Source organism: Pseudomonas fluorescens (genome assembly GCF_902497875.1).
GTDB classification, from domain to species: Bacteria; Pseudomonadota; Gammaproteobacteria; order Pseudomonadales; family Pseudomonadaceae; genus Aquipseudomonas; species Aquipseudomonas fluorescens_BR.
Genome location: NZ_CABVHY010000013.1, coordinates 56,419 through 114,089, shown reverse-complemented (window position 1 = coordinate 114,089; position 57,671 = coordinate 56,419). Strand labels below are relative to the sequence as shown.

Here is a 57,671-nt window from a genome sequence, read left to right as displayed (position 1 = left end):
GCCATCGACAAATTGCACCACGGCCGCTGGCTGCGGTCCGAAGAAATAAGCCGCAAGCTGGAGCTCAAGGGCATGCCCGGTGCGCTCGAAGGTGCCCGGGCGATTCAGCAGGAACTGGGCGACAGCGGCAATGCCCCGGCCCGTCCGCACTTTGCCGACTATCTGGTGCGCGCCGGTTTCGTCAAGGACCGCGCCGAAGCCTTCCGCAAATGGCTGGGCGCCGGCAAGCTGGGGGATGTCAAGCAGCATTGGCCAACCCTTGAAGAAACTGTCGAAACCCTGCGTGCAGCGGGTGCCTGGGTCAGTCTGGCGCACCCTTGGCACTATGATTTCACTCGCAGCAAACGTCGCCGCCTGATTGCCGACTATATTCAAGCAGGTGGCCATGCGATTGAGGTGGTCAACGGCCATCAGCCCGCCGAGCAAGTGGGCAGCCTGGCTATTCTTGCTCGTGAGTTCGGTCTGCTGGTCAGCGCCGGCAGTGATTTTCATGGACCTGGAGGCTGGTCCGAGATTGGCGAATACCGCCCGATCCCGGAAGATCTGCCGCCGCTTTGGTGTCGGTTCAAACATGACCCAGTTATTGCCGCCGTCTGAACAGGTAGAGAATGTGAGTCAATTTTTCCAGATTCATCCGGAAAACCCGCAAGCGCGCCTGATAAAACAGGCCGTCGAGATCATCAGGTCCGGTGGAGTGGTGATCTATCCAACCGACTCTTCCTACGCCATTGGCTGCCAGATCGGTGACAAGAACGCCATTGAGCGTGTCCGTCGCTTGCGGCAACTGGACGACAAACACAACTTCGCGCTGATTTGCAGCGACCTTTCGCAGCTGGGGCTGTTCGCCAAGATCGATACCGGTACCTTTCGCCTGCTCAAGGCCCACCTGCCAGGGCCCTACACCTTTATTCTCAATGCCACCCGCGAAGTGCCGCGGCTGTTGCTGCACCCCAAGAAACGCACGATCGGCCTGCGGGTGCCGAGCCACCCGATAGCCCTGGCGTTGCTGGAAGAACTGGGCGAACCGCTGATGAGCGTGACGCTGATCATGCCCGGCGAGACCGAGCCGATGAGCGACCCCTACGAGATGCGCCAGTTGCTGGAACATCAGGTCGACCTGATCATCGACGGTGGCTTCGGCGGTATCAAAGCTTCCACGGTGATCAATCTGGCCGACGGCGAACCGGAAGTGATCCGCGTCGGCTGTGGCGACCCGACACCGTTTACGGTCGAAGCCTGAATGTCCGTTGTCGAATCCGTGGATAGCCAGGCTGGGGCGCAGCAGGAACTGCCGTTCGCCATGGTCTATGGCCAGGCGGTCATGGAAATGCCGCTGGACCTGTACATTCCGCCGGATGCGCTGGAGGTTTTTCTCGAAGCCTTCGAAGGTCCGCTCGACTTGCTGCTGTACCTGATCCGCAAACAGAACATCAATATTCTCGACATCCCGGTGGCGGAAATCACCCGCCAGTACATGGGCTATGTCGAGTTGATGCAATCGGTGCGCCTGGAACTGGCCGCCGAGTACCTGGTGATGGCGGCGATGCTCGCCGAGATCAAATCGCGGATGCTGTTGCCGCGCGCCGCCGAGATCGAAGCCGAAGAAGACGACCCGCGAGCCGAACTGATCCGCCGCCTGCAGCAGTACGAACGATTCAAGGCCGCCGCCGAAGGTATCGACGGCCTGAGTCGGGTAGGGCGCGACGTGGTGGTGCCCAAGCTCGATGCGCCAGAAGCCCGGGCGCGTAAGCTATTGCCGGACGTGAGCCTGGAAGAATTGCTGATGTCCATGGCCGAGGTTCTGCACCGTGGCGATATGTTCGAAAGCCATCAGGTCAGTCGCGAGGCGTTATCCACCCGCGAGCGCATGAGCGATGTGCTGGAACGGCTCAAGGGCGGTGGCTTCGTGCCTTTTGTCGAGCTGTTCACCGCCGAAGAAGGGCGCCTGGGTGTAGTCGTGACCTTTATGGCGATCCTCGAGCTGGTCAAGGAATCCTTGGTCGAGCTGGTGCAGAATGAGTCTTTTGCAGCTATCCATGTGCGGGCGCGAGCCGAATAACGAGCTGAAACAATGAACCTGACTGAACCCCGCGAGCTGGCGCCATTGCTCGAAGCTTTTCTGTTGGCCTCGGGAAAGCCGCAATCGCTGGAGCGCCTGTTCGAGCTCTTCGAAGAAGGCGAGCGGCCCGAACCGCCGGTCTTCAAGAAGGCCCTGGCGATTCTGGCCAAATCCTGCGACGGCCGGGCCTTTGAGCTCAAGGAAGTCGCCTCCGGCTATCGCCTGCAGATCCGCGAAAAGTTTTCACCCTGGGTGGGGCGCTTGTGGGAAGAGCGGCCGCAGCGTTATTCCCGGGCCATGCTGGAAACCATGGCCTTGATCGCCTATCGTCAACCGATTACCCGGGGCGAGATCGAGGATGTACGTGGGGTGGCGGTCAACACCCATATCGTCAAAACCCTGCTCGAGCGCGAGTGGATCCGTATCGTCGGTTACCGCGACGTGCCGGGTAAGCCGGCGATGTTCGCCACCACCAAAGCATTCCTCGATCACTTCAACCTGAAGAACCTCGACGACCTGCCGCCACTGGCCGAGCTGCGTGAGCTGGAACCCGATCCGGTGCTCGACTTCGACGACGCGCCCGTGCCGCAAAGCCTGCAAGCCCTGGCCGACGCCAGCGCCGAACCGGAAGAACCGAAGGACGAAACCAGTTTCCATACCTTGCTGCTGGAGCTGGACTCGATGGAAGAGGGCCTCAAGACCGACTTCGACGATTTGCTGCGGGATGGGGCGGTGAGCGAAACCGAAGAGGGGCTGGTTCAACCCGAGCCCGAGGTTGAGGTTGAAGTTGAAGTTGAGGTTGAAGCTGAGGTTGAGGTCGAATTTCAGGTCGAGGCCGAAATCGAACAGCCGCAGGAAGACGACCTCATAGGCGTGGCCCAAGCCCGGGAAAAACTCCTGGCCGCCGTCGCGGCACTGGAGCGGCACAAGCCCCAGCTGAGCGACGAAGAAGCCGAAGCCCAAGCCCTGGCCGAAGCGATCGAGAACGAAAGAAGAATGTCGGAGGATTGAAGGCCGCCAAAAGATCGCAGCCTGCGGCAGCTCCTACGCCGACCGTGTACACCCGCAATTACCGGGTGTACACCAATCCTCCCGTAGGAGCTGCCGATAGGCTGCGATCTTTTGATCCTGGGGCGCCACCGGTCGGCGGAAAAACAAATAAGCCACGGCTTATCAACTAGTCTCTGATGCGCGAACGCCCTCATGAGCGTATGATTCGCGACCCTTGAGCGATCCCTTCGCCCAGGTACCCAGCTTTCAACTCTTCAGGCCAGGCCTGAACAGACCACACCGGGAGGTGCCCAGATGAGTGTTAAAGACCAGAAAGACAGCCAGGAAATCGGCCCCGCAGGCGAAAAACTGCAGAAAGTCCTCGCCCGTATCGGCGTCGGCTCGCGCCGCGACGTAGAAGCCTGGATCAGCCATGGCCGCATCAAGGTCAACGGCAAAGATGCCACCCTTGGCCTGCGCGTCGACCTGCACGACGCCATCACCATCGATGGCAAGGTGATCAAGCGCGAAGAAGCCGCCGAGTCGGTACGCCGCGTGATCATGTACAACAAGCCCGACGGTGAAATCTGCACCCGTGACGACCCGGAAGGCCGTCCGACCGTGTTCGATAAAATGCCGCGCCCGAAAGAAGGCCGCTGGATCAACATCGGCCGCCTGGACATCAACACCACCGGTCTGCTGATGTTCACCACTGACGGTGAGCTGGCCAACCGCTTGATGCACCCTTCCTACGAGATGGACCGTGAATACGCGGTACGTGTACGTGGCGAAGTCGACGACGAGATGATTGAGCGTCTGAAAGCCGGCGTCGTCCTCGAAGACGGCCCGGCCAAGTTCACCGACATCAAGCAAGCACCGGGTGGCGAAGGTTTCAACCACTGGTACCACTGCGTGGTGATGGAAGGCCGTAACCGTGAAGTGCGTCGTTTGTGGGAATCCCAAGGTCTGGTGGTCAGCCGTCTGAAGCGCGTGCGTTTCGGTCCGGTGTTCCTCAACTCTGACCTGCCGATGGGTCGCTGGCGCGAAATGAGCCAGTACGAAGTCGACATTCTCAGTGCTGAAGTGGGTTTGACTCCGGTGGCGATGCCGCAGCTGAACGCGAAGAGCAAAGACAAGCTCGAGCGTATGCAGCGTAAATCGTCGCGCCCGGTTGGCAAGACCGAGCGCGTGCGGACCCTGCGTCCAGCTGCCGGCGCACCGGCCGCCGGGCCGCGTCCAGTCCGTGAGCCGCACATCGAAGGCGAGCGCCCGGCGCGCAAGCCAGCGGAACCGCGTCAGGATGGTGTACGTGGTCCACGCACTCCGCGTCCGGCTACCGGTCGCGGTGCTCCAACCGGCGGTCGTAGCGATCGTGGCGCGCCAGCAGGCGGTCGCAGCGATTCCAGTCGCGGTACGCCAGTGGCAGAACGCCCGGCCGATACCAAGCGCCCAGCCAAGCCAGCGCCGAAGTCCAAGCGTCCGGGCATCGTCCTGGTTGACAAGGATGCGCCATCGGGCAAACGCCGTGGCGCACCGGCCGGTTCGGGCCAGCGTCCAGGCTTTGGCCGTCGCAAGCCGGAGTAAGCGGTAAGCTGCAAACAAGAACGCCAACCCTAGGGTTGGCGTTTTTTTTACTCTTCATATCACCCTGCAGATTTGCGGTGCTCCTGCCTCCGCTTTCGCGAGCAAGCTCGCTCCCACATTGGATCTTCGGTGTGTTCGCAATTTTGCGATCAACACAGGCCCACTGTGGGAGCGAGCTTGCTCGCGATAGCGCCAGTGGCAACAACCCATCCCTGCGCCGATCTGCAGCGGAAATTTGGTGTTCCGCACCGTAACGAAATATTTACGAATATCCCGAATTTCACCCATGGAATCGATGGATCTTGGGCGCCGTAAGGAAAACCTTCCGAATTCAGCCCGAAATCACTGGCCACAAGGCTCTACCCCGGTTGTTTCCCATCGCTGGTGAGGGTGTTATGCGCCCCATGCCTGTCGTGCAGGTCATAACAAGAAGGAGGCGCAATGTACGCCATGATCCATTCCTACCGACTCTCCCCAAGCGATGATTCCCCCATCGTCGCCACTGACGGCCCACAGCGGTTCGTCCAGTTTATTGCCGCCGTCCGCGACCCTCGAGACGGCCCCGTGCCATCCCGGCAACCGACGCGCTGATCAGGCAGTGTCTGGCAGCAGCGGGTTACGGGTGTACAATGCGCGGCGTTTTAACTGTGACTCAACTGCGTATCCGCGCATTTTGCGCCTGTCGGCTGTCATGACTCGTTTGCTCCCAGCACGCCGTTTGATCGCCAAAGGCCAATAAACTCAAGGCTATCCGCCTTGTTCACTCCGCCACGTCACAAGCGTGTCGGGTTCGATTTCGTCACAGATAAAAACAAACAGGTGACGCATGACGGTTAACAAAACGCTGAACTCCTGGTGCCTGCGCTGGGGTTTGATCCCCGCTGCTTAATCTCGTACCCAAGCAGCAACGTCCAACGAACATCATCAAACCTTGCGTGAGACCCTTTTAATGAGTGGACAAAACTCGCATTCCGGTACGCTTCAACGCGGCCTGAAGAATCGCCATATTCAACTGATTGCCCTCGGTGGCGCGATCGGTACCGGGTTGTTTCTCGGTTCTGCCGGCGTGCTGAAATCGGCCGGCCCGTCGATGATCCTCGGCTACGCGATCTGCGGCTTCATCGCTTTCATGATCATGCGCCAACTGGGCGAAATGATCGTGGAAGAGCCGGTGGCTGGCTCGTTCAGCCACTTCGCACACAAATACTGGGGTGGTTTTGCCGGCTTCCTGTCAGGCTGGAACTGCTGGATCCTGTACATCCTGGTGGGCATGTCGGAGCTGACTGCGGTCGGCAAGTACATCCATTACTGGGCACCGGACATCCCGACCTGGGTATCGGCAGCCGGGTTCTTCGTACTGATCAACCTGATCAACCTGGCCAACGTCAAAGTCTTTGGCGAGGCCGAGTTCTGGTTCGCGATCATCAAGGTCGTGGCCATCGTCGGCATGATCGCCCTGGGCAGCTACCTGCTGGTCAGCGGCAACGGCGGGCCACAGGCCTCGGTGACCAACCTGTGGCAACACGGTGGTTTCTTCCCCAATGGCGTCAGTGGTCTGGTGATGGCCATGGCGATCATCATGTTCTCCTTCGGTGGCCTGGAAATGCTCGGTTTCACCGCAGCCGAGGCTGACCAGCCGAAGACCGTGATCCCTAAAGCCATCAACCAGGTGATCTACCGGATCCTGATTTTCTACATCGGTGCACTGGTGGTGCTGTTGTCCCTGACGCCATGGGACAGCTTGCTGGCCAGTCTGAACGCCTCTGGCGATGCGTATAGCGGCAGCCCGTTCGTTCAGGTGTTCTCGATGCTCGGCAGCGACACCGCGGCGCACATCCTCAACTTCGTGGTCCTGACCGCGGCACTGTCGGTGTACAACAGCGGCACTTACTGCAACAGCCGCATGCTGCTGGGCATGGCCGAGCAGGGTGATGCACCGAAGGCGCTGGCGAAAATCGACAAGCGTGGCGTGCCGGTGCGTTCGATTCTGGCGTCGGCCGCGGTGACCCTGGTCGCCGTGCTGCTCAACTACTGGATCCCGCAACATGCGCTGGAACTGCTGATGTCGTTGGTGGTTGCGACCCTGGTAATCAACTGGGCGATGATCAGCTTCTCGCACTTCAAGTTCCGTCAGCACATGAACCGTACCCGGCAGACGCCATTGTTCAAGGCCCTGTGGTACCCGTACGGCAACTACGTCTGCCTGGCGTTCGTGGTGTTCATCCTTGGCGTCATGCTGCTGATCCCGGGCATCCAGGTCTCGGTCTACGCGATCCCGGTGTGGGTGGCGTTCATGTGGGTCTGCTACGGCATCAAGAACAAGCGCAGTGCGCAACAGGCGTTGATGGCGGCTGGTGCAGTGAAGTAAAGCGTTACCTGAAAACAACAAACCCGGCCCAGTGCCGGGTTTGTTGTTTATGGGTTTCAGTGAGCTTGCACCGAACCCACAATGGTCCGCATTCCCCTTCAGGCTATTCGGGTATCCTGATGAACCCCAAACGCGGAACGCTTTTCCATGCTGGTGATTTCCAACAATGTGCATCTGCCGGATGCCGAGATCGAGTTGACCGCCATTCGCGCCCAGGGCGCCGGTGGGCAGAACGTCAACAAGGTTTCCAGTGCCGTGCACCTGCGCTTCGACATTCCGGCCTCGTCGTTGCCCGAGTTCTACAAGGAACGGCTGCTGGCGCTGCGCGACAGTCGCATCACCAGCGAAGGGGTGTTGATCATCAAGGCCCAGCAATACCGGACCCAGGAGCAGAACCGCGCCGATGCGCTGGAGCGCCTGACCGAGTTGATCCTCAGCGCCACCAAGGTCGAAAAGAAACGCCGCCCGACCAAGCCGACCCTCGGTTCAAAGAAGCGTCGGCTCGAATCGAAGACCAAGCGCGGCAGCATCAAGGCCGGACGTGGCAAGGTCGATTTCTAGCGCGCGTCCCTTTCTTCGCGGTACTTTTCATTAAGGTGCTTCGGCGCCTGCCGGTACAAGTAAACGCTCAGCACCAAACCGCTCAACGCGGCGAGCGCGGCGAACAGGAAGATCGAGGCAAAACCAAAGCCGGCCGCAACCGCGCCCGCCAATGGGCCGGTAATCCCCAGCGACAAATCGATAAACACTGAATAGGCACCGACCGCCGCACCACGGCTGGAGGCCGGTACCAGGTTGACCGCTTCCACACCCAGCGCCGGGAACACCAGCGAGAAGCCGAAACCAGTCAATGCCGCGCCAGCCAATGCCCAATGAGCATCCGGTGCCAGCCACAACAACAATAGCCCCAGTGTTTCCACCGCCAGGCAAGCAATCGCCACCCGAAATCCACCGAGGCGGTTGATCAGGTTGCCGAACAGCAGCCGCGCGCCGATGAAACTCGCGCCGAACAGGCTCAGGCACAGCACCGCGTTGTCCCAGTGTTGCGTGGCGTAATACAGGGTGATGAAGGTGGCGATGGTGCCGAAACCGATAGAGCCCAACGCCAGGCCGCAACCGTGGGGCAGCACCCGACCCAGCACATGCATGAACGGCAAACGTTCACCGACGACAATCGGCGCGGCGGTTTTCGGCCAGGCCAGTGCCAGACCCAAAGCGGCCAGCAGCAGAATACTCACGCCCATGCTCCACAGGCCCAATTGATTGACCAGCAGCACCCCCAGCGGGGCGCCGATGGCCAATGCGCCGTAACTGGCGATGCCGTTCCAGGAGATGACCTTGGCGGTGTTCGCCGCGCCGACCCGGCCGATGCCCCAGCCGATCGAACCGGAACCCACCAGGCTTTCCGCGCTACCGAGCACCAGGCGGCCGATCAACAGGCTGATCAGGCTCAACATCGGCAAACTCTGTGTCCAGGCCGAAATCAGCATGAACACGCCGCTCAAGCCGCAACCGGCGAGGCCGTACATGACCGCCAGTTTGCTGCCCTTGTTGTCGATGAGTTTCCCGGCATAAGGACGGCTGAGCGGGGTGGCGAGGTATTGCACGCTGATCACCAGGCCGGCGATCACCGCGCCAAAACCCAGGTTGCTGTGGACGTAGCCCGGCAGCACGGCCAAGGGGATGCCGATGTTCAGGTAGCCGATGAAGGTGAAAAGTACGATGGAAACCACTTGCAGCGTGACCGCCATGGGGCGCTGGGTATCTGGCATGGGGGAGAGGTCCACTGGCGCGGCAGGATAGATAGGCTGCTTATGATACCGGTGGTTGTGGCGATGCAGGGCGGGGAAATGAAAAACTATCGCGCCGACCCGAAATTGCGGTGGCGAATGGATTCAAGGAAGGAAAATCAGGATTTGCCGGGAGCCAGCAATTGCGTGGTGACCAGAGCGGCCAGGGCATTTTCCTGATTGCCGAAACGGGCCAGCAGGGCGGCTTGTTTCTCCGGGCTGAGGCGATTCCAGACCTCGATCATCTTTTCAGCGGTGCCGATCAGCACGCTGGCTTGAGTTTCGCTGAAGTTGTCGGTCATGGCTCGGTTCTCGAGGGGGGCTGGCGTTCAGGCTGTGTGGAAAGCGCATCATTTAGCGCTTTCCACACGGTCTGGATCGCTCACTCAGTCTTCGCTATCGGCCTTGAGGCGTTCAACTGAATCGTTCGGCTCGGGCTGTTGAGCACCGGCTTGTTGCGTGGTTGTCTGCTCAGTCTCGTGCAGGCTTGGGAAGGGGAGATTAGGTATCTCATGCATCGTCGTCGCTCCTCGCAAGGTCTGTTTTTATATCGCTGGTTAATCCGCGATGTTAAAAAAGCTTGTAGAGGATACAGCACTGGAAATGGCAAAAAGACTTTTAAATCCGATTGTTGCGACGGGCGGGGTTGTCTATACAAGCGGGGAAGGGATGAAATTAATGGGATTTCATTGCATTCCCCGTAGCAGCTGCCGAAGGCTGCGTCCGGCCGCGTAGCGGTCGTAAATCCTGCATCCACGATCATTCTGGAACACCGCAGCGTTTGGTTTTACGACTGCTTCGCAGCCGAACGCAGCCTTCGGCAGCTGCTACGGACCGCGTTTTGGCTCGATGGGTTATGCACACACCTCGGCAATCGCCTCGGCCAGCAAATCCAGGCGTGTCGCGTCGATGCCGGCGACGTTCGCCCGGCCGCTGCTGACCATGTACACGCTATGGTTTTCCCGCAGGCGCTGCACCTGGGTCGGTGTCAGGCCGGTGTAGGAGAACATTCCGCGTTGAACACCGATGTGCGCGAAACGCTCGCCGAGACCGTGGGGCCCAAGGGCTTCCACCAGGCCTGAGCGCAATTGCGCGATGCGCAGGCGCATGGCTTCGACTTCATCGGCCCAGAGGTTTTTCAGCTCTGGATCGCCAAGGATGGTCGCGACCACGGCTGCGCCGTGATCCGGCGGAGTCGACCACAGATTACGGGCAACAAACGCCAGTTGGCTGCGGATATCCAGCAGCTTCTCGGCATCCGCCGCGCAAACGATCAGCGCGCCGGTACGATCGCAGTACAGGCCGAAGTTTTTCGAGCAGGAACTGGTGATCAGCAATTCAGGCAATGCTTCTGCGAACAGTCGTACTGCCCAGGCATCCTGTTCCAGACCGTCGCCGAAGCCCTGGTAGGCGAAGTCGATCAACGGCAGCAATTCGCGACTGCGGACGATCTCCAGCACCCGACGCCAGTCGTCATGGGACAGGTCGAACCCGGTAGGGTTATGGCAGCAAGCGTGCAGCAGCACCACGTCGCCCTTGGGCACCTGGTTCAAGGTCGCCAGCATCCCTTCGATGTCGAGGCGGTTATCGCTGCCGACATAGGGGTAGTGGCTGACCTTGAGGCCGGCCGCGGCGTAGATGGTTTCGTGAATCGGCCAGGTCGGATTGCTCAACCAGATACCGCGGCCGGGCAGGCAGCGGGCAATGAAGTCGGCGCTCAGGCGCAATGCGCCGGTGCCGCCCGGGGTCTGGGTGGCGCCGACCCGTTGCTCGGCGATCAGCTTGGAGTCCGCGCCCAGCACCAGATCATTGATGCCCTTGCCGAACGCCACGTTGCCGTGGCCACCGATGTAAGTCTTGGTGGTTTGCTGCTCGACCAGCCGTTGTTCGGCCAGTTTCACTGCCTGAAGAATCGGCGTCAGGCCCTGGGCGTCTTTGTAGACGCCAACGCCGAGGTCGAATTTGCGCGGGTTCGAATCCAGCGCATAGGCCTCCATCAGGCCGAGAATCGGGTCGCCGGGCACTCGGCCGATGGCATCGAAATGCATTATTTGCGGCCCTCGGCGTCCTTGGCCACTTCGTCAGTGCGTGCGGCCATGATGAAGTCGTTGCGGTGCAGGCCTTTGATCGAGTGGCTCCACCAGGTCACGGTGACTTTGCCCCACTCGGTGAGCAGGCCTGGGTGGTGACCTTCGGCTTCGGAGATTTCACCGACGGCGTTGGTGAAGGCCAGGGCGTGCTTGAAGTTCTTGAACAGGAAAACTTTTTCCAGCTGCATCACGCGGTCGCGAACTTCGATGTTCCAGTCAGGGATCTGCTTGATCAGTACCGGCAGTTCTTCGTCGCTGACTTGTGGAGCATCGGCGTGGCAGGCTTCGCAATGGGCTTGGTTCAATGTGGACATGATGTATTCCTGAAATCGAGTGTTTGGAAAAACGGTCGTCAGTAAGGCCACGCTAAAGCAAAGCGTTGGCCCGTAACAGACTCACCTGATGCCAAAAGGCGCGGGTCACGCTGCTTTTGGCGGAAACTTGGGAGTGCGTAAGCCCAGCTGCATACCTTGCTTGACCATGCCCATGATGTCTTCGTGAGCCAGATCGAACAGGCGCTTGAGGTTCGGCAGGACAAAGTACAGCGGTTGCAGGATGTCGATGCGATACGGCGTGCGCATGCATTCCAGCGGATCGAACGGCTGGTGTTCCGGCTCATCCGACAGGCTGTACACGGTTTCCTTGGGCGAGGACAGGATGCCGCCGCCGTAGATGCGTTGGCCTTGCGGGGTGTCGACCAGGCCGAACTCGATGGTCATCCAGTACAGCCGCGCCAGATAGACCCGCTCCTCTTTGGAGGCTTGCAGGCCAAGCTTGCCGTAGGTATGGGTGAATTCGGCGAACCAGGGGTTGGTCAGCAGCGGACAGTGGCCGAAGATCTCGTGGAAAATGTCCGGTTCTTGCAGGTAATCAAGCTCTTCGCGGGTACGAATAAAGGTCGCCACCGGAAACTGCTTGTTCGCCAGCAATTCGAAAAAGGTCTGGAAGGGGATCAGCGCCGGCACCCGGGCAACTTGCCAGCCGGTAGTGGCGGCCAGCACCTCGTTGATTTCGCCAAGTTGCGGAATGCGATCGTGAGGCAGGCCGAGTTTTTCGATGCCGTCCAGGTACTCCTGGCACGCACGACCCTCGAGCACTTTCAGTTGTCGAGTGATCAGCGTGTTCCACACCGCATGTTCTTCTGCGGGATAGTCGATAAAACCTTGCGCATCGGGCTCGCGAGCCACGTAGTGCGTCTGCTTCATGCTGCTCTCCTGCTAGGGGATACATTCTTGTTATGGTTCAACTTATGTCCATATAGATAGCGCAGAGAAGAGCCAGTTGCAGCACCTCGGTTGAAGAGTGAGTAGGAATTTTCCCTGCTTTTTGTAAAGTTTTCGTTACGTAATGGCCTCGATCCCCTGTGTATTGAGATCTGACGGTTTGAAAAGGCTTGAAACTGTCACATAATCTTGACGATTAACTGAGCCCGACTGCAAAAAAATGGCGGGCTTTGACCCAATGCCGGTCAGTTAATGGAAATCTAAAGCCTGGCGCGCACTTGTGGCGAGGGGGCTTGCCCCCGTTCGGCTGCGCAGCAGTCGTAAAGTCGACAAGCGCGGTGTGCCTGAAACAATACGTTTGCAGGTTTTAGGGCCGCTGCGCAGCCCAGCGGGGGCAAGCCCCCTCGCCACAGGTTTTGCGTTCGACGCGCCGTTTCTTTAACAGGCAGGCATTGGGTTTTACCTGCGCAAGCGGGGTTCTCGACCTTCCAATAAAATCCCAGGCCTTTTTATGCGTATCAAAGTCCACTGCCAGAACCGTATCGGTATCCTGCGCGACATTCTCAATCTACTGGTGGAGTACGGGATCAACGTTGCCCGCGGTGAAGTCGGCGGTGAGCATGGCAATGCGATCTACCTGCATTGCCCGAACCTGATCAACATTCAGTTCCAGGCGCTGCGCGCGAAGTTCGAGGCGATTAACGGTGTGTTCGGCGTTAAGCGCGTTGGGCTGATGCCCAGCGAGCGTCGGCATATGGAGCTCAACGCCTTGCTCGGTGCGCTGGAGTTTCCGGTGTTATCCATCGACATGGGCGGCTCGATCGTTGCGGCCAACCGTGCCGCCGCCCAGTTGCTCGGGGTGCGGGTCGATGAGGTGCCGGGAATTCCGCTGTCGCGCTATGCCGAAGACTTTGATTTGCCGGAGCTGGTTCGCGCCAACAAATCGCGGATCAATGGCTTGCGGGTCAAGGTCAAGGGCGATGTGTTTCTGGCTGATATCGCGCCGCTGCAATCGGAGCATGACGACAGCGAGGCCATGGCTGGTGCGGTGCTGACGTTGCACCGGGCGGATCGGGTCGGCGAGCGTATCTATAATGTGCGCAAGCAGGAACTGCGCGGTTTCGACAGCATCTTCCAGAGCTCCAAGGTCATGGCCGCGGTGGTTCGCGAAGCCCGGCGCATGGCACCGCTGGATGCGCCGCTGCTCATCGAGGGCGAGACCGGCACCGGCAAGGAGTTGCTGGCGCGCGCCTGCCACCTGGCCAGCCCGCGAGGGCAGTCGCCGTTGATGGCGCTCAACTGCGCCGGGTTGCCCGAGTCGATGGCCGAGACCGAGTTGTTCGGTTATGGCCCCGGTGCATTCGAGGGCGCGCGGGCTGAAGGCAAGCTCGGTCTGCTGGAGCTGACGGCTGGAGGCACGCTGTTCCTCGATGGGGTAGGGGAGATGAGCCCGCGCTTGCAGGTCAAATTGCTGCGCTTTCTGCAGGATGGTTGTTTCCGCCGGGTCGGCAGTGACGAAGAGGTCTATCTGGATGTACGGGTGATCTGCGCGACCCAGGTCGATCTGTCGGAGCTGTGTGCTCGCGGCGAATTTCGTCAGGACCTTTACCATCGGCTCAATGTGTTGTCGTTGCATATCCCTCCGTTGCGCGAATGCCTCGATGGTTTGACGCCGTTGGTGGAGCACTTCCTCGATCAGGCCAGCCGGCAGATCGGTTGCCCCTTGCCGAAACTGGCGCCGGCGGCGATGGATCGACTCCGGCATTACCACTGGCCTGGCAACGTTCGGCAGCTGGAGAACGTGTTGTTTCAGGCGGTTTCGTTGTGTGAGGGCGGGACGGTCAAGGCCGAGCATATTCGTTTGCCGGATTATGGCGTGCGCCAACCGCTTGGCGATTTTTCCCTTGAGGGCGGGCTGGACGCGATTGTCGGGCGTTTCGAGAAGGCCGTATTGGAACGGCTGTATTCCGAGCACCCGAGCAGCCGACAACTGGGCAAACGGCTCGGGGTGTCCCATACCACCATTGCCAACAAGTTGCGTGAGTATGAGGTGGGAAAAGACCCAGGGGCATAACCCTGTGGCAATGAGGTTTTGTGGCGAGGGGGCTTGCCCCCGTTCGGCCGCGAAGCGGTCGTAAAACCATCCAATGCGTTTTACCTGAAAAAATGCGGTGGCAGATTTTAGGGCTGCTTCGCACCCCAGCGGGGGCAAGCCCCCTCGCCACAGGTTTTTGTGGCGACTGTACTTATGTATCCAGGTCGGTATTTGCCACCAACCGGCATATCTCCGCCGGTTTTTCGTCTCCCTCACAATCCATAAATGCCCTCTGATTCCCCCAGACCCTTTGTTTGCCTGCCCTCAAGCCGCCAGAAAATAGTTGGTGCAGTTATTGCTTGAGGCTCAGCAGTACAGCGGTGGGCGGCAAACGTCCGGCAGACAGAGGAAAGACTGTGGACAAGTACCTTTACGTGGCAATGACCGGCGCCAGCCAGAATGCACTGGCGCAAAAGGCGCATGCCAACAACCTGGCGAACATCTCCACCAACGGTTTTCAGCGCGACCTGGAGCAGGCGCGGTCGATGCCGGTGTTTGGTGACAGCTTTCCGGCGCGGGCGTTTGCCCTGTCCGAGCGTCCGGCCACCGATTTCACTGCCGGCGCGCTGGTGGAAACCGGGCGCGACCTCGATGTGGCGGTCAGTGGCAACGGCTGGATTGCCGTGCAAACCCCCGACGGCGGTGAAGGTTATGTGCGCACCGGCAGCCTGAATGTCGATGCCCTGGGCGTGCTGCGGGCCGGCAACGGTATGCCGGTCATGGGCAACGGCGGGCCGATTGCCGTGCCGCCTGAACAGAAAATCGAAGTCGGTCAGGACGGCACCATCAGCATCAGGGCGATGGGCGAAGGCCCGCGAGTGATGGCGCAAGTCGACCGCATCAAGCTGGTCAACCCGGACCTGAAGAACATGGTCAAGGGCCTGGACGGTTCGATCCACACCAAGGACGGCCAGCCGGCAGATGCCGATGCCAATGTGCAACTGGTGTCCGGCTTCCTCGAGTCGAGCAACGTCAATGCCGTCGAAGAAATGACCTCGGTGCTGGCGCTGGCCAAGCAGTTCGAGCTGCACATCAAGATGATGAACACCGCCAAAGAAGACGACCAGGCCATGGCTCGGGTCTTGCAGATCAGCTAATTATCAGAACGTAGCGCCGTAAAACAGGCGCGCGAGGAGAATCGAATGCTTCCGGCTCTATGGGTTGCCAAAACAGGTCTGTCCGCCCAGGACACCAACCTGACGACTATTTCCAACAACCTGGCGAACGTCTCGACCACGGGTTTCAAACGTGACCGTGCCGAGTTCCAGGACCTGCTGTACCAGATCAAACGCCAGCCTGGTGCCCAGTCGACCCAGGACAGCGAGTTGCCATCGGGCCTGCAAGTGGGTACCGGTGTGCGCATCGTCGGCACCCAGAAGAACTTCACCGCCGGCAGCCTGCAAACCACCGAGCAGCCGCTGGACATGGCCATCAATGGTCGCGGGTTCTTCCAGGTCCTGCAGCCGGACGGCACCACGTCCTTTACCCGCGACGGTACCTTCCACCTGGACTCCAATGGCCAGATCGTCACGGCCAACGGCTTCGCGCTGGAGCCGGCGATCGTCGTGCCGAACGATGCACAGACCTTCACGGTCGGCCAGGACGGCACGGTTTCGATCACCATCGCCGGTAACCCGGCTCCGCAAGTGATCGGCAACCTGCAGACGGCCGACTTCATCAACCCGGCTGGCCTGCAAGCGGCCGGTGGCAATATGTTCCTGGAAACCGCTGCCAGCGGCGCGCCGCAAATCGGCACTCCGGGCTTGAACGGTTTTGGCCTGACGCTGCAAAACACCCTGGAAACCTCCAACGTCAGCACCGTGGAAGAGATGGTCAACATGATCACCACTCAGCGCGCCTACGAGATGAACTCCAAGGTGATCTCCACCGCCGACCAGATGCTCTCGTTCGTAACGCAGAATCTGTAATCAAGTCTATGGGGCGGCCTGAGGTCGCCTGCAACACCGTGAGGTAGGGTCATGAATCGGTTTGTTTCTGTTCTTGCACTGAGTGGGATCGCTGTGCTCGCGGGGTGTGTCGCCCCGCCGCCGAAGCCGAATGACCCTTACTACGCGCCAGTGTTGCCGCGTACCCCGTTGCCGGCGGCGGCGAACAACGGCTCGATCTATCAGGCCGGCTTCGAACAGAACCTGTACGGCGACCGCAAGGCGTTCCGGGTCGGTGACATCATCACCATCACCCTGAACGAGAGGACCCAGGCGAGCAAAAACGCCAACTCGCAAATCGACAAGAACAGCAAGACCGATATCGGCCTGAGCTCGTTTTTCGGTGGCGGCCTGAGTACCAATGACCCGGTTGGGAGTGGCAACCTGAGCCTGGATGTCGGTTACAGCGGTGACCGGGCGACCAAGGGTGACAGCAAGGCCGGGCAGGGCAACAGCCTGACCGGTTCGATCACCGTGACCGTCGCCGACGTCTTGCCCAACGGCATCATTTCCGTGCGCGGCGAGAAGTGGATGACCCTCAATACCGGTGACGAGCTGGTACGGATTGCCGGCCTGGTGCGCGCCGATGATATTTCCACGGATAACACCGTGCCTTCGACCCGGATCGCCGACGCGCGCATCACCTATTCGGGCACCGGTTCGTTCGCCGATGCGAGTCAGCCAGGCTGGTTCGACCGTTTCTTCCTCAGCCCGCTGTTCCCTTTCTAGGTGGCTACCTTGAACTTCAAACAGCTGGTCGCTGCCGTCATTCTGTTATCCACAGCCCTCGGCGCTCACGCCGAACGGCTGAAGGACATCGCCAGTATCTCGGGCGTACGCTCCAACCAATTGATCGGCTATGGCCTGGTCGTCGGGCTTAACGGCACGGGCGACCAGACCACGCAGACCCCGTTCACCCTGCAGACCTTCAACAACATGCTCTCGCAGTTCGGCATCAAGGTGCCGGCCGGCTCGGGCAATGTGCAGTTGAAGAACGTCGCGGCGGTATCGATCAGCGCCGATTTACCGGCGTTCGCCAAGCCGGGGCAGACGGTGGATATCACCGTGTCCTCCATCGGTAATTCCAAGAGCCTGCGCGGCGGCACCTTGCTGCTGACGCCACTTAAAGGTATCGATGGCAACGTCTACGCCATCGCCCAGGGCAACCTGGTGGTCGGCGGTTTCGACGCCGAAGGCCGTGACGGATCGAAGATCACCGTCAACGTGCCGTCGGCCGGGCGGATCCCCGGTGGCGCCTCTGTCGAGCGTGCGGTACCGAGTGGTTTCAACCAGGGCAACAGCCTGACCCTCAACCTCAACCGTTCGGACTTCACCACGGCCAAGCGCATCGTCGACAAGATCAATGACCTGCTCGGTCCAGGCGTGGCTCAGGCCATCGACGGCGGTTCGATTCGAGTGACGGCGCCGCTCGATCCGAGCCAGCGCGTCGACTACCTGTCGATCCTCGAAAACCTCGAAGTCGATCCAGGCCAGGCGGTGGCCAAGGTTATTATCAACTCGCGCACCGGCACCATCGTGATCGGCCAGAACGTCAAGGTTTCGCCGGCCGCTGTGACCCACGGCAGCCTGACGGTGACCATTACCGAGGACCCGATCGTCAGCCAGCCGGGGCCGCTGTCCAATGGCCAGACCGCCGTTGTGCCGCGTTCGCGGGTCAACGCCGAGCAAGAGGCCAAGCCGATGTTCAGGTTCGGCCCTGGTACCACCCTGGACGAAATCGTTCGTGCGGTGAATCAGGTCGGCGCCGCGCCGGGTGACTTGATGGCCATCCTCGAAGCCTTGAAACAGGCCGGCGCCTTGCAAGCCGACCTGATCGTGATTTGAGGTGGCAGCCATGGATATCCAGAAAAGTGGTCGAGTCAGCAGCGGCGATTCGGGTTCCTATTCCGACCTCAACCGGCTTAACCAGCTCAAGGTCGGTGACAAGGACAGCGATGGCAACATGCGCAAGGTGGCGCAGGAGTTCGAGTCGCTGTTCCTCAACGAAATGCTCAAGTCCATGCGCTCGGCCACCGATGCGCTGGGCCAGGACAATCCACTCAATACCCCCGCGGCCAAGCAGTACCAGGAAATGTACGACCAGCAACTGGCGGTTTCCATGTCCCGCGAGGGCGGCGGTATCGGTCTGGCGGATGTACTGCTGCGGCAGATGTCGAAAACCAAATCGGCCCATGTGGCGACCGGCTCGACCCTGACCGCCGCTGAAGACGCGGCCAAGGCGCCGGTCGCCACGCCGATTGCTGCCGGGACCACTGGCACCAACGGCTCCTTGAGTCGTCTCAACGGTGAACGTCCCTTGTGGGCATCGCGCTCGGGCAGCTCGCCACAACCGGTTGCCGAAGGTGCGAGCCATGACGTCAGGATGCTGCTCAATCAGCGACGCCTGGCATTACCACCCAAGCTCGCCGACCGTTTGTTGACAGGGATCGTGCCTTCGGCGACCAGCGCCGCCGTCGCCGGCACTCACAATGCGTTGCCAGCCCGCACCACGGCCGCTGCCGATGCAGTCATCAAGGGCGATTGGCAGTCCGCGCGAAGCTTTGCCGCCCCTCAAGGGCAGATGCAGGTTTACGGTCGGGCCATGGCCCAGCCGCCGTTGGCGCCAGCGAAAAAAGCCTTCGGTTCGGCAGACGAATTCGTCGCCACCATGCTGCCCATGGCGCAGCAGGCGGCTGACCGGATCGGCGTCGATCCACGCTACCTGGTGGCCCAGGCCGCACTGGAAACCGGCTGGGGTAAATCGGTCATGCGCCAGCAGGACGGCACCAGCAGCCACAACCTGTTTGGCATCAAGGCCAGCGAAAGCTGGAAGGGCGCTCAGGCGCGGGCGATCACCAGCGAGTTCAGGAATGGCGAGATGGTCAAGGAAACGGCCGAGTTCCGTTCCTACGATTCTTATCAAGACAGCTTCAATGACCTGGTGACCTTGCTGCAAAGCAACAATCGTTATCAAGAAGTGCTGAAGTCGGCCGATAACCCGGAACAGTTTGTGCGCGAGTTGCAGAAGGCCGGTTATGCCACCGACCCGGACTACGCCAGCAAGATTTCACAGATAGCCAAACAAATGAAGAGCTACCAGAACTACGCTGCGGCGAGCTCCTCCACGACTTTATAAGGTCTGAACCATGAGTTTGATCAATATCGGGATGTCGGGGCTCAATGCGAGCCAGTCAGGCTTGGCGACCGTTGGTAATAACATTGCCAACGCCAACACCGCGGGTTACTCACGCCAGCATAACGTTCAGACCAGCGCAGGCTCGCAACAGTACGGCAATGTTTTTATCGGCAGCGGCACAACCCTGGCGGATGTGCGCCGGATCTACAACTCCTACCTTGATAGCCAGTTGCAGACCACCACTGCGTTGAGCGGTGATGCCAAGGCTTACCTGGAGCAGATCGGCACCGTCGACAAATTGCTGTCGGATAAATCCACCGGTATCACCACGGCCCTGAGCAGTTTTTTTGCGGCGCTGCAAACCTCGGCAGCCACACCGGATAACGTCTCTTCCCGGCAATTGCTGCTGACCAGCGCCGAGACCCTGAGCAACAGGTTCAACTCGATCTCCTCGCAGTTGAATCAGCAAAATGAAGGCATCAACAGCCAGCTCGGCACCTTGACCAGTCAGGTCAACCAGTTGACCACGTCCATTGCGGCGCTGAACCTGCAGATCTCCCAGTCGAGCACCGGCGGCAGTGGCCCGGCCAACCTGCTGGATGCCCGTAATGAAGCGGTGCGTTCGTTGAACGAGTTGGTCGGGGTCAAGGTTCACGAGCGCGATGGCAGCTACGATATTTCCCTGGGCACCGGTCAGTCCCTGGTGCTGGGCAGCACGGCCAATACCTTGATCGCCACGCCGTCCAATAGCGACAAGAATCAGTACAACATCTCCATTAACTACGGCCAGACCAGCACCGACGTGACCTCGGTCATCACCGGCGGCAAGATCGGCGGTCTGGTCCGCTATCGCGATGACGTGCTGGCGCCCGCCATGAACGACCTGGGGCGCACCGCGCTGGTGGTCTCCGGGGCGATCAACACTCAGTTGGGCCAGGGCCTGGACGCTAACGGTGAGTTCGGCACGTCGCTGTTCAACAACATCAACAGTGCCATTGCCATCAGCCAACGCAGCCAGGGCGCGTCGAACAACAGCCCCGGCTCCGGCAACCTGAATGTCACCATCAATGACACGAGTAAGCTGTCGATCCACGACTACAAGGTGACCTTCAGCACCCCGCCGAACCTTTACAGCGTCACCCGTTCCGACGGTCTGGCCATGGGTTCCTTCGACCTCAACTCGGCAACCCCGCCGGTGATCGACGGTTTCACCCTGGCCCTGGACGGTACCGGCCCGGTTATCCCTGGTGACAGCTTCAAGGTGTCGCCGACCCGCTCCGGCGCGGTGGACATGAGCACCCAGCTGACCGACGCCAACAAGCTCGGCTTCGCCGGACCGCTGGTGGCCAGCAGTACCGGCAACGATGGCACCGGGATCATGGCTCCGCCGTCGCTGACGGTGCCGCTGGATATCAGTGGCGGTGCCGCGCTGGCGCAGATGCAGAGCGGTATCGAGCACGGCATGCCGGTGAAGATCTCCTTTGGCAAGCCAGACCCGCTGACCGGCACCCAGGCTTACACGGTGACCGACTCCAAGGGCAACCCCATGGGCGGCGGCAGCATCATCCCGGGTCAGAAAAACGAACTGACCATTAATGTGCGGATGCGCGATGCCACCGGCGCGCCGGTCCTCGATGGCCTTGGCCAGCCGAAAACGTTCGCCTTCAACACCGCAGTCAGCGGCGCGCCCGCCGAGGGCGACAGCTTCGACGTCAAGTTCAATGCCTTGGGCAAGTCGGACAACCGCAACGCCAACGCCATGCTGGAATTGCAGAACAAGCCAACGGTCGGCATGACGGGCGGCAACTCCGGGTTCAGCATCACCAGCTCCTACAGTCGCCTGGTGGAACAGGTAGGTGGCCAGGCGGCCAAGGCGCGGGTCGATGACACAGCCAACAGCGCCATCCTCACCGGCGCCAAGGCCGCGCGAAACTCGGTGTCCGGGGTCAACCTGGAAGACGAAGCCTCGGATTTGCTCAAGTTCCAGCAGTACTACACCGCGTCGTCGCAGATCATCAAGGCCGCGCAAGAAACCTTCAGCACGCTGATCAACAGTCTTTAAGGGAGTCGTCGACGATGCGCATTTCTACAGCCCAGTATTTTGAGTTCACGGCGAACAAGTACGCCGAGAACTTCAGCAACGTGGTCAAGACCCAGGAACAGGTCACGTCGGGCGTGCGCTTGCAGTCGGCGGCGGATGATCCAGTGGGCGCGGCCAAGTTGCTGCTGCTGCAACAACAGCAAAACATGTTGACCCAGTACAGCGGCAACATGAGCACCCTGAAGAACACCCTGACCAACGAAGAAAGTGTGCTGGAAAGCGTCGATATCGCACTGCAACGCGGTCGCGAGCTGGCCCTGCAGGCGGGCGGTGCGGGCGGTGGCGGTATCAGCGATGCCGACCGCAAGTCGATTGCGGTCGAAATCGGTGAGCTGGAAGCCCAGGTCATGAGCCTGCTCAACAGCAAGGACTCTTCTGGCCAGTACATGTTTGGCGGCTCCATGACCTCGACGCCACCCTATGTGCGCAACAACGACGGCACCTACACCTACCAGGGCGATGAAACGACCCTGAGCCTGCAGGTTTCCGACACCTTGAAGCTTGCCACCAACGACACCGGCAAGAGCATCCTGGAAAACTCGGTCAACTCCGCCCGGACCCAGACCGCCTTGCAGGTGACGGCGCCTGCTGTCGATGACGGCAAGGTCGTGGTGTCGGCGGGGCTGATGACGTCGAACGCAGCCTATACCAAGAACTTTGCCACTGGCGAACCCTACAAAATCGAGTTCATCAGCGCCACCCAGTACAAGGTGCTCGACAAAGACGATCTGGAGGTGACCTCGGAAATCCCCGGCAACGGTGTGTTCGATGCCAAGAAGGAAGGGGCGTCGAGCATCGAGCTGCGCGGGGTCAAGTTCGAAATCAGCCTGAACCTCAAGGACACGGACATCCCGGATACAACGGTCGGGGGTCGCATCTTCGTCCTGGAGAGCAAGCCCGACAGCTTCAACCCGTCGCGCACCCCGGGCAACACCTCCACGGCTCAGCTCACCGGTGCCAGCGTCGCCAACAAGACCGATTACGCCAGCACCTTTCCCAAGGGGGGCGTGGTCCTCAAGTTCACCACTGCACCGGCCTACGAGGTCTATGCCCAGCCGTACAGCGCTGACAGCAAGTCGATTGCCAATGGCACCATGATCGGCACTTCGATCACCGCGGCGGGCGTGCAGTTTGATATCACCGGCGTGCCTGAGGACGGCGATCAATTCGTGATCGGCGCCAACAGTCATCGCAGCCAGAGCGCGCTGGATACCCTGAGCCAGTTGCGCAAGGCCCTGGAAACGCCATCCGATGGCGATATCATTGCCGAGGCCCGGCTCAAGGATGCCACTGACGCCGCGATCACCAACCTGACCAACGCCACTTCGCAATTGCTTAACGTGCGTGGCGCCATTGGTGCGCGGCTTGGCTCCATCGATATTCAGAGCTCGGAGAACATCAGCCAGAGCCTGGCGAACAAGACTACCCAGTCGGCTATCGCGGACACCGATATCAGCACGGCAGCCATCGACCTGGCGTTCCAGCAGGCGATGTTGCAGGCCTCGCAACTGGCCTTTGTGAAAATCTCCCAGTTGAGCCTGTTCAACAAGCTCTGAGCCCCTCGCTCGAACGCCGGCTCGCCCTGTATCCAGGGCGGGCCGGTTTTGTTTTGGCTTGTTGTTTGCTTTGTTTTACCTGGATTTGGCCCTTGTCGGGCAGGTTGGCGGCTGTCGGCGGCTTCTGGGTGTTCGACGGTTTTGCACAAAGCAGGCAAAATTGAGTGACCTATGAGTCATAAAGCGCATCTTCACTGTATCGTGTGAAAAGGATGGGCGGGTGCCGGGCCTGTGCAAGGTCGATTTTCAGGGTGTTGGCATCCACTTGCGGCGCTCGTTTGCGCGGCGACCCCCTTTGTTGTCAGCGCCTCTCGATCGTGCGAGCGGTGATCTCCAGTTTTTCAGTATTGGGAAGCCACAATGATTGGCATAAAAAGCATCGCCAGTTACGTGCCAGCGAGCGGGCTTGATAACTACGCCCAGGGCGCAAAGTTCGATAAAGACGAAGAATTCATCCTGGGCAAGATCGGCTCGGCATTCCTGCCGCGCAAGGACGCTGACCAGGAAACCTCCGATCTGTGTGTCGAGGCGGTCAACACGCTGTTCGCCAACAACCCGCAGCTCAAGCGCGAATCCATCGACGTGTTGATCGTCGTCACCCAGAACGGCGACGAAGAAGGCCTGCCCCATACCTCGGCGATCGTCCAGGACAAGCTGGGCCTGTCGACCCGCGTGGCGGCGTTCGACATCTCCCTGGGGTGCTCCGGCTACGTCTACGGCGTCTATGCACTCAAAGGCTTCATGGAAGCCGCTGGCCTGAAAAATGGCCTGTTGGTGACCGCTGACCCGTACTCGAAAATCGTCGACCCGGAAGATCGCAACACCACCATGTTGTTCGGCGACGCGGCCACCGCGACCTGGATGGGCGAAGACGCTCCCTGGCAGCTGGGCAAGGCCAAGTTCGGCACCGACGGTTCCGGCGCGCCGCACCTGAAGGTCAGCGACGGGGTGTTCTTCATGAACGGCCGCCAGGTGTTCAACTTCGCGCTGCTGAAAGTCCCGGCCCACCTGCACGAATTGCTCAATGAGTCGGACCTCAAGCCCGAAGACATCGACGCGTTCTGCATCCACCAGGGCAGCGCGGCGATCGTCGACGCCGTGGCGCGGCGCTTCGAAGGCGAGCCGGAGAAGTTCATCAAGGACATGGTCGAGACCGGTAATACCGTCTCGTCGAGTATTCCCCTGCTGCTGGAAAAACACGTCCTCGAGTCTGCATGGTCCCGTGTGGCCATCAGTGGTTTTGGTGTAGGCCTGTCCTGGGGCTCGGCGATTCTTTATCGCCCTTGATGCCCTAACCGAGCCACAACAAAAACGCCCAAGGTTGAAAGACCTTGGGCGTTTTGCGTTGCAGACAGATCGTTTCGGGCAGGCACGGTCTTGATGCCAGCGGGAATCTAATAATGTGGGAGCGAGCTTGCTCGCGATGGGAGCAGCGCGGTTTTTCAGATGTACCGCGGGGCGTCCATCGCGAGCAAGCTCGCTCCCACAGGGGATCTTCGCTGGTTTGAGCCTGGCGTTCGCTTGCTTATCGAGGTTTTGCGGCTGCTCTAACGCCTTGAATTCCAAGGAGTGGCACGGTGCTAGTAAAAAAAATCAAAAAACCCCTCAAGCAACCCGCTTTCACGACGATAACTATTACGAAGGTTCTCTAGGCCACACCCGGCGGTTGCCAGGGCCGGAAGCCGCAGCACTCATCCAACGAGGAATTCGTCATGGCTTTATCAGTAAACACCAACATTACATCGTTGACCGTTCAGCGGAACCTGAACAAAGCCGGCGATGCCCTGGGCACCTCGATGACCCGCCTGTCTTCCGGCCTGAAAATCAACAGCGCTAAAGACGATGCTGCCGGCATGCAGATCGCCAACCGTCTGACCTCCCAGGTCAAAGGCATGACCGTTGCGATCAACAACGCCAACAACGGTACTTCCATCGCTCAGACCGCTGAAGGCGCGATGCAAGAATCGACCAACATTCTGCAACGTCTGCGTGAGTTGGCTCTGAACTCCGCGAACGGTGATAAAAGCCAGGCTGACCGTGATTCCCTGCAACAGGAATTCACCGCTAAAGTCGGCGAGCTGACTCGTATCGCTGCTACCACCACTTTCGGTGGTCGTAACCTGCTCGACGGTTCCTTCCAGAACGTTGGCTTCCAGATCGGTTCCGACGCCAACCAGACCATCTCGTTCGGCATGAGCGACATCAGCGCTACTGGTTTGAAGGGTACTTACAGCGAAGCAACCGCAGCAGGTTCGCTGACTGCTCTGGCGGCTTCGGTAACTGGTAATCCGGTTACTTTGCCTGGCGGTACACCAGCTGTCACCACAACCACTCCACGTGTTTTGACTGCTGCCGCTTTCGTTGCACCAGTCGGTGCCGAAACCTTTGACGTCAATGGCGCTAGCGTAACCGTCAGTGCTGTTGATGACATCGATACAACTATCACAGCTATCAGCGCCTCCCTGACCGCAGCATCGAATACAGATATCACTGCTACTAAGGCTGGTGGTGTTATCGTCCTGACGTCGGCATCCGGCGCTGCGATTAACATTGGTGGCACAACGACTTCCGGTCTGAGCACCGGTACCGTAACTGGCGGTGTTACCTCCACCACTCCAGCAGTTCCAGGCGCATTGACTGCCGCCGCTGAAATCAACATCAATGGCACTAACGTTCAATTTGCTGTTGCCGACAACATGGCTGCCATTGCCACCAAAATCAACACCGCCAACACTGGTGCTTCTGCTACCGGCGTTGCTGCCACTGTTTCCGCTGAAGGCCGTCTGCAGCTGACTTCGGCTGACGGCAAAGCCATCAAGCTGGGTAACGGTACTACCGCTGCAAACGCTAACGGTGGTGCAGGCGCACTGGCCAAGCTCGGCCTGAGCGCTGGTAGCACTGAAGCCAAGCTGACCTCAGCGACTTCGGTTAGCCTCAACGGCACTGAAGTGAAGTTCACTGCAGGCTCGACCATGGCCGACATCGTATCGTCCATCAACAGCGCCAGCACCGGCGTAACTGCCAGCATCAACAAGACAGACAACACCCTGAGCCTGTTCTCCACCAAAGACATCACCGTTGCTGACGGTAGCTCGGGCAGCGGTCTGGCCACCCTGGGTCTGACCACCGCTGCAGCGGCGACCACTAGCGCCGTCAAAATGGAAACAACCGTTGCTGGCCTGAGCGTCCTGTCTTCGGCCAGCGCTCAGCAAACCATCCAGGCTCTGGACGGCGCGATTCAGCAAATCGACACCCAGCGTTCGCAACTGGGTGCTGTTCAAAACCGTTTCACCAGCACCGTAGCCAACCTGCAAAGCATCTCGGAAAACTCCACCGCTGCCCGTAGCCGCGTACAGGATGCCGACTTCGCTTCTGAAGCCGCCGAGCTGACCAAGCAACAAACCCTGCAACAGGCTTCCACCGCGATCCTGTCCCAGGCTAACCAACTGCCATCCGCTGTTCTGAAGCTGCTTCAGTAATCTCGGTAGCGGTTAAATAACGGAAGGGCGCGTTTACGTGCCCTTTCGTTTTTTTCAGTTTTGAGGTGATGACATGGACATGAGCATCAAGCTGAACGCGGTTTACCCGGCTGGCGCCACCCAGGCCAGTGGCACCTCTGCTACCCAGGCACCGCCTGTTGCAGAGGCTGACCCGGCATCCACCGAGGAGCCGCAGCGCGTGGCACTGGAAAAGGCAGTCACCGATATTCGTGAGTTTGTGCAGGCTACCCAGCGTAACCTGGACTTTTCCATCGACGACTCTACCGGCAAGGTAGTGGTCAAGGTGATCGCCACCGACAGTGGTGAAGTGATTCGACAGATTCCATCGGAGACCGCGCTCAAGCTGGCGCAGAATCTGAGCGATGCCAGCAGCCTGTTGTTCCAGACCAGGGCTTGAGCTGGCACGAAATGTGTTTCTGACTGCTGCTTAGGTGTTTGTGCGCCAATGAAGCGGCAGCCACAGGACAAGGAGAGTAGAAATGGCTAGTTCAACGATTTCCGGCCCGGGTTCGGGCTATAACATCCAAGGCATCGTCAGTGCGTTGGTCGGTGCTGAAAAGGCGCCCAAGCAATCCCAGATCACCGCTCAGCAAAAAGACACGACGATTCAGTTGTCTGCGGTTGGCACGGTGAAGGGCGCGCTGGACGCTTACCGGGCCGCGATCACCAAGTTGAACAACGTGTCCGCGTTCAACGGACTGGCCGCTACCTCGTCCGAAGACAAAAACGTCAAGGTCACCTTGGGTGATGCGGCGTCCAGTGGCAAGTACGTGGTGGTGGTGCAGGATCTGGCGACCTCTTCGAAAGTCACCAGCAAGGTGTTTCAGGGCGGTGCTTCGGGCGTGGCCAATACCAGTGACGAAGCCCAGACGCTGACCATTACCCAGTCGGGCAAGAGTTACGATGTATCGGTTCCAGGTGGCGCGACCTTGCAACAGGTGCGTGAATCGATCAATACCCAGCTTTCGGCCCAGGGCATCAGTGCCAACGTCTTGAGCGACTCCAACGGCTCACGCCTGGTGATCGGCTCCAGCAACAGTGGTGCAGGCACCAATATCACCCTCAGTGGCAACTCGGAACTGGCTCAGGGCTATGACCAGGGACCAGCGGCTCAGAACGCCAAATACACCATCGACGGTATCGCGATGGAGTCCACCAGCAACAAGGTGACTTCCGCCATCAGTGGCGTGACCCTGGAGCTGGTCGCCAAGGACAAGGACAAGCCGATCACCATCTCCGTGGAAAGCAATACCGCCACGCTGAAGACTTCGGTCCAGTCGTTCGTCACCGCCTACAATGCGCTGATGACCAGTATCAACACCCAGACCAAGGTGAACGCCACCGGTGATACCGCGACCACTACGGCGGGTGCCTTGACCGGCGATGCGTCGATGCGTCAACTGGTTGCCAGCCTGCGCAGCGAGCTGGTTAACAGCTCGGGCTCGAGCGCCATGAGCGGCCTGTCGCAGATGGGCATTACCACTGACCAGAAAACCGGCTTGCTGACGCTGGAAGACAAGGCGTGGGACAAGGCGGTGGTCAAGGGCGCTGGTGATATTGCCAAGCTGTTCACCGGTGAGAACGGTTTGGTTACGCGCATGAACAAGGCGACGGCCCCCTATGTGGGTACAACAGGACTGCTGGCCTCTCGTGTGACGGACCTCAACACCAAGTTGACGGACCTGACCACCCAGCAGAAGGATCTCGATCGTCGCATGGAGAGCCTGCAGGCAGCCCTGTCGGCCAAGTACATAGCGATGGATACCATGGTTGCCAAGCTCAACGCCACCAGCTCCAGCATCATGACCACGCTTAACGCGCTGAATAATCCGAAGAAGGATTGATCGAAGGGGGTGGTAAAGCGCCCCGCGAAGACATGCACGGGTGGTCTGGGCTTTTTGGTTCCGGATTAAAGTTTTATGTGGCGCAGTCGACAAACTGGTTAGAGCAAACCCTTTCGCCTGTGGCCTGTAACGAGGTAGCAACATGAACCCTATGAGAGCCCTTCGCCAATATCAGAAGGTCAATTCCCACGCTCAGGTGTCCGAGGCCAGCCCTCATCGCCTGATCCAGATGCTGCTCGAGGGCGGCCTCGATCGTTTGGCCCAGGCCAAAGGGGCATTGGCCCGTGGGGATATCCCGCAAAAGTGCCTGTTGATCACCAAGGCCATCGACATCATTACCGGTCTGCGCCAGGGCCTGGATGAAGAGAAGGCTGAAGATCCGGCGGTGATCCAGCAACTGGACAGCCTGTACGAGTACATGAGCGGGCGCCTGTTGCAGGCTAACGTGAGCAATGACCCGGAAATAATCGACGAAGTCGCCCGTCTGTTGATCACGGTCAAAAGCGGCTGGGATGCGATTGCTACACAATAAGCCTGCCCCTGAGGATGACGTCATGAGCCATGCACTGCAACGGATTGACCAGACCCGCGAAGCCCTGGTCGACGCCTTGGCCGAGCGCAACTGGGCTGCCATCGGCAAACTGGATGAGGCCTGTCGGGTCTGTGTCGATGAGGTGTTAAGCGAGGCGCCGGTGAACGAGGCGGCTGTGCGCGAGACTCTGGAGAGTCTGCTGGTGGTTTATCAACAGTTGCTTGAAGTGACGACAGGGGAGCGGCAGTCGATAGTCAACGAGATGTCACAGATCAACCAAGCTAAAAATGCTTCAAAGGTTTACCATCTGTTCGGCTGATCTGGCTCAGTTAATCCGAATATAGTGCGCCATAAATTTGACTGTGCACATTTTTTTGACTTAACTAGTGCTGTTTCAAGATTTCAGACGTCTTATCTAGTAGGAAAATGCCTGCAGACGTCCAGCTGTCCTGTATTTCCGGGCATTTGAGTTGACTAGGGAAGTTGCTATTGCATGTGGCGCGAAACCAAAATTCTGCTAATTGATGACGATAGCGTCCGCCGCCGCGACCTTGCGGTGATTTTAAATTTTCTTGGCGAAGAAAATTTACCCTGCGCAAGCCATGATTGGCAGCAGGCTGTCGGTTCTTTGTCATCCAGTCGTGAAGTGATTTGCGTCCTGATCGGGACCGTAAATACTCCTGGTGCTGTTTTAGGCCTGCTTAAGACACTCGCCACCTGGGATGAGTTCCTTCCGGTTTTGTTAATGGGCGATATTTCTCTCACTGACTTGCCTGAAGACCAGCGTCGCCGGGTGCTTTCAACCCTGGAAATGCCGCCCAGCTACAGCAAATTGCTCGATTCCCTGCATCGCGCCCAGGTCTATCGCGAGATGTACGATCAGGCGCGCGAGCGCGGTCGGCATCGCGAACCCAATCTGTTTCGCAGCCTGGTCGGCACCAGCCGGGCGATCCAGCATGTGCGGCAGATGATGCAGCAAGTGGCCGATACCGATGCCAGTGTATTGATCCTTGGCGAGTCCGGCACTGGCAAGGAAGTGGTCGCGCGCAACCTGCACTACCACTCCAAGCGGCGTGACGGGCCATTCGTGCCGGTCAATTGCGGCGCGATTCCGGCCGAGTTGCTGGAAAGCGAATTGTTCGGCCACGAGAAGGGCGCATTCACCGGGGCGATCACCAGTCGTGCCGGGCGTTTCGAGCTGGCCAACGGCGGTACGCTGTTCCTCGACGAGATCGGCGACATGCCGTTGCCGATGCAGGTCAAGCTGTTGCGCGTATTGCAGGAACGCACCTTCGAACGGGTCGGCAGCAACAAGACCCAGAGCGCCGATGTACGGATTATTGCCGCGACCCACAAGAATCTCGAAAGCATGATCGAGGTCGGCACGTTCCGTGAAGACCTGTACTACCGCCTGAACGTCTTCCCGATCGAAATGGCCCCGTTGCGCGAGCGCGTCGAAGACATTCCGTTGCTGATGAACGAGCTGATCTCGCGCATGGAGCACGAGAAGCGCGGTTCGATCCGTTTCAACTCGGCGGCGATCATGTCGCTGTGCCGTCACGGCTGGCCGGGCAACGTCCGCGAGTTGGCCAACCTGGTGGAGCGCATGGCAATCATGCACCCGTACGGGGTGATCGGCGTGGTCGAGCTGCCGAAGAAATTCCGTTACGTGGACGATGAAGACGAGCAACTGGTCGACAGTCTGCGCAGCGACCTGGAAGAGCGGGTGGCCATCAACGGCCACACCCCGAACTTCTCCGCGAGCGCGCTGCTGCCGCCGGAAGGCCTGGACTTGAAGGACTACCTCGGTGGCCTGGAGCAGGGCTTGATCCAGCAGGCGCTGGATGACGCCAATGGCATCGTCGCTCGGGCTGCCGAGCGCCTGCGCATTCGTCGCACCACCCTGGTGGAAAAAATGCGCAAGTACGGCATGAGCCGGCGAGACGGTGATGAACACGCGGATGATTGACGGCTATTTTCAGGCACGGGTATTGCTATAGCTCTCGCAACGTTGCGTTTAACTGACGCTCAGCCAAGCGAGTAAGCCCGATGCCTCAAGCCGCCCAGCTGTCTCCTGCCCCTCAAGCCCTGGGGCAATCCTCGTCCGTAGAGCAGGCAAGCCGGCAGGGGCTTGAGCAGGCGTTCGCGCTGTTCAGTCAGATGTCGAGCCAACTGACCGACTCCTACAGCATGCTCGAAGCACGGGTCACCGAGCTCAAGGGTGAGCTGGAGATGGTCAGTGCTCAGCGCATGCAAGAGTTGGCTGAGAAAGAGCGTCTGGCCAACCGTCTGCAAAACCTCCTCGATCTATTGCCCGGCGGCGTCATCGTCATCGATGGTCAAGGCAGTGTCCGCGAAGCCAATCCGGCCGCCTGCGAACTGCTTGGCCTGCCGCTGGTGGGTGAGCTCTGGCGCCGGGTCATCGCACGCTGCTTCGCGCCCCGTGAAGACGACGGGCATGAAGTTTCCCTGAAAGATGGTCGACGGCTGTCGATTGCCACCCGTTCGCTGGATGCCGAGCCGGGGCAGTTGGTGCTGCTCAACGACCTGACTGAAACCCGTCACCTGCAAGATCAGCTGGCCCGTCACGAACGCCTGTCTTCCCTGGGGCGGATGGTCGCTTCTCTGGCGCATCAGATCCGCACGCCGTTGTCGGCGGCCTTGATCTACGCCAGTCATTTGACTGAGCAGGAGCTGCCGGTCGCCACCCAGCAACGCTTTGCCGGACGCCTGAAAGAGCGTTTGCACGAGCTGGAGCACCAAGTGCGCGACATGCTGGTATTTGCCCGAGGCGAATTGCCCCTGACCGATCGGGTGACCCCCAAGGCCTTGATGCAGTCGCTGCAAGCCGCCGCGCTGACCCATGTACAGGACCTGCCGCTGCGCTGGCAGTGCGACGCGCATGCCGGCGAGTTGCTGTGCAACCGCGACACGCTGGTCGGCGCCGTGCTCAACCTGATTGAAAACGCGATCCAGGCCAGTGCCGGCACTGTTCGTTTGAAGGTGCATCTGTATGCCCGTGAAAACACCTTGCGCCTGTGCGTCAGCGACAGCGGCAGTGGCATCGACGCGGCGCTGCTGGCGAAATTGGGCGAACCGTTTTTTACCACTAAAACCACCGGAACCGGCCTCGGGCTGACCGTGGTCAAGGCGGTGGCACGCGCCCATCAGGGAGAATTGCTGTTACGCTCGCGACCCGGTCGCGGCACCTGTGCGTTGGTGCTCTTGCCGCTGTTTTCGGCTGAGCAGCCCGGCGCTCGGAGAATGGAGTGAAGGACATGGCAGTCAAGGTTTTGCTGGTCGAAGACGATCGGGCCCTGCGCGAGGCGCTGGCCGACACGTTGCTGCTGGCCGGACATGAATACATTGCCGTCGGCTCCGCCGAGGAGGCACTGGAGGCGGTGGCCGCGCAAGCGTTCAATCTGGTGGTCAGTGATGTGAACATGCCGGGCATGGACGGGCATCAGTTGCTCGGCGTGCTGCGCGCGCGTCAGCCGCAACTGCCGGTGTTGCTGATGACCGCCCACGGTGCGGTCGAGCGGGCGGTGGAGGCCATGCGCCAGGGCGCGGTCGATTATCTGGTCAAGCCATTTGAACCCAAGGCCTTGCTCGACCTGGTGGCGCGGCACGCCCTGGGTTGTCTCGGCGCTGCCCGGGACGAAGGGCCGGTGGCCTTCGAGCCGGCCAGTGCGCAGCTGCTCGAGCTGGCGGCCCGGGTGGCCCGCAGTGATTCCACGGTGTTGATCTCGGGCGAGTCCGGCACTGGCAAGGAAGTGCTCGCGCGCTATATCCACCAGCATTCCCCTCGCGCCAGTCAGCCGTTTATCGCGATCAACTGTGCAGCGATTCCCGACAACATGCTCGAAGCCACCTTGTTCGGCCACGAGAAGGGCTCGTTCACCGGTGCCATTGCCGCGCAGGCCGGCAAGTTCGAGCAGGCCAATGGCGGCACCATTTTGCTCGACGAAATTTCCGAAATGCCCTTGGGCCTGCAAGCCAAGCTGTTGCGGGTAGTGCAGGAGCGTGAGGTGGAGCGCGTCGGTGGTCGTAAACCCATCGCCCTGGATATTCGCGTGGTGGCGACCACCAACCGTGACCTGGCCGGCGAAGTGGCGGCGGGGCGCTTTCGTGAGGACCTCTACTATCGGTTGTCGGTGTTCCCGCTGGCCTGGCGTCCGTTGCGCGAGCGCACCGCCGACATCCTGCCGCTGGCCGAGCGGCTGCTGGCCAGGCACGTCAATAAAATGAAGCACGCCGCGGCACGCCTGTCGGCCGAGGCCCGGGCCTGCCTGATCGGCTATCCGTGGCCGGGAAACGTGCGTGAGCTGGATAACGCAATCCAGCGGGCACTGATCCTGCAGCAGGGAGGGATGATTGAGCCGGAGGATTTCTGCCTGAATGGTCCAGTGGCCTGCGCGCCTCTGCCATCGTTGGCCGTGCCTGGCCAACCGCAGGTGCCGCGCGCCACGCCAGTCGCCAGGGAGCCGGGCGAGTCGGGCGAGTCGGTGGGTGCGCTGGGTGACGATCTGCGTCGGCGCGAGTTTCAGATGATCATCGATACCCTGCGCGCCGAGCGCGGTCGCCGCAAAGAGGCAGCCGAGCGCCTGGGCATCAGCCCGCGGACCTTGCGCTACAAGCTGGCGCAGATGCGCGACGCCGGAATGGACGTCGAGGCTTATTTGTTCGCGACCTGATGCGTCTCTCTGTAACAGCCAGTATTGGCTTTTGTTCGGGGCGGGTAGGGAGCTGGCACCCTTGTTGCTAACAGCTCATTACCCGTTGCGTGAGCGTCAAAAAATTGCGGGTCGTCAGAGAGAGCAGACCATGAGCCAAGGTATTGAATTTAATCGGTTGATGTTGGACATGCGGTCCATGCAAATGGATGCCATGGCCCAATCGAAATCGGCTGTCGCAGTGCCCCAAGTGGCCGGCAGCAGCTTCTCCGAGATGCTCGGGCAGGCCGTTAACAAGGTCAGCGACACTCAGCAGGCCTCGAGCCAGCTAGCCAGTGCTTTCGAGATCGGCAAAAGCGGTGTCGACCTCACCGACGTGATGATTTCCTCGCAGAAGGCCAGCGTCTCGTTCCAGGCGTTGACCCAGGTGCGTAACAAGCTGGTTCAGGCGTACCAAGACATCATGCAGATGCCGGTTTAAGGACGAGATTGAGTCATGGCAGAAACAATCTCAGATAACGTTCCGGCCAAGGCCGCCCCGACAGACGGCAAGCCGCCGCTGTTCGGCTTGTCCTTTCTGGAAAATCTCTCCGAGATGACCATGTTGCGTCAGGTCGGCCTCATGGTCGGTCTGGCCGCGAGCGTGGCGATTGGTTTTGCCGTGGTGTTGTGGTCCCAGCAGCCCGATTACCGGCCGCTGTACGGCAGCCTTGCCGGTATGGACGCCAAGCAGGTCATGGACACCCTGGCCGCTGCCGACATTACCTACACCGTCGAGCCCAACTCCGGTGCCTTGCTGGTCAAGGCCGAGGATCTGTCGCGGGCGCGGCTCAAACTGGCCGGTGCCGGGGTGACCCCGAGCGACGGCAATATCGGTTTTGAAATCCTCGACAAGGAGCAGGGCCTGGGGACCAGCCAGTTCATGGAAGCGACCCGTTATCGTCGTGGCCTTGAAGGTGAATTGGCGCGGACCATCTCCAGCCTGAACAACGTCAAGGGTGCGCGGGTGCACCTGGCGATTCCGAAGAGTTCGGTGTTTGTGCGTGACGAGCGCAAGCCCAGCGCTTCGGTGCTGGTGGAACTGTACTCCGGCCGTTCGCTTGAGCCTGGGCAGGTGTTGGCAATCATCAATCTGGTGGCCACCAGCGTTCCGGAGCTGAGCAAGTCGCAGATCACCGTGGTCGATCAGAAGGGCAACCTGCTCTCCGACCAGGCGGAAAATTCCGAACTGACCATGGCCGGCAAGCAATTCGATTACAGCCGACGCATGGAAAGCATGCTCACCCAGCGTGTACACAATATTCTGCAGCCGGTACTGGGCAACGATCGCTACAAAGCCGAAGTCTCGGCTGACGTCGACTTCAGTGCCGTCGAGTCGACTTCCGAGCAGTTCAACCCGGACCAGCCGGCGTTGCGCAGCGAGCAATCGGTCAATGAACAACGCACCACCAGCAACGGCCCGCAAGGCGTGCCGGGTGCCCTGAGCAACCAGCCACCCGCGCCGGCTTCCGCGCCGCAAACCACCGGCGGCGCCACTGCGTCGGCCGGCATGGTGCAGCCAGGTCAGCCATTGCTCGATGCCAACGGTCAACAGATCATGGACCCGGCCACCGGTCAGCCGATGCTCGCACCGTACCCGGCGGACAAGCGTCAACAATCGACCAAAAACTTCGAGCTGGATCGCTCCATCAGCCACACCAAGCAGCAGCAGGGGCGGTTGAATCGCCTCTCGGTGTCGGTGGTGGTCGATGATCAGGTCAAGCTCAACGCGGCCAATGGCGAAACCACCCGCGCGCCATGGACCGCCGACGAATTGGCGCGCTTCACCCGTCTGGTCCAGGACGCCGTCGGTTTCGACGCCAGCCGTGGCGACAGCGTCAGCGTGATCAACATGCCGTTCTCGACCGAGCGCGGCGAAGTGATTGCCGAAGTTCCGTTCTACTCCCAACCCTGGTTCTGGGACATCGTCAAACAACTGCTCGGGGTGTTGTTCATCCTGGTGCTGGTGTTCGGTGTGTTGCGTCCGGTGCTCAACAATATCACCGGCAAAGGCAAGGAGCTGACCGGCATTGGCAGCGACGTCGAGCTGGGCGGCATGGGCGGTCTGGATGGTGAACTGGCCAACGATCGCGTCAGCCTCGGTGGCCCGCAAAGCATCCTGCTGCCGAGCCCGAGCGAAGGTTATGATGCACAGTTGAATGCAATCAAAAGTCTGGTGGCAGAAGACCCGGGTCGCGTGGCTCAGGTCGTGAAAGAGTGGATTAACGCAGATGAGTGATAACCGAGCCGTTAACGCCAAACTTTCCCGGGTCGACAAGGCCGCGATTCTGCTGCTGTCCCTGGGGTCGACCGACGCCGCGCAGGTGTTGCGGCACATGGGGCCCAAAGAGGTCCAGCGGGTCGGCGTGGCCATGGCGCAGATGCGCAATGTGCACCGCGAGCAAGTCGAGCAGGTGATGAGCGAGTTCGTCGAGATCGTCGGCGACCAGACCAGCCTCGGCGTCGGTTCCGATGACTATGTGCGCAAGATGCTGACCCAGGCCCTGGGCGAAGACAAGGCCAACGGCCTGATCGACCGGATCCTGCTGGGGGGCAACACCAGCGGCCTGGACAGCCTGAAATGGATGGAGCCACGGGCGGTGGCGGACGTGATCCGTTTCGAGCACCCGCAAATCCAGGCGATAGTTGTCGCTTACCTGGACCCGGATCAGGCCGGCGAAGTGCTCGGGCATTTCGACCACAAGGTGCGGCTCGACATCGTGTTGCGGGTTTCCTCGCTCAACACTGTGCAGCCTGCGGCCCTGAAAGAACTCAACCAGATTCTCGAGAAGCAGTTCTCCGGCAATTCCAACGCTTCGCGCACCACCCTGGGCGGTATCAAGCGTGCTGCCGACATCATGAACTTCCTCGACAGCTCGATCGAAGGTCAGTTGATGGACGCCATTCGCGATGTCGACGAAGACCTCTCCGGTCAGATCGAAGACCTCATGTTCGTCTTCAACAACCTTGCCGATGTCGACGACCGCGGTATCCAGGCGCTGCTGCGCGAAGTCTCTTCGGACGTACTGGTGCTGGCCCTCAAAGGCTCGGACGAAGGCGTCAAGGAGAAGATCTTCAAGAACATGTCCAAGCGTGCCTCCGAACTGTTGCGCGACGACCTCGAGGCCAAGGGCCCGGTGCGCGTCAGCGATGTGGAAACCGCGCAAAAGGAAATCCTCACCATTGCCCGCCGTATGGCCGAAGCCGGAGAAATCGTTCTCGGCGGAAAAGGCGGCGAGGAAATGATTTAAGCGATGTCCAAGAATGATGAGTCTCCCAGCGACCTGATTCGCGCCCGCGACGTCGGTGGTTTCGACGTCTGGTCGTTGCCCAGTTTCGACCCGTATCAGCCGGAGCCGGAACCCGAGCCGATCATCGAAGAGCAGCCGGTCGAGATGGAGGAAGTGCCGCTGGAAGAAGTCCAGCCACTGACCCTTGAAGAACTCGAAAGCATTCGCCAGGAGGCTTATAACGAGGGCTTCGCGACCGGTGAGAAAGAGGGCTTTCACAGCACTCAACTCAAAGTGCGCCAGGAAGCCGAAGTGGCCTTGAGTGCCCGGCTGGCCAGTCTTGAACGGCTGATGGGCAACCTGTTCGAGCCGATTGCCGATCAGGACTCGCAGATCGAGAAGGCCATGGTCGGATTGGTCGAGCACATCACCCGGCAGGTCATTCAGCGCGAACTGGCCATCGATTCGACGCAGCTCGAGCGGGTGATGCGCGAAGCGTTGAAGCTGCTGCCGCTGGACGCGGAGAATGTCCGACTGTTTATCAATCCCCAGGACTTCGATCAGGTCAAAGCCCTGCGCGAACGCCATGATGAAACATGGCGAATCGTCGAGGACGCCACCTTGCAGCCCGGTGGCCTGCGGGTTGAAACTCCCCACAGCCGTATCGATGCCACGATCGAAACGCGGATCAGCCAAGTCATGGCCAAACTCTTCGATCAGTTGCACGAGCAGGCTTTGCATCCGGCCGCGCCTGACCTGAGCGTCGACCTGGACAAACCCGATGCGCCTTGAACGGACCAGCTTCGCCAAGCGCCTGGGCAGCTACGCTGAAGCCACCGAGTTGCTTGGCCAGCCGATACTAGAAGGGCGTCTGTTGCGCATGGTCGGCCTGACCCTTGAAGCCGAAGGCCTGCGCGCCGCTATGGGCAGCCGCTGCGTGGTGATCAACGATGACAGTTATCACCCGGTGCAGGTCGAGGCCGAAGTCATGGGCTTCTCCGGCAACAAAATCTTTTTGATGCCGGTCGGCAGCGTCGCCGGCATTGCGCCCGGTGCACGGGTGGTTCCGCTGGCCGATACCGGTCGTTTGCCAATGGGCATGAGCATGCTCGGCCGGGTGCTCGATGGCGCCGGACGGGCGCTCGACGGCAAAGGCGGAATGAAGGCCGAAGACTGGGTGCCAATGGATGGCCCGACCATCAACCCGCTCAAGCGCAACCCGATCAGTCAGCCGCTTGACGTGGGTATTCGCTGCATCAACGGGTTATTGACGGTCGGTCGTGGTCAGCGCCTGGGCCTGTTCGCCGGTACCGGTGTCGGCAAGAGTGTGCTGCTGGGCATGATGACCCGCTTTACCGAGGCCGACATCATTGTCGTCGGGCTGATCGGCGAGCGTGGTCGTGAAGTTAAAGAGTTCATCGAACACAGCCTCGGTGAAGAGGGCCTCAAGCGCTCGGTGGTGGTCGCATCGCCAGCGGACGATGCGCCGCTGATGCGCTTGCGCGCCGCGATGTATTGCACACGGATTGCCGAATATTTTCGCGACAAGGGCAAGAATGTCCTGCTGCTGATGGACTCCCTGACCCGCTTCGCCCAGGCTCAGCGGGAAATTGCCCTGGCCATCGGCGAGCCGCCGGCGACCAAGGGTTATCCGCCTTCAGTGTTCGCCAAACTGCCGAAACTGGTGGAGCGCGCCGGTAACGCCGAGGCGGGCGGTGGCTCGATCACTGCGTTCTATACCGTGCTTTCGGAAGGCGACGATCAGCAGGACCCGATCGCCGACTCCGCACGGGGTGTGCTTGACGGTCACATCGTGCTGTCGCGGCGGCTGGCGGAGGAGGGGCACTATCCGGCCATCGATATCGAGGCTTCCATCAGCCGGGTCATGCCGTCGGTGGTCAGCGCCGAACACATGTCCCGCGCGCAACATTTCAAACAGCTCTGGTCGCGCTACCAGCAAAGTCGCGACCTGATCAGCGTCGGCGCCTATGTGCCGGGCGGCGATCGGGAAACCGATATGGCCATTGCCTTGCAGCCCGCCATGGTCACCTACCTGCGCCAGGGCTTGAACGACAACATCAGCAAGGGCGAGAGCGAAGCCCATCTCGCCTCGGTGTTCGCCCCCGCGGCCGGCGGTTAACGCGCCATGGCCCAGAGCCGTGCGGCGCGCCTGGCGCCGGTGGTCGACATGGCCGAACGCGCCGAGCGCAACGCTGCCCAGCGTCTGGGACACTTTCAGGGCCAGGTCCGCCTGGCCGAAAGCAAGCTGGGAGACCTGGAGCGCTTTCGCGGCGAATACCAGCAGCAATGGATCGAGCGCGGCAGCCAGGGGGTGTCCGGGCAATGGCTGATGAATTACCAGCACTTCCTCAACCAGCTGGAGACCGCTGTCGGCCAGCAGCGGCAAAGCCTGGCCTGGCATCAGAACAATTTGAACAAGGCCCGGGATACCTGGCAGCAGGCCTATGCGCGGGTCGAGGGCTTGCGCAAACTGGTGCAGCGTTACATCGATGAGGCGCGACAGCTGGAAGATAAGCGCGAGCAAAAGTTGATGGATGAACTGGCGCAACGCTTGCCACGCAAGGACCCGTATTGATCCGGTATTTCCGGCATTGCCGGTTGCCCAAGGGCCTGTAGGGTGCTAAACCTTGTACAGGTTGCCAATGACAAGGAAGCATTATCATGTCGGTTGAATCAGAAGTGTCACCGGACGGGCAAAAACTCACGATCTCGATCAAGGGTCGCTTTGATTTTGGCAAGCATCAAGCGTTTCGCGACTGCTACGAGCATCTGCACCAAACTCCCAGTGCGGTTGTAGTGGACTTGAAGGAAGCGACCTACCTCGACAGCTCGGCGCTGGGCATGCTGTTATTGCTGCGTGATCATGCCGGCGGAGAAAACTCCGACGTGCGAGTGATCAACGGCAGCTCGGACGTGCGCAAGATCCTCGCCATCTCCAATTTCGACAAACTCTTCGACATCAGTTGATCGCCATGCAACCGGGGTTCGAACCGCTGACGGTATTGATCGCCGAAGACAGTGCGGCCGATCGTATGCTGCTGTCGACCATCGTCCGGCGCCAGGGGCATGCCGTGCTGACCGCCAGTAACGGCGCCGAAGCACTGGCACTGTTCGAGCAGCAGCGCCCGCAACTGGTGTTGATGGACGCCATGATGCCGGTGATGGACGGTTTCGAGGCGGCACGCCAGATCAAGCAATTGGCGGGCGAAACCCTGGTACCGATCATCTTCCTGACCTCCCTGACCGAAAGCGAAGCCCTGGCACGTTGCCTGGAAGCCGGCGGCGACGATTTTCTGGCAAAACCCTACAACCAGGTGATTCTGGCGGCCAAGATCAAGGCCATGGACCGTTTGCGCCGGTTACAGGCGACGGTACTCGAACAGCGCGACCTGATTGCCCGGCACCATGATTACTTGCTCAACGAGCAGCGGGTGGCCAAAGCGGTATTCGATAAAGTGGCGCATTCCGGCTGCCTGAATGCGCCGAACATTCGCTACCTGCAATCGCCCTATGCCCTGTTCAACGGCGATTTGCTGCTGGCGGCGTTCACTCCCGCAGGCGATATGCACGTGCTGCTGGGCGACTTCACCGGCCATGGCTTGCCGGCCGCGGTCGGTGCCATGCCGCTGGCGGAAGTCTTTTATGGCATGACCGCCAAGGGCTACGGCTTGTCGGAAACCCTGCGCGAGATGAATGCCAAGCTCAAGCGCATTCTTCCGGTGGATATGTTTTGCTGCGCGACCCTGCTGTCCCTGAGTTTTCAGCGCCGTGCGGTGGAGGTCTGGAATGGCGGGATGCCGGACGGTTACCTGCATTGCCTCGCGACGGGCGAACGCACGCCGCTGGTGTCGCGGCATTTACCCCTGGGCATCCTGGGTGCAGAAGCCTTCAATGACCGGACCGAAGTCTTCCCGATGGCACCTGAAGACCGGGTCTTCCTGATGTCTGACGGAGTGATCGATACCTGTGATGCAAGCGAACAGTTGTTTGGCGTCGAGCGCTTGCAGCAGGTGTTTGCCGCCAATCGGCAGCCGGATCGATTGTTCGAGGAGATCGAACAGGCGCTGAGGGATTTTCGTGGTGAGGCGCGTGACGATGTGAGCATGGTCGAGGTGAGCCTGTTGGAGGCCGCACAGCTGACCCGGCCGGTGATGCTCTATTCCGACAGTGGCCAGTCGTGCCCGCTGGATTGGTCGGTGAGTTTCGAGTTCCGCGCAGCCACGCTCAAGCGGTTCAATCCACTGCCTTATCTGTTGCAGTTGTTGCTTGAGGTGCATGGCCTGAGGGCGCAAAGCGGCGCGCTCTACACGGTAATGGCCGAGCTCTATTCCAATGCCCTGGAGCATGGCGTGCTGGGGTTGGACTCGAGCATCAAACGTGATGCCCGCGGTTTTGCGCACTACTACCAGCAGCGCAACGCGCGTCTGGACCAACTGCAAGAGGGCTATGTGCGCGTGCATTTGCAGATCGCGCCACGGGGTGAGGGTGGATGCCTGGTGGTTCGGGTCGAGGACAGTGGCGAAGGCTTTGATGTGCAGCGAGTGATGGCCAGGCCTGTGGATGTCGATCGTTTGTCAGGGCGTGGCCTTGGTTTGATTCGCCAACTGAGCCATAGCGCGAGCTGGTCCGACGATGGTCGAAGTGCCTGCGTGGAGTTTTCCTGGGAGGCTCTGGCATAATCTGCGAATTCTTGATCAGGGAGTGAACAAGTGGCTGAGATTCATTTGGACCACGAAGTGCTGAGCGCATTGCGCGAAGTCATGGAGGACGATTATCCGCTGCTGCTGGATACCTTTCTTGCGGATTCCGAAGAGCGCCTGCGGCTGCTGCATAAAGCCAGCGATGCCTATCAGCTCATCATCACGGCCCATAGTTTCAAAGGCAGTAGCAGCAATATGGGCGCTATCCGTCTCGCCGAGTTGTGCCATCAACTTGAGCTGCGAGCCAACGAGCCGTCGCTGGACGGTATCAAAAAACTGGTCGCCGAGATTGACGGCGAATTCGCTATCGTTCGGCCGCTGTTCAAAGAGGAGCGCCAGCGCTTCCATTGTTGAAAGTTGCCGCCGGGCGGTTTTCAGTCCAGCTGAGCGAATCTGGCTCGACCCTTGCTATATCTTCGCTAGTTAGCCTGCAACTGTGCCAACGCCCCAGTGCACTGGAGACCGTTTTATGCCCCTCGCCCCGAACATGCTTCTTCAGGCCGCGCCCACGGCCAAGCCCCAGGCCGCGACTGCCAATAACCAGGCAGCCGCTGCCGGGCCTGGGGATGAGCCTTCCAAGTTTTCCCAGGTCCTTGCCAAACAGGCGATGAACAAGCCTGCCGCGGTGGGGGAGGAATCAGCCAAGCCGGCGCGCGACCCGCAGGGCGCGGCCACTGATAAGGCTGCCGCCCCGCAGCCGGCAGTTGCCGATAGCGGCAATGCCTTGCCTGGCGATCAAGCGGTCGAGGCGGACGATAAGCTCGCCAGTGATGCCGGGGCGGCGGCCGAGGCCCCACTGGCCGACACGGTTGCCGTCGACCCGGCCCTGGATCCGGCCCTGGACCCGGCTCTGGACCCGGCTCTGGACCCGGCCCTGGCCCCGGCATTGATGCAGGCGGTGGTGCCCACTGCGGTGCCGCCCACGCCGGCAGCTGTTGCTGCGGTCGAGGCGCCGCTGGCTGCCTTGGCGGTGCCGGTCGATGCCGATTTCGACCCTGAAGCCGATCCGCTCGATGCGTTGCCGGCGGTACGTCTGGCCCTCGAGCAGAGCGGGCATGTCTCGGCTTCCAGTCAGGCTCAAGGCAAGGCGGCTGCACCCGCGGTCGAACTGACCCCAGCGCAGAACTTCGCCAATGCGATGGCGGGCATGCTCGATCAAGCGGATGCGGACGGTACCGAGTCGGGCGGCGACAAGGCCTTTAGTGGCTTGATCGATGATGGCCTCAAAGACCTGAAAAATGCCTCCAGCGATACCCGCGTCGATGACTTCGCCAACCGTCTGGCGGCATTGACCCAGGCTGCCACGCCAAAAACCGCCAATGCGCTGCCGGTGAATCAGCCGCTGGCCATGCATCAAAGTGGCTGGACCGAAGAGGTGGTCAACCGGGTCATGTACCTGTCCAGCGCCAACCTCAAGTCCGCCGATATTCAGCTGCAGCCTGCCGAGCTGGGACGTCTGGATATTCGGGTGAACATGGCTGCCGATCAGCAGACCCAGGTGACCTTCATGAGTGGTCACGCGGTAGTCCGTGAAGCACTCGAAGGGCAGATGCACCGCTTGCGCGACATGTTCAGCCAACAGGGTATGGGCCAGGTCGACGTCAACGTCTCCGACCAGTCCCGGGGCTGGCAGGGTCAGGAACAGGCCCAGCAGGGGCAGGGCGGGCGAACCAGTGCCAGCGGTGGTCGCCTGGATTCGGCGGATGAAGAATTGCCGATGACGGTAGCCGAAGTGGCTGCTGCCAGCACCACCGTGTTGGGTTCCAGTGCAGTGGATTATTACGCCTGATTGAATCGGCGGCGCCTGTGAAAAGATCGCAGCCTGCGGCAGCTCCTACGGATTAGCGCGTGCCTGGATATCCAGGGTGCACGCGGTCCCATCATGTAGGAGCTGCCGCAGGCTGCGATCTTTTGCTCTATCCACGCACCCACACCCGATCCTTTCTCCTACAGACAACTCTGGCATAACACTTGCTCTTGCCTTGCCGTGCGACTGTGAAAACCCGAATAGTGACGGATTATTGGCATGGCGAAGAGCGAAGCAGTAAAAGACCCCGCCGGGAAAGGCAAACTCAAGCTTGTCCTGCTGATTGTTCTGGCTTTACTGCTGGCTATCGGTCTGTCCGTGGGGGCAACCTGGTATTTCATGCACAGCGCCAGCAACACGTCCAAGCCCGCCGAGGATGTCGTCAGTCTCATCAAGCCCGCGGCGATCTATGAATCGATGGCTCCGGCCTTCGTCGCCAACTTCACCCACAACGGTCGTCAGCGCTACATGCAGGTGAGCATCACCCTGCTGGCGCGTAATCAGGCCGATCTGGATGCGCTGAAAATCCACATGCCGGTGATCCGCAACAACCTGGTCATGCTCTTCTCCGGGCAAAGCTTCGAAGCTCTGGCGACCCCGGTTGGCCAAGAGATGCTGCGCCAGAAGGCGACTGCCAGCGTGCAGGAAGTGGCGCAGAAAGAAGTGGGCAAAGTGGTGGTCGAGCAGTTGCTCTTTACTAACTTCGTACTGCAGTAGGAACACGACATGGCCGTGCAGGACCTGCTGTCCCAGGATGAGATCGATGCGCTGTTGCATGGTGTCGACGACGGTCTGGTAGAGACCGACAACGCTGCCGAGCCTGGCAGTGTCAAAAGTTATGACCTGACCAGCCAGGATCGCATCGTCCGCGGACGCATGCCGACCCTGGAAATGATCAACGAGCGTTTTGCCCGCTACACCCGCATCAGCATGTTCAACATGCTGCGCCGTTCCGCGGACGTTGCCGTCGGTGGCGTGCAGGTGATGAAGTTCGGCGAATACGTGCACTCGCTGTATGTGCCGACCAGCCTCAACCTGGTCAAGATCAAGCCGTTGCGCGGCACCGCACTGTTCATCCTCGACGCCAAGCTGGTGTTCAAGCTGGTGGACAACTTCTTCGGCGGCGACGGTCGTCACGCGAAGATCGAAGGTCGTGAATTCACCCCGACCGAATTGCGCGTGGTGCGCATGGTGCTGGAACAGGCCTTCATCGATTTGAAGGAAGCCTGGCAGGCCATCATGGAAGTGAATTTCGAGTACATCAACTCGGAGGTCAACCCGGCCATGGCCAACATCGTCGGGCCGAGCGAAGCCGTCGTAGTCTCGACCTTCCACATCGAACTCGATGGCGGTGGCGGCGATCTGCACGTGACCATGCCGTACTCGATGATCGAGCCGGTGCGGGAAATGCTCGATGCCGGCTTCCAGTCGGACCTCGATGACCAGGACGAACGTTGGGTCAACGCCTTGCGCCAGGATGTGCTGGACGTCGATGTGCCGCTCAGCGCCACGGTCGCGCGTCGTCAGTTGCGTCTGCGGGACATCCTGCACATGCAGCCCGGTGATGTGATCCCGGTGGAACTGCCGGATGAATTGATCATGCGCGCCAATGGCGTGCCGGCCTTCAAGGTCAAGCTGGGTTCCCACAAGGGCAACCTGGCGCTGCAAGTGATTGAACCGATCGTGCGCCGTTAAGCGGCGCGTATACCCCCTTCGCTTTTGTTGAATGACTTTTTGCCCGCCGAGGACCACTGATGGCTAATGACGATGTAATTTCCGCGGAAGATCAGGCCCTGGCTGATGAGTGGGCGGCTGCGCTGGGAGAGTCCGGTGATGCCAGCCAGGACGATATCGATGCCTTGCTGGCAGCCGATAACGGTCCGTCTTCCAACCGTCTGCCGATGGAAGAATTCGGCAGCGTGCCGAGGAACAACGAACAGGTCACCCTCGACGGTCCGAACCTGGATGTGATTCTGGATATCCCGGTATCGATTTCCATGGAAGTCGGCAGCACCGAAATCAACATTCGCAACCTGTTGCAGTTGAACCAGGGCTCGGTGATCGAGCTTGATCGTCTGGCCGGCGAACCGTTGGACGTACTGGTCAACGGCACACTGATTGCCCATGGCGAAGTGGTGGTGGTCAACGAGAAGTTCGGCATTCGCCTGACGGACGTGATCAGCCCAAGCGAACGCATCAAGAAGCTGCGCTGAGTGAAAAAGCTACTCGGTCTAGTGCTGGCATCGCCGTTCAGCGCCTGGGCAGCCGCACCGCTGGCGACTGCCGCTGTGCCAGTGGCCGGCAGCGGTGTGGGCGGGCAACTGGCACAGTTGGTGTTGGGGCTGTTGCTGGTGCTGGGTCTGATTTTTTTTCTGGCTTGGTTGCTGCGTCGGGTGCAACAGGCCGGACCGGCCGGCAAGGGGCAAGTGATCGAACTGATCGGCTCGCGCGCGCTCGGGCCACGGGATCGGCTGGTGCTGGTGCAGGTCGGTAACGAGCAGATTCTGCTCGGCCTGACCCCGGGCACCATCACCGCGTTGCATGTGCTCAAGGAGCCGGTGCAGGTGCCGAGCACCGAGCAGGCGACTCCGGAGTTTGCCCAGCGCCTGATGGAGTTGCTGGGTAAAGATAAGGATAAGAAGTAATGCCGCTGCGCATCCTGTTAACGCTGGTTCTGATGCTGGCTGCTCCGTTGGTGTTTGCTGCCGATCCGCTGTCGATTCCGGCCATCACCCTGGGCACTAACGCCGACGGCGCTCAGGAATATTCGGTCAGCCTGCAAATCCTGCTGATCATGACCGCGCTGAGCTTCATTCCGGCGTTTGTCATGCTGATGACCAGTTTCACCCGCATCATCATCGTCTTCTCGATCCTGCGTCAGGCTCTGGGCCTGCAGCAGACTCCGTCGAACCAGATCCTCACCGGGATGGCGTTGTTCCTGACGATGTTCATCATGGCGCCGGTCTTCGACCGGGTGAACCAGGATGCCTTGCAGCCTTATCTGGCTGAAAAGCTCACGGCTCAGGACGCCGTGGCCAAGGCGCAGATTCCGCTCAAGGACTTCATGTTGGCACAGACCCGCAGCAGCGATCTGGAGCTGTTCGTGCGTCTGTCCAAGCGCACGGATATCGCCAGCCCCGATCAGGCACCGCTGACCATCCTGGTCCCGGCGTTTGTCACCTCGGAACTGAAAACCGCGTTCCAGATCGGTTTCATGATCTTCATTCCGTTCCTGATCATCGACCTGGTGGTGGCCAGTGTGCTGATGGCCATGGGCATGATGATGCTCTCGCCGCTGATCATTTCCCTGCCGTTCAAGATCATGCTGTTCGTGCTGGTGGATGGCTGGGCGTTGATCATCGGCACGCTGGCCGGCAGTTTTGGTGGCGTTTGAAACCTTACTCGCGGGTAGCGCGTTATGACTCCTGAAGTCGCAGTAGACCTGTTCCGTGAAGCGCTCTGGCTGACCACCATGATGGTCGCGGTGCTGGTCATCCCGAGTTTGTTGGTGGGGTTGCTGGTGGCGATGTTCCAGGCCGCCACCCAGATCAACGAACAGACCCTGAGCTTCCTGCCGCGGCTATTGGTGATGCTGGTAACCCTGATCGTTGCCGGGCCCTGGCTGGTGCAAACCTTTATGGAATACATCCTGCAGTTGTACGGCAGTATTCCGCAGCTGATCGGCTGACCGGTGTCTCTGCTGGCGCTTACCGACACGCAGATCAGCACCTGGGTGGCGAGCTTCGTGTTGCCGCTGTTTCGGGTCGGCGCCTTGCTGATGGTCATGCCGATCTTCGGTACCACGCTGGTGTCCACGCGTATCCGCTTGTATTTCGCCTTGGCGATCACCGTGGTGATTGTTCCGGGCCTGCCACCGATGCCCGAGGTGCACGCGCTGGACCTCAGTGCGCTGCTGCTGGTGGCCGAGCAGATCATCATCGGTGCCTTGCTCGGATTCTCCTTGCAGTTGTTTTTCCAGGCATTCGTGGTGGCCGGGCAGATCGTGGCGATCCAGATGGGCATGGGCTTCGCCTCGATGGTCGACCCTACCAACGGCGTTTCGGTGGCGGTGATCGGGCAATTTCTGACCATGCTGGTGACCCTGCTGTTTCTGGCAATGAACGGGCATCTGGTGGTCTTCGAAGTGTTGACCGAAAGCTTCACCACCTTGCCGGTGGGCGGCGGCTTGCTGGTCAATCACTTCTGGGAAATTGCCGGCAAGCTGGGCTGGGTCCTGGGCGCGGCGCTGATGCTGGTGTTGCCGGCGATCACCGCGCTGCTGGTGGTCAACATCGCCTTTGGCGTGATGACCCGGGCGGCACCGCAACTGAACATCTTCTCCATCGGCTTTCCGCTGACCATGGTCCTGGGCCTGGTTATTTTCTGGATCGGCCTGGCAGACATCCTCAATCAGTATCAACCGCTGGCCACCGAAGCCTTGCAGTTTTTACGCGAACTGGCACGGGCGCGCTGAGTCATGGCAGAAAGCGAAAGCGGTCAGGATAAAACAGAAGACCCTACGGAGAAGCGCAAGAAGGACTCCCGGGAAAAGGGCGAGGTCGCGCGCTCCAAGGAACTCAATACCCTGGCGATCATGCTGGTCGGCGCCAGCGCCTTGCTGATCTACGGCGGCGCACTGGCGCAAGAAATGCTGGAGCTGATGCGGCTGAACTTCACCCTGCCCCGGGAGGTGATCGTCGACACGGGCTCCATGGGCCGTTACCTCTTGCATTCGGGAAAAATCGCCATACTGGCGCTGCAGCCAGTGTTGATTTGCTTGCTGCTGGCGGCGTTGATCGGGCCGATCTCCCTGGGTGGCTGGTTGTTCTCCGCCGGTACCATGGCCCCAAAATTCAGCCGGATGAATCCGGGGGCAGGCCTCAAGCGCATGTTCTCGGCCAAGGCCCTGGTCGAGTTGCTCAAGGCCCTGGCCAAGTTTTTCATCGTGCTGTTCGTGGCCTTGGCGGTGTTGTCGGCGGACATCGACGACTTGCTGCGCATCGCCCATGAACCGCTGGACCAGGCGATTATTCACAGTGTCCAGCTGGTCGGCTGGAGTACGCTGTGGATGGCCTGCGGCCTGCTGCTGATTGCCGCGGTGGATGTACCGGTGCAGCTCTGGGAAAGCCACAAGAAACTGCTGATGACCAAGCAGGAAATCCGCGACGAGCACAAGGATTCGGAAGGCCGGCCGGAGGTCAAACAACGGATTCGCCAGTTGCAACACGACATGTCGCAACGGCGGATGATGACATCGGTGCCCGAGGCCGACGTGATCATCACCAACCCGACCCACTATGCGGTAGCGCTCAAGTACGACCCGGAGAAAGGCAGTGCCCCGGTGCTGCTGGCCAAGGGCAGCGACTTCACTGCCTTGAAAATCCGCGAAATTGCCGTGGCCAACGACATCCTGCTGCTCGAATCGCCCGCCCTGGCGCGTTCGATCTACTACTCCACCGAACTGGATCAGGAAATCCCGGCGGGGCTGTATCTGGCGGTCGCGCAGGTGTTGGCGTATGTCTATCAGATTCGTCAGCATCGGGCGGGGAAAGGCAAGCGGCCGGAGCCGCTCAAGGACCTACCGATTCCGGAGGATTTGCGGCGCGATTCTTGATAGTTGCGCTAGCAGTGCCAGCCTCATCGCGAGCAGGCTCGCTCCCACATTTTATCTGTGTCGGTTCAAGATTGTGTGATCGGCACAAATCCTGTGTGGGAGCGAGTCTGCTCGCGAATGGTCTTTAGGTCGACGCTGAGTTGACTGGCTCGACCCGATTTTCCACCGGCTTCAGCGGATTTTTGTTATCCAGTGCCTTTTCGATCAGCAACAACCCCAGTTCCAGCATTTGATGGATGGCCAGGGCCAGGTTGCGGTCTTTGCCTTCGAGATCGTCGGACAGGTCCAGAGTCAGGGTGGTGGCTGAGCTGAAGGTTTCGTAGGTGTAGGCGAGCAAGGCTTGGGTGTTGATGTCGTGGGCGACGGCGAAGATCTGTAGGGGGCGATCGTCGCTGCAGCGCGGTTTGGCCGAGGAGGGCGGGTTGAGGTAGTGATCGAGCGCGCGGTGGGCAGCCTGGTGGAGTTTTTTCGAGTCGAGGGATTGGTAGGGGGAAACGTTTTCAGTTTCAGGGGGATCGGGGGTGACTTTGGTCATGGTGAAGCTCCCAGTTTTTCAAAAGGAGCTACCAGCATCACTTGCAGATGATGGGTGGTAGCTGTGCGCGGGTCTGCAAGACCGGGAAACTAGGAACCCGGCAGACCCGAAGGTCTCCCACGCACAGCCACCATAAAACACGGACACAAAAAAAGCGCCGAGCTGTCATGGGGGCGCTATGCGCCTAGTTATTCCGGCGGGCTTGCAGACCCGATCGCTGATTTTGCAGCGACCGGCGAAGGTTATCCGCCAGCCTGTGGCAAAGCAAGCCTCAAAACCTGTCGGAAAATTCTTGATGGGGTCAGTTAACGGAAATCTAAGGTCTGGTGATTAACTGTGGCGTGGGAGCTTGCTCCCGCCGGCCGGTCCGCGCTCGGGCGCAGCAGTCGTAATCCAGCCATTGCGGTTGTCCTAATGGAACTCGGTCGCGGGTTTTGGGGCCGCTGCGCGATCCAGCGCGAGCAAGCTCAGAAAAAGGGGGCAAATTTATTTTAACCGTCCCATAGTTCATGTTGAGCTTATTGTACGGGCCTACCTTACCCTCGGCTTATTATTCGAAGCCCTGTGATGTGTTCGACCTCATCCACAAAACGGGAGGTTCCCGTCAGCTGCCCGCGCTGGAGAGCAGTAGACGCAAGCAAAAGATGGACGTGATTGGTCATTAAACAGTAGGCATAAACTCTTACGCCAAATACCTCCTTTAGCTCGCGCAGATCTGCGAGGTAGTACTCGAAATCACCTGTTTCGGCGAAAACGACCTGGCGACGATGCCGAACGATTGAAGCGAACCCGCGCCAAAACCCTAGCAGTTCTGATAGTAGGCAACGTCAGAGAAAGGAACGATGCTAAAGACTCGGCTTTTTTGGACCTTGCACGGAGCTCAGTCAATGCCTACCTCAAGTCACGAAATCCCATTGTGTCACTACCGCTACGACCCGCTCGATCATCTGGTCGATTGCACCCCCTTCGAACAGGCTGCCATCCAGCGCTATTACTGCAAAACACGCCTGGCCACTGAAATACAAGGCGCGGTGCAGACCCGTATCTTCCAACATGAAGACCAGTTGCTCGCACTGCAACAGTCCGAAAGCGGCCAGCTCGATACCACCTTGCTGGCCACTGATCAACAACGCTCGGTATTGAACACACTCGACGCGACTCAGCCCAATCCCTTCGCCTACTCGCCTTACGGTCATCGCCCTCGAGGAAAAGGATTGCTCAGTTTGCTCGGGTTTAATGGCGAACGGCCGGACCCGGTGACCGGGCATTATCATTTAGGTAATGGCTATCGGCAGTTCAACCCGGTGTTGATGCGGTTTAACAGCCCGGACAGTTGGAGTCCGTTTGGGGAGGGCGGATTGAATGCGTATGCATATTGTGCCGGGGACCCCGTCAACAGGACGGATTCAACAGGACATGGATCCCTAAGAAACTTTATTGCCAGTTTGCCGAAAAAAAGCGAAGCTGGGTTATCGTATTACAGCGCTAAGAAAGCGTTAACTGAGACACAACAAAGTCTGGGCAAATCCAGTTATATAAAAGCAAGGGCAAATATTGAGAATATAAGTGCTGAACAGTTTTTATTGGAGAAATCTATTACACGGACAATTCGGGAAATAGATAAAGAAATGTATTCATTTTTTACGCGTAAACCAATTTCCGAGCGTCAAGTATTGTTTGATCAGAATTTTACCCTGAAATTGATAAAAGAGCACTCCCAAACTCTAATAGCTCTTGCCGATGCAGGCAATAAATTTACAGGAATAAGACCAGGTACGGTCAATAAGGGAAAAATTTCGGAACAAAAAATTAATGACTTTAAAAATCAAGACGTTCAGCGCATTACGAATGAAAGACGTGCTCATCTCTCTAGACCGGTGCCTCAATCACCAAGCAGCACCAACGATGACGTCCGGAGACCATAGCAACTCATCCACTCTCTAAAGCGGGTGGTTTTTCGAAGTGAGTCAGCGGCCCTTGATGTTGGCGACTATGCAGAAGAGCTAAAGCTTCGATGTTTCTTCGGGCCTCTTCGCAAGCGGCTCGCACACTTGATCAGTGTTGTTCAGATATTTTGTGTTTACAGGATATTCGTTGTGGGAGCCCGCTCCTACGTTAGATCTGCGTGGGTTCACGATTGTGTGATCAGCACATCCCGAGTGTGGAGCGAGCTTGCTCGCGATGAACGATAACCGGGTCTACCTGACGAAGCCCGATGCGCCTGGCTTGATCGGGTGTTCGTTATCCAGCGCCTTTTCGATCAGCAACAACCCCAGTTCCAGCATTTGATGGATGGCCAGGGCGATGTTGCGGTCTTTGCCTTCCAGATCGTCGGACAGGTCCTGAGTCAGGATGGTGGCTGAGCTGAAGGTTTCGTAGGTGTAGGCCAGCAAGGCCTGGGTGTTGATGTCGGGGGCGACGGTGAAAATCTGGACGGGGCGATCGTCGCTGCAGCGTGGTTTGGCCAAGGAGGGCGGATTGAGGTAATGATCGAGGGCTCGGTGGGCGGCCTGGTGGAGTTTTTTGGAGTCGAGGGCTTGGTAGGGGGAAACGCAGGGCGTTTCGGGTGGATCAGGGGTGACTTTGGTCATGGTGAAGCTCCTTTCGTTGGGGAACCGCCACTGTCTGCCGCCAAGCAGATTTGGGTGGCGGATTGCACAAGGTTGGCGGACCGGAACGAAAGGAACCCGGCACCCCCGAAGGGGTCCTTGCGCAACCCGCCATGACACAAGAATGCGGGCGAAAAAAAACGCCTGCAATCGTGTTGGGGGCGCTGTTGCGCCTTTCGAATGTCGGGCCGCCAAGCCCGTCCGCTGATTTTGCAGCGACCGGCGAAGGTTATCCGCCGGCCTGTGGCAAAGCAAGCCTCAAAACCTGTCGGAAAATTCTTGTTTGGATCAATTAACAGAAATCCATGGTTTGGTGATTAATTGTGGCGAGGGAGCTTGCTCCCGCCGGCCGGTCCGCGCTCGGGCGTAGCAGTCGTAAGTGCGGTTGACGCGTTCTACCTGATACACCGCGGTTGCAGGTTTTGGGGCCGCTGCGCGACCCAGCGCGAGCAAGCTCGCTCGCCACAGGGATGGTGTTTGCCCCTTGGTAGTTGCGGTGATAGTGCTGGTGAACGATAACCGGGTCCATCTGACGAAACCCGATGCACACACTGGGTGGCAGCTGTACGCGGGTTGACCGACCGGGAATCAAGGGACCCGGCACACCCGAAGGTGTCCCACGCACAGCTGCCGCGACACGATACCTCAGGTACAAAAAAAGCGCCTGAACCAGGTCTTGGGCGCTGGTGCGCCTTGATTTTTGCGGACGGTCAAATCCGATCGCTGAATTGGCAGCGACTCTCGGAGACTAACCACGGGATTTCCTACCGGCAACCTTAAAAGCCTGTCGGAAAATTCCTGGCCGTATTGCCTTCTCTAGATGGTTGTTGGCAGTGCCAGCCCCATCGCGAGCAAGCTCGCTCCCACAAGGACACCGCATTCCCCTGTGGGAGCGAGCCTGCTCGCGATAGCGTCCCCCCAGGCACCGCAAATCCTTGATCCTTACATCTTCATCCCCCCACTTTTTTCCACCCGCGCAAAAGTTGGAAGGCTTCTTGCAGTAGCGGCTTTGCGCCTGCATTCGGCGTCAAAAGTTTGCTTCAAGGGACGGGGAAATACCGGTGGATCGCTCTCAGTTAGTCAACAGTGCTCGCAGCAACCTGGCAGACCTCAGTCGAGGCAATCTGGGCGTGCCGCTGTTGCTGTTGGTCATGCTGGCGATGATGATGTTGCCGATCCCGCCGTTCCTGCTCGATGTGTTTTTTACCTTCAACATTGCTTTGTCGATCGTCGTGTTGCTGGTCTGCGTCTACGCCTTGCGGCCGCTGGATTTTGCGGTGTTTCCGACGATTCTGTTGGTCGCCACCTTGATGCGTCTGGCCCTGAACGTGGCCTCGACCCGGGTGGTGATGCTCCACGGCCAGGACGGCCATGCCGCCGCGGGCAAGGTGATCCAGGCCTTCGGCGAGGTGGTGATCGGCGGTAACTACGTGGTTGGTATCGTGGTCTTCGCGATTCTGATGATCATCAACTTTGTGGTGGTGACCAAGGGTGCCGGGCGGATTTCCGAGGTGAGCGCGCGCTTCACCCTCGATGCAATGCCGGGCAAGCAGATGGCCATCGACGCCGACTTGAACGCTGGCCTGATCGATCAGGTCCAGGCCAAGGCGCGCCGTATGGAAGTGGCTCAGGAAGCCGAGTTCTACGGTTCCATGGACGGTGCCAGCAAATTCGTTCGCGGTGATGCCATCGCCGGTCTGCTGATTCTGTTCATCAACCTGATCGGCGGCATGGCAGTCGGTATCTTTCAGCACGGCATGACGTTCGGCGATGCAGGCAAGGTGTACGCACTGCTGACTATCGGTGACGGTTTGGTGGCGCAATTGCCATCACTGTTGCTGTCGACCGCCGCGGCGATCATGGTGACCCGTGCTTCCGGTTCCGAGGACATGGGCAAGCAGATCAACCGGCAGATGTTTGCCTCGCCCAAGGCTCTGGCCGTGGCCGCCGGCATGATGGCGGTGATGGGCCTGGTGCCGGGCATGCCGCACTTTTCCTTTCTCAGCATGGCGGCCGTGGCGGCCGGCGGCGCTTATCTGTTCTGGAAGAAGCAGAACGTCGTCAAGGTCCAGGCGCTGCAAGAGGTCCAGCGCCAGCAGGAGCTGCTGCCATCGCCTGCCCGCGCCCAGGAAACCAAGGAGCTGGGCTGGGATGACGTGACCCCTATCGACATGATCGGCCTGGAAGTCGGCTACCGGCTGATTCCACTGGTGGACCGCAACCAGGGCGGCCAGTTGCTGGCGCGGATCAAGGGAGTGCGCAAAAAGCTCTCCCAGGACCTCGGTTTCCTGATGCCGACTGTGCATATTCGCGACAACCTCGACCTGGCGCCCAGCGCCTATCGCCTGACCCTGATGGGCGTGATCCTGGCCGAGGCCGAGATCTACCCGGATCGCGAACTGGCGATCAATCCGGGGCAGGTCTTCGGCACGCTCAATGGCATCACCGCCAAAGATCCGGCCTTCGGTCTGGAGGCGGTGTGGATCGAGGTCAGCCAGCGATCCCAGGCGCAATCGCTGGGGTACACGGTGGTGGACGCCAGCACGGTGGTCGCTACCCACCTCAACCAGATTCTGTACAAGCATTCCAGCGAGCTGATTGGCCACGAAGAAGTCCAGCAACTCATGCAGTTGTTGGCCAAAGGCTCGCCTAAGCTTGCGGAGGAGTTGGTGCCGGGCATTCTGTCGCTGTCGCAACTGCTCAAGGTGCTGCAGTCGCTGTTGGCCGAGCAGGTACCGGTGCGCGATATCCGCAGCATCGCCGAAGCCATCGCGAACAATGCCAACAAGAGTCAAGATACTGCCGCGTTGGTTGCCGCGGTGCGCGTCGGATTGTCGCGTGCCATCGTCCAAAGCATTGTAGGGCTTGAGTCGGAGCTGCCTGTGATCACCCTTGAGCCAAGGTTGGAACAGATATTGCTCAATAGTTTGCAGAAGGCAGGACAAGGTCAGGAAGAGGGCGTTCTGCTGGAGCCAAGCATGGCCGAGAAACTGCAGCGCTCGTTGATCGATGCGGCGCAGCGTCAGGAAATGCAGGGTCAACCGGTGATACTGCTGGTAGCAGGTCCGGTCCGCGCGATGCTCTCGCGGTTCGGACGGCTGGCAGTCCCGGGTTTGCATGTGTTGGCGTATCAGGAAATTCCTGACAACAAGCAAGTGACCATCGTTGCGACAGTAGGGCCCAACGGCTGAGGTAGTGGGTTATGCAAGTGAAGCGTTTTTTCGCCGCCGATATGCGTCAGGCCATGAAGCTGGTTCGCGATGAGCTGGGCGCCGATGCCGCTATTATCGGTAACCGCCGGATCGCCGGCGGGGTCGAGCTGACGGCTGCCCTCGATTACAAGCTGTCCGCGCTGGCTCCACGCGTGCCGAATATCGAACTCGAAGACGAGCTGCGCAAAACCCAGTCGCGGATTGTCACCGCCCAGGCGGAACTGAGCCTGCGTGGCGATGGCGATTCGACGATCAATCGCCAGTTGTTCGCCGGTTTGCCGCTGACCGCCGCCGAACCCCTGATCGAGCCGACCTTCGTCGAGCCGCCGCGTCCGGCGCCGGCACCGGCTGCGCCTTCGGTGGATCAACGGGCGTTCGACTCGATGCGCTTCGAACTCAACGGCCTGCGTGAACTGCTGGAAGTACAGTTGGGCTCGCTGGCCTGGAACCAGTTGCAAGGCAGCCGGCCACAGCAGGCCAATCTCTGGCGTCGTTTGCAACGCATCGGCTTATCCGGGCCGCTGTCGCGCGATCTGCTGGCACTGATTACTGAAATTGAAGAGCCTCGTCAGGCCTGGCGCATGCTGTTGGCGCACCTGGCGCGGATGATTGCCACACCGGAGATCGAGCCGCTGGAAGAGGGCGGGGTGATCGCCATGGTCGGCCCGGCCGGCATGGGCAAGACCACTACCCTGGCCAAGCTGGCGGCGCGTTATGTGCTCAAGTATGGCGCGCAGCATATCGCGCTGGTGAGCATGGACAGCTATCGGATTGGTGCCCAGGAACAACTCAAGACCCTGGGCCGCATCCTCAATGTGCCGGTGACCCACCTCGACCCGGGTCAGTCCCTGGCCCAGGCCCTCGATCCGCTGCTGCGCAAGCGTGTGGTGTTGATCGATACCGCCGGCCTTCAGGCCAGCGATCCGGCGTTGCGCATGCAACTGGAGAGTCTGGCTGGGCGCGGGATCAAGTCAAAAAACTTTCTGGTGCTGGCAACCACCAGCCAGAAACAGGTTCTAACCGCTGCTTATCACAGTTACAAACGCTGCGGGCTGGCCGGTTGCATCCTGACTAAACTGGATGAAACCGCGAGTCTGGGCGAAGTGTTGAGCCTGGCGATCAGTCACCAGTTACCCGTTGCCTATCTGACCGATGGGCCGCGAATCCCGGATGATCTGCATTTGCCGCGTCGCCATCAATTGGTCAGTCGCGCGGTGAGTGTGCAGATGCAGGAAGAACCCAGCGAAGAAGCCATGGCTGATATGTTCGCTGATCTCTACCACAGCCCGACCAAACGCGTCGGCTGAGGTAATCATGAATAGATTGCAGTGTACCTACATCGATGGTCTGCCATGCATTGTTCCAGTGGGAACGCGCAGCCAGTTATGTGGCCTCCGTCTAAGCAAGACAAGGTAAAGAAAGAACATGGGCAGCATGCATCCCGTACAGGTGATCGCGGTGACCGGCGGCAAAGGTGGCGTCGGGAAGACTAACGTGTCAGTGAACTTGTCCCTGGCTCTAGCGGAGCTCGGCCGGCGCGTCATGCTGCTGGACGCCGATCTGGGGCTGGCGAATGTCGACGTTTTGTTGGGGCTGACACCCAAACGCACTCTGGCCGATGTGGTCGAGGGGCGCTGTGAGCTGCGCGATGTGCTGCTGCAGGGACCGGGCGGAATCCGCATCGTCCCGGCGGCGTCCGGCACGCAGAGCATGGTGCACCTGAGCCCGGCGCAGCATGCCGGGCTGATCCAGGCGTTCAGCGATATCGGCGACAACCTCGACGTGCTGGTGATCGACACCGCCGCCGGGATTGGTGAGTCGGTGGTGAGTTTCGTGCGCGCGTCCCAGGAAGTCTTGCTGGTGGTCTGCGACGAACCGACGTCGATCACTGACGCCTACGCACTGATCAAACTGCTCAATCGCGATTACGGCATGAACCGCTTCCGGGTGCTCGCCAACATGGCGCAGAGCCCGCAGGAAGGGCGCAACCTGTTCGCCAAGTTGACCAAGGTCACTGATCGCTTCCTCGACGTGGCCTTACAATACGTCGGTGCGGTGCCCTACGACGAGTGTGTGCGCAAGGCCGTGCAAAAGCAGCGTGCAGTCTACGAAGCATTCCCGCGCTCCAAGTGCTCGCTGGCGTTCAAGGCCATCGCGCAGAAAGTCGATACCTGGCCATTGCCGGCCAATCCGCGCGGGCATCTGGAATTCTTCGTCGAGCGGCTGGTGCATCAAACGGCAGGACCGGTGCTATGACAGCCAGCGGCTACAACCTTTACAAGTCCTCGGCACGTGACGGCCAGTACGAACTGATCGAGCGTTACGCGCCATTGGTCAAGCGGATTGCCTACCACTTGCTGGCGCGTCTGCCGGCCAGTGTGCAGGTCGAGGATCTGATCCAGGCCGGGATGATCGGC

General features: G+C 59.9%; 55 protein-coding genes and 1 pseudogene (2 of these 56 only partly in view). 47 read left to right on the top strand and 9 right to left on the bottom strand.

Going from position 1 to position 57,671, the window contains the following annotated elements; all coding sequences use genetic code 11:
- The 7 genes from F8N85_RS15105 to arfB form a co-directional block, all read left to right on the top strand.
- Positions 1–597: the 3' portion of a PHP domain-containing protein gene (locus tag F8N85_RS15105; RefSeq protein WP_150804364.1), read on the top strand. Its footprint begins 267 nt before the window's first position; 597 of the gene's 864 nt are visible here — the last part of the coding sequence; its start codon lies off the left edge, out of view; it ends in the stop codon at positions 595–597.
- Between the two features lie 13 nt (positions 598–610).
- On the top strand, positions 611–1,240 hold the full coding sequence (locus F8N85_RS15100; RefSeq protein WP_150804363.1) for an L-threonylcarbamoyladenylate synthase: 630 nt from the start codon (positions 611–613) through the stop codon (positions 1,238–1,240).
- A gap of 120 nt (positions 1,241–1,360) precedes the next feature.
- Positions 1,361–2,059 (top strand): segregation and condensation protein A, encoded by a 699-nt coding sequence (locus F8N85_RS15095; RefSeq protein WP_191636188.1) that lies wholly within the window; start codon positions 1,361–1,363, stop codon positions 2,057–2,059.
- Between the two features lie 12 nt (positions 2,060–2,071).
- The gene (gene scpB, locus F8N85_RS15090) at positions 2,072–3,070 is read left to right on the top strand and encodes an SMC-Scp complex subunit ScpB (protein ID WP_150804361.1); all 999 of its coding nucleotides are present in this window, start codon (positions 2,072–2,074) and stop codon (positions 3,068–3,070) included.
- A 294-nt stretch (positions 3,071–3,364) separates the two neighbouring features.
- Positions 3,365–4,633: a 23S rRNA pseudouridine(2605) synthase RluB gene (gene rluB / locus F8N85_RS15085; RefSeq protein WP_150804360.1), complete on the top strand. Its 1,269-nt coding sequence runs from the start codon at positions 3,365–3,367 to the stop codon at positions 4,631–4,633.
- Positions 4,634–5,582: 949 nt separating this feature from the next.
- Positions 5,583–7,001 carry an amino acid permease gene (locus tag F8N85_RS15075; protein ID WP_150804359.1) on the top strand — a complete coding sequence of 473 codons (1,419 nt, stop codon included), beginning with the start codon at positions 5,583–5,585 and terminating at the stop codon, positions 6,999–7,001.
- Between the two features lie 147 nt (positions 7,002–7,148).
- Complete coding sequence (gene arfB / locus F8N85_RS15070) at positions 7,149–7,562, top strand: alternative ribosome rescue aminoacyl-tRNA hydrolase ArfB (RefSeq protein ID WP_007938537.1); 414 nt, start codon at positions 7,149–7,151, stop codon at positions 7,560–7,562.
- Here the strand turns inward: arfB and F8N85_RS15065 are convergent.
- From F8N85_RS15065 to phhA, 6 genes are all read right to left on the bottom strand, one after another.
- The gene (locus tag F8N85_RS15065) at positions 7,559–8,773 is read right to left on the bottom strand and encodes an MFS transporter (protein WP_150804358.1); all 1,215 of its coding nucleotides are present in this window, start codon (positions 8,771–8,773) and stop codon (positions 7,559–7,561) included. The genes arfB and F8N85_RS15065 overlap by 4 nt on opposite strands.
- 137 nt (positions 8,774–8,910) lie before the next feature.
- Positions 8,911–9,093, bottom strand: coding sequence for a hypothetical protein (locus F8N85_RS15060; RefSeq protein WP_150804357.1), 183 nt, complete (start codon positions 9,091–9,093; stop codon positions 8,911–8,913).
- Between the two features lie 84 nt (positions 9,094–9,177).
- Positions 9,178–9,309: a hypothetical protein gene (locus F8N85_RS35440; protein ID WP_263596376.1), complete on the bottom strand. Its 132-nt coding sequence runs from the start codon at positions 9,307–9,309 to the stop codon at positions 9,178–9,180.
- A gap of 336 nt (positions 9,310–9,645) precedes the next feature.
- Positions 9,646–10,839, bottom strand: a complete 1,194-nt coding sequence (locus F8N85_RS15055) for an amino acid aminotransferase (protein WP_150804356.1) — start codon at positions 10,837–10,839, stop codon at positions 9,646–9,648.
- Entirely contained in the window at positions 10,839–11,195 is a 357-nt protein-coding gene (locus F8N85_RS15050; RefSeq protein ID WP_150804355.1) for a 4a-hydroxytetrahydrobiopterin dehydratase, read from the bottom strand. Before F8N85_RS15050 ends, F8N85_RS15055 begins: the two co-directional genes overlap by 1 nt.
- Positions 11,196–11,300: 105 nt before the next feature.
- On the bottom strand, positions 11,301–12,086 hold the full coding sequence (phhA, locus tag F8N85_RS15045) for a phenylalanine 4-monooxygenase (protein WP_150804354.1): 786 nt from the start codon (positions 12,084–12,086) through the stop codon (positions 11,301–11,303).
- 529 nt (positions 12,087–12,615) lie between these two features.
- Between phhA and F8N85_RS15040 the strand changes: the two genes are divergently transcribed.
- The 35 genes from F8N85_RS15040 to flhB all read left to right on the top strand — a co-directional run bounded on the left by F8N85_RS15040 (position 12,616) and on the right by flhB (position 48,898).
- Positions 12,616–14,178, top strand: coding sequence for a sigma-54-dependent transcriptional regulator (locus tag F8N85_RS15040; RefSeq protein ID WP_150804353.1), 1,563 nt, complete (start codon positions 12,616–12,618; stop codon positions 14,176–14,178).
- Between the two features lie 377 nt (positions 14,179–14,555).
- Positions 14,556–15,296 carry a flagellar basal body rod protein FlgF gene (locus tag F8N85_RS15030; protein WP_150804352.1) on the top strand — a complete coding sequence of 247 codons (741 nt, stop codon included), beginning with the start codon at positions 14,556–14,558 and terminating at the stop codon, positions 15,294–15,296.
- Positions 15,297–15,341: 45 nt separating this feature from the next.
- Complete coding sequence (gene flgG / locus F8N85_RS15025; protein WP_150804351.1) at positions 15,342–16,127, top strand: flagellar basal-body rod protein FlgG; 786 nt, start codon at positions 15,342–15,344, stop codon at positions 16,125–16,127.
- A 51-nt stretch (positions 16,128–16,178) separates the two neighbouring features.
- On the top strand, positions 16,179–16,874 hold the full coding sequence (flgH, locus tag F8N85_RS15020) for a flagellar basal body L-ring protein FlgH (protein WP_150804350.1): 696 nt from the start codon (positions 16,179–16,181) through the stop codon (positions 16,872–16,874).
- A 9-nt stretch (positions 16,875–16,883) separates the two neighbouring features.
- Positions 16,884–17,990 carry a flagellar basal body P-ring protein FlgI gene (locus tag F8N85_RS15015; protein WP_150804349.1) on the top strand — a complete coding sequence of 369 codons (1,107 nt, stop codon included), beginning with the start codon at positions 16,884–16,886 and terminating at the stop codon, positions 17,988–17,990.
- 10 nt (positions 17,991–18,000) lie between these two features.
- Positions 18,001–19,281, top strand: coding sequence for a flagellar assembly peptidoglycan hydrolase FlgJ (flgJ, locus tag F8N85_RS15010; protein ID WP_150804348.1), 1,281 nt, complete (start codon positions 18,001–18,003; stop codon positions 19,279–19,281).
- A 10-nt stretch (positions 19,282–19,291) separates the two neighbouring features.
- Positions 19,292–21,343 (top strand): flagellar hook-associated protein FlgK, encoded by a 2,052-nt coding sequence (flgK, locus tag F8N85_RS15005; protein WP_150804347.1) that lies wholly within the window; start codon positions 19,292–19,294, stop codon positions 21,341–21,343.
- 14 nt (positions 21,344–21,357) lie between these two features.
- Complete coding sequence (locus tag F8N85_RS15000) at positions 21,358–22,938, top strand: flagellar hook-associated protein 3 (protein ID WP_150804346.1); 1,581 nt, start codon at positions 21,358–21,360, stop codon at positions 22,936–22,938.
- Positions 22,939–23,298: 360 nt separating this feature from the next.
- Positions 23,299–24,225: a ketoacyl-ACP synthase III gene (locus tag F8N85_RS14995; RefSeq protein ID WP_150804345.1), complete on the top strand. Its 927-nt coding sequence runs from the start codon at positions 23,299–23,301 to the stop codon at positions 24,223–24,225.
- Between the two features lie 425 nt (positions 24,226–24,650).
- Positions 24,651–26,417, top strand: coding sequence for a flagellin (locus tag F8N85_RS14990; RefSeq protein WP_150804344.1), 1,767 nt, complete (start codon positions 24,651–24,653; stop codon positions 26,415–26,417).
- Positions 26,418–26,490: 73 nt separating this feature from the next.
- Positions 26,491–26,835 carry a flagellar protein FlaG gene (locus F8N85_RS14985; protein WP_150804343.1) on the top strand — a complete coding sequence of 115 codons (345 nt, stop codon included), beginning with the start codon at positions 26,491–26,493 and terminating at the stop codon, positions 26,833–26,835.
- Between the two features lie 82 nt (positions 26,836–26,917).
- Positions 26,918–28,282, top strand: coding sequence for a flagellar filament capping protein FliD (gene fliD / locus F8N85_RS14980; protein ID WP_150804342.1), 1,365 nt, complete (start codon positions 26,918–26,920; stop codon positions 28,280–28,282).
- 142 nt (positions 28,283–28,424) lie between these two features.
- Entirely contained in the window at positions 28,425–28,814 is a 390-nt protein-coding gene (fliS, locus tag F8N85_RS14975) for a flagellar export chaperone FliS (RefSeq protein ID WP_150804341.1), read from the top strand.
- Between the two features lie 22 nt (positions 28,815–28,836).
- The gene (locus F8N85_RS14970; protein WP_150804340.1) at positions 28,837–29,133 is read left to right on the top strand and encodes a flagellar protein FliT; all 297 of its coding nucleotides are present in this window, start codon (positions 28,837–28,839) and stop codon (positions 29,131–29,133) included.
- 174 nt (positions 29,134–29,307) lie between these two features.
- Complete coding sequence (locus F8N85_RS14965) at positions 29,308–30,783, top strand: sigma-54 dependent transcriptional regulator (protein ID WP_150804339.1); 1,476 nt, start codon at positions 29,308–29,310, stop codon at positions 30,781–30,783.
- Positions 30,784–30,863: 80 nt separating this feature from the next.
- Positions 30,864–32,087 (top strand): sensor histidine kinase, encoded by a 1,224-nt coding sequence (locus F8N85_RS14960; protein WP_150804338.1) that lies wholly within the window; start codon positions 30,864–30,866, stop codon positions 32,085–32,087.
- Positions 32,088–32,092: 5 nt separating this feature from the next.
- Complete coding sequence (locus tag F8N85_RS14955) at positions 32,093–33,508, top strand: sigma-54-dependent transcriptional regulator (protein WP_150804337.1); 1,416 nt, start codon at positions 32,093–32,095, stop codon at positions 33,506–33,508.
- 130 nt (positions 33,509–33,638) lie between these two features.
- Positions 33,639–33,968, top strand: a complete 330-nt coding sequence (fliE, locus tag F8N85_RS14950) for a flagellar hook-basal body complex protein FliE (protein ID WP_150804336.1) — start codon at positions 33,639–33,641, stop codon at positions 33,966–33,968.
- A gap of 15 nt (positions 33,969–33,983) precedes the next feature.
- The gene (gene fliF, locus F8N85_RS14945; RefSeq protein WP_150804335.1) at positions 33,984–35,765 is read left to right on the top strand and encodes a flagellar basal-body MS-ring/collar protein FliF; all 1,782 of its coding nucleotides are present in this window, start codon (positions 33,984–33,986) and stop codon (positions 35,763–35,765) included.
- Complete coding sequence (fliG, locus tag F8N85_RS14940; RefSeq protein WP_150804334.1) at positions 35,758–36,777, top strand: flagellar motor switch protein FliG; 1,020 nt, start codon at positions 35,758–35,760, stop codon at positions 36,775–36,777. The genes fliF and fliG overlap by 8 nt, the downstream gene beginning before the upstream one ends.
- Before the next feature lie 3 nt (positions 36,778–36,780).
- Positions 36,781–37,548: a flagellar assembly protein FliH gene (gene fliH / locus F8N85_RS14935; protein ID WP_150804333.1), complete on the top strand. Its 768-nt coding sequence runs from the start codon at positions 36,781–36,783 to the stop codon at positions 37,546–37,548.
- A complete protein-coding gene (fliI, locus tag F8N85_RS14930) occupies positions 37,538–38,896 on the top strand; it encodes a flagellar protein export ATPase FliI (protein WP_150804332.1) in 1,359 nt (452 codons plus the stop codon). Before fliH ends, fliI begins: the two co-directional genes overlap by 11 nt.
- 6 nt (positions 38,897–38,902) lie before the next feature.
- A complete protein-coding gene (fliJ, locus tag F8N85_RS14925) occupies positions 38,903–39,352 on the top strand; it encodes a flagellar export protein FliJ (protein WP_150804331.1) in 450 nt (149 codons plus the stop codon).
- Positions 39,353–39,438: 86 nt separating this feature from the next.
- On the top strand, positions 39,439–39,744 hold the full coding sequence (locus F8N85_RS14920) for an STAS domain-containing protein (protein ID WP_150804330.1): 306 nt from the start codon (positions 39,439–39,441) through the stop codon (positions 39,742–39,744).
- A 5-nt stretch (positions 39,745–39,749) separates the two neighbouring features.
- Complete coding sequence (locus tag F8N85_RS14915) at positions 39,750–41,456, top strand: fused response regulator/phosphatase (protein WP_150804329.1); 1,707 nt, start codon at positions 39,750–39,752, stop codon at positions 41,454–41,456.
- Between the two features lie 30 nt (positions 41,457–41,486).
- Positions 41,487–41,831, top strand: a complete 345-nt coding sequence (locus tag F8N85_RS14910; protein ID WP_150804328.1) for an Hpt domain-containing protein — start codon at positions 41,487–41,489, stop codon at positions 41,829–41,831.
- A 115-nt stretch (positions 41,832–41,946) separates the two neighbouring features.
- Positions 41,947–43,266: a flagellar hook-length control protein FliK gene (locus tag F8N85_RS14905; protein ID WP_150804327.1), complete on the top strand. Its 1,320-nt coding sequence runs from the start codon at positions 41,947–41,949 to the stop codon at positions 43,264–43,266.
- A gap of 237 nt (positions 43,267–43,503) precedes the next feature.
- Positions 43,504–44,001 carry a flagellar basal body-associated protein FliL gene (fliL, locus tag F8N85_RS14900; protein ID WP_150804326.1) on the top strand — a complete coding sequence of 166 codons (498 nt, stop codon included), beginning with the start codon at positions 43,504–43,506 and terminating at the stop codon, positions 43,999–44,001.
- Between the two features lie 9 nt (positions 44,002–44,010).
- On the top strand, positions 44,011–44,979 hold the full coding sequence (gene fliM, locus F8N85_RS14895; RefSeq protein WP_150804325.1) for a flagellar motor switch protein FliM: 969 nt from the start codon (positions 44,011–44,013) through the stop codon (positions 44,977–44,979).
- Positions 44,980–45,038: 59 nt separating this feature from the next.
- Positions 45,039–45,497: a flagellar motor switch protein FliN gene (gene fliN, locus F8N85_RS14890; protein WP_150804324.1), complete on the top strand. Its 459-nt coding sequence runs from the start codon at positions 45,039–45,041 to the stop codon at positions 45,495–45,497.
- Positions 45,498–45,929, top strand: a complete 432-nt coding sequence (gene fliO / locus F8N85_RS14885) for a flagellar biosynthetic protein FliO (protein WP_150804323.1) — start codon at positions 45,498–45,500, stop codon at positions 45,927–45,929.
- Positions 45,929–46,678, top strand: coding sequence for a flagellar type III secretion system pore protein FliP (gene fliP / locus F8N85_RS14880; RefSeq protein WP_150804322.1), 750 nt, complete (start codon positions 45,929–45,931; stop codon positions 46,676–46,678). The genes fliO and fliP overlap by 1 nt, the downstream gene beginning before the upstream one ends.
- Positions 46,679–46,702: 24 nt before the next feature.
- A complete protein-coding gene (gene fliQ, locus F8N85_RS14875; RefSeq protein WP_047226258.1) occupies positions 46,703–46,972 on the top strand; it encodes a flagellar biosynthesis protein FliQ in 270 nt (89 codons plus the stop codon).
- A gap of 9 nt (positions 46,973–46,981) precedes the next feature.
- Complete coding sequence (gene fliR / locus F8N85_RS14870) at positions 46,982–47,758, top strand: flagellar biosynthetic protein FliR (RefSeq protein ID WP_191636185.1); 777 nt, start codon at positions 46,982–46,984, stop codon at positions 47,756–47,758.
- Between the two features lie 3 nt (positions 47,759–47,761).
- Positions 47,762–48,898, top strand: a complete 1,137-nt coding sequence (gene flhB, locus F8N85_RS14865) for a flagellar biosynthesis protein FlhB (RefSeq protein WP_150804320.1) — start codon at positions 47,762–47,764, stop codon at positions 48,896–48,898.
- Between the two features lie 124 nt (positions 48,899–49,022).
- On the opposite strand, the gene F8N85_RS14860 is transcribed toward flhB, so the two are convergent.
- Both F8N85_RS14860 and F8N85_RS35760 read right to left on the bottom strand, forming a co-directional pair.
- Positions 49,023–49,433: a DUF6124 family protein gene (locus tag F8N85_RS14860; protein WP_150804319.1), complete on the bottom strand. Its 411-nt coding sequence runs from the start codon at positions 49,431–49,433 to the stop codon at positions 49,023–49,025.
- A gap of 632 nt (positions 49,434–50,065) precedes the next feature.
- Positions 50,066–50,242, bottom strand: a pseudogene (locus F8N85_RS35760) (transposase); the annotation flags it as partial.
- A gap of 78 nt (positions 50,243–50,320) precedes the next feature.
- On the opposite strand from F8N85_RS35760, the gene F8N85_RS14850 reads away from it, so the two are divergent.
- Entirely contained in the window at positions 50,321–51,358 is a 1,038-nt protein-coding gene (locus F8N85_RS14850) for an RHS repeat-associated core domain-containing protein (protein WP_150804318.1), read from the top strand.
- A gap of 273 nt (positions 51,359–51,631) precedes the next feature.
- Here F8N85_RS14850 and F8N85_RS14845 read toward each other — a convergent pair whose 3' ends face one another.
- Positions 51,632–52,024, bottom strand: a complete 393-nt coding sequence (locus tag F8N85_RS14845; RefSeq protein ID WP_150804317.1) for a DUF6124 family protein — start codon at positions 52,022–52,024, stop codon at positions 51,632–51,634.
- 1,079 nt (positions 52,025–53,103) lie between these two features.
- Between F8N85_RS14845 and flhA the strand changes: the two genes are divergently transcribed.
- From flhA to fliA, 4 genes are all read left to right on the top strand, one after another.
- Positions 53,104–55,233 (top strand): flagellar biosynthesis protein FlhA, encoded by a 2,130-nt coding sequence (flhA, locus tag F8N85_RS14840; RefSeq protein WP_150804316.1) that lies wholly within the window; start codon positions 53,104–53,106, stop codon positions 55,231–55,233.
- An 11-nt stretch (positions 55,234–55,244) separates the two neighbouring features.
- Positions 55,245–56,561, top strand: a complete 1,317-nt coding sequence (flhF, locus tag F8N85_RS14835) for a flagellar biosynthesis protein FlhF (RefSeq protein ID WP_150804315.1) — start codon at positions 55,245–55,247, stop codon at positions 56,559–56,561.
- Between the two features lie 118 nt (positions 56,562–56,679).
- Complete coding sequence (fleN, locus tag F8N85_RS14830; RefSeq protein WP_150804314.1) at positions 56,680–57,510, top strand: flagellar synthesis regulator FleN; 831 nt, start codon at positions 56,680–56,682, stop codon at positions 57,508–57,510.
- On the top strand, positions 57,507–57,671 hold the beginning of the coding sequence (gene fliA, locus F8N85_RS14825) for an RNA polymerase sigma factor FliA (RefSeq protein ID WP_150804313.1). It continues 576 nt past the right edge of the window; 165 of the gene's 741 nt are visible here — the first part of the coding sequence; the start codon lies at positions 57,507–57,509; its stop codon lies off the right edge, out of view. The genes fleN and fliA overlap by 4 nt, the downstream gene beginning before the upstream one ends.

Bases quoted from the DNA above. Each gene is read 5' to 3' on its own strand.
- F8N85_RS15065 (WP_150804358.1), bottom strand. From the start codon at position 8,773: ATGCCAGATACCCAGCGCCCCATGGCGGTCACGCTGCAAGTGGTTTCC.
- flhB (WP_150804320.1), top strand. From the start codon at position 47,762: ATGGCAGAAAGCGAAAGCGGTCAGGATAAAACAGAAGACCCTACGGAG.
- fleN (WP_150804314.1), top strand. From the start codon at position 56,680: ATGGGCAGCATGCATCCCGTACAGGTGATCGCGGTGACCGGCGGCAAA.
- F8N85_RS15000 (WP_150804346.1), top strand. From the start codon at position 21,358: ATGCGCATTTCTACAGCCCAGTATTTTGAGTTCACGGCGAACAAGTAC.
- flgG (WP_150804351.1), top strand. From the start codon at position 15,342: ATGCTTCCGGCTCTATGGGTTGCCAAAACAGGTCTGTCCGCCCAGGAC.
- flgH (WP_150804350.1), top strand. From the start codon at position 16,179: ATGAATCGGTTTGTTTCTGTTCTTGCACTGAGTGGGATCGCTGTGCTC.
- F8N85_RS14850 (WP_150804318.1), top strand. From the start codon at position 50,321: ATGCCTACCTCAAGTCACGAAATCCCATTGTGTCACTACCGCTACGAC.
- flhF (WP_150804315.1), top strand. From the start codon at position 55,245: ATGCAAGTGAAGCGTTTTTTCGCCGCCGATATGCGTCAGGCCATGAAG.
- fliD (WP_150804342.1), top strand. From the start codon at position 26,918: ATGGCTAGTTCAACGATTTCCGGCCCGGGTTCGGGCTATAACATCCAA.
- F8N85_RS14985 (WP_150804343.1), top strand. From the start codon at position 26,491: ATGGACATGAGCATCAAGCTGAACGCGGTTTACCCGGCTGGCGCCACC.
- flgK (WP_150804347.1), top strand. From the start codon at position 19,292: ATGAGTTTGATCAATATCGGGATGTCGGGGCTCAATGCGAGCCAGTCA.
- rluB (WP_150804360.1), top strand. From the start codon at position 3,365: ATGAGTGTTAAAGACCAGAAAGACAGCCAGGAAATCGGCCCCGCAGGC.
- F8N85_RS35440 (WP_263596376.1), bottom strand. From the start codon at position 9,309: ATGCATGAGATACCTAATCTCCCCTTCCCAAGCCTGCACGAGACTGAG.
- scpB (WP_150804361.1), top strand. From the start codon at position 2,072: ATGAACCTGACTGAACCCCGCGAGCTGGCGCCATTGCTCGAAGCTTTT.
- F8N85_RS14955 (WP_150804337.1), top strand. From the start codon at position 32,093: ATGGCAGTCAAGGTTTTGCTGGTCGAAGACGATCGGGCCCTGCGCGAG.
- fliM (WP_150804325.1), top strand. From the start codon at position 44,011: ATGGCCGTGCAGGACCTGCTGTCCCAGGATGAGATCGATGCGCTGTTG.
- F8N85_RS15040 (WP_150804353.1), top strand. From the start codon at position 12,616: ATGCGTATCAAAGTCCACTGCCAGAACCGTATCGGTATCCTGCGCGAC.
- fliQ (WP_047226258.1), top strand. From the start codon at position 46,703: ATGACTCCTGAAGTCGCAGTAGACCTGTTCCGTGAAGCGCTCTGGCTG.
- fliE (WP_150804336.1), top strand. From the start codon at position 33,639: ATGAGCCAAGGTATTGAATTTAATCGGTTGATGTTGGACATGCGGTCC.
- F8N85_RS14905 (WP_150804327.1), top strand. From the start codon at position 41,947: ATGCCCCTCGCCCCGAACATGCTTCTTCAGGCCGCGCCCACGGCCAAG.
- F8N85_RS15055 (WP_150804356.1), bottom strand. From the start codon at position 10,839: ATGCATTTCGATGCCATCGGCCGAGTGCCCGGCGACCCGATTCTCGGC.
- F8N85_RS14990 (WP_150804344.1), top strand. From the start codon at position 24,651: ATGGCTTTATCAGTAAACACCAACATTACATCGTTGACCGTTCAGCGG.
- arfB (WP_007938537.1), top strand. From the start codon at position 7,149: ATGCTGGTGATTTCCAACAATGTGCATCTGCCGGATGCCGAGATCGAG.
- F8N85_RS14915 (WP_150804329.1), top strand. From the start codon at position 39,750: ATGCAACCGGGGTTCGAACCGCTGACGGTATTGATCGCCGAAGACAGT.
- F8N85_RS14965 (WP_150804339.1), top strand. From the start codon at position 29,308: ATGTGGCGCGAAACCAAAATTCTGCTAATTGATGACGATAGCGTCCGC.
- F8N85_RS15075 (WP_150804359.1), top strand. From the start codon at position 5,583: ATGAGTGGACAAAACTCGCATTCCGGTACGCTTCAACGCGGCCTGAAG.
- fliF (WP_150804335.1), top strand. From the start codon at position 33,984: ATGGCAGAAACAATCTCAGATAACGTTCCGGCCAAGGCCGCCCCGACA.
- phhA (WP_150804354.1), bottom strand. From the start codon at position 12,086: ATGAAGCAGACGCACTACGTGGCTCGCGAGCCCGATGCGCAAGGTTTT.
- fliJ (WP_150804331.1), top strand. From the start codon at position 38,903: ATGGCCCAGAGCCGTGCGGCGCGCCTGGCGCCGGTGGTCGACATGGCC.
- F8N85_RS14860 (WP_150804319.1), bottom strand. From the start codon at position 49,433: ATGACCAAAGTCACCCCCGATCCCCCTGAAACTGAAAACGTTTCCCCC.
- fliG (WP_150804334.1), top strand. From the start codon at position 35,758: ATGAGTGATAACCGAGCCGTTAACGCCAAACTTTCCCGGGTCGACAAG.
- fliS (WP_150804341.1), top strand. From the start codon at position 28,425: ATGAACCCTATGAGAGCCCTTCGCCAATATCAGAAGGTCAATTCCCAC.
- flgJ (WP_150804348.1), top strand. From the start codon at position 18,001: ATGGATATCCAGAAAAGTGGTCGAGTCAGCAGCGGCGATTCGGGTTCC.
- F8N85_RS14845 (WP_150804317.1), bottom strand. From the start codon at position 52,024: ATGACCAAAGTCACCCCTGATCCACCCGAAACGCCCTGCGTTTCCCCC.
- F8N85_RS15060 (WP_150804357.1), bottom strand. From the start codon at position 9,093: ATGACCGACAACTTCAGCGAAACTCAAGCCAGCGTGCTGATCGGCACC.
- F8N85_RS15050 (WP_150804355.1), bottom strand. From the start codon at position 11,195: ATGTCCACATTGAACCAAGCCCATTGCGAAGCCTGCCACGCCGATGCT.
- F8N85_RS14995 (WP_150804345.1), top strand. From the start codon at position 23,299: ATGATTGGCATAAAAAGCATCGCCAGTTACGTGCCAGCGAGCGGGCTT.
- fliN (WP_150804324.1), top strand. From the start codon at position 45,039: ATGGCTAATGACGATGTAATTTCCGCGGAAGATCAGGCCCTGGCTGAT.
- fliL (WP_150804326.1), top strand. From the start codon at position 43,504: ATGGCGAAGAGCGAAGCAGTAAAAGACCCCGCCGGGAAAGGCAAACTC.
- F8N85_RS14920 (WP_150804330.1), top strand. From the start codon at position 39,439: ATGTCGGTTGAATCAGAAGTGTCACCGGACGGGCAAAAACTCACGATC.
- fliH (WP_150804333.1), top strand. From the start codon at position 36,781: ATGTCCAAGAATGATGAGTCTCCCAGCGACCTGATTCGCGCCCGCGAC.
- F8N85_RS14970 (WP_150804340.1), top strand. From the start codon at position 28,837: ATGAGCCATGCACTGCAACGGATTGACCAGACCCGCGAAGCCCTGGTC.
- fliI (WP_150804332.1), top strand. From the start codon at position 37,538: ATGCGCCTTGAACGGACCAGCTTCGCCAAGCGCCTGGGCAGCTACGCT.
- fliP (WP_150804322.1), top strand. From the start codon at position 45,929: ATGCCGCTGCGCATCCTGTTAACGCTGGTTCTGATGCTGGCTGCTCCG.
- F8N85_RS14960 (WP_150804338.1), top strand. From the start codon at position 30,864: ATGCCTCAAGCCGCCCAGCTGTCTCCTGCCCCTCAAGCCCTGGGGCAA.